This is a genomic window from Burkholderia theae, assembly GCF_048565265.1.
GTDB classification, from domain to species: domain Bacteria; phylum Pseudomonadota; class Gammaproteobacteria; order Burkholderiales; family Burkholderiaceae; genus Burkholderia; species Burkholderia theae.
Genome location: NZ_CP183462.1, coordinates 1,425,713 through 1,481,986, shown reverse-complemented (window position 1 = coordinate 1,481,986; position 56,274 = coordinate 1,425,713). Strand labels below are relative to the sequence as shown.

The window sequence follows — 56,274 nt, the reverse complement described above, 5'->3', positions numbered from 1 at the left end:
GCACGTCGGCGGCCGGCGACGACCACGGCTGGCCGACGAACGTGACGTTCGACGTCGCGCTCTGTGCGCGCAGCGTCGCACGCGCCCATTCGACCGCCGCGCGCTCGACCCACATCGTCTGCGTCGCGAGCCGCTGGTTCTCCACGTCGCGCGTCGCGACCTGCTGGCGCCACAGCACGCTTGCCGCGAGCGTGGCGGCCAGCGCGACGACGAGCAGCACCGTCACGATCGCGATACCGCGTTCGCGCGGCGCTCGCGCATTCCCGAACCTTCCGTCTCGATGCATTCGCTTGGCTCCCGCAATGGCGCGCGACGGCGCTCAGTCGACGAACGCCAGCCACGCGTGTGCGATGCTCGCATGCGCAGATGACGTGACGCCGAACATCGCGGTGAGCCCGGCCACCCAGAACGCGAGCGTCGCGGCATGTGTGCCGTCGGCGCTCACCGCGAGTGGACCGACCAGCGACGCGATCGAATGCGAGCGCCACAGCAGCAGCACGAACAGCGCGCAGCCGACCGCCATCGCGACGAAGAACAGGTAAAGCGCGACCGTCGAACGCCGCGTGAACGGCGTGCGGTGATGGCGCTGGTTCGCCGCGACGATCGCGGCGCCGTTTGCGACCGGCACGATCGCCATCGCGAGCATCCAGAACAGCGGCTGATCGCTCGACGCGTTGATCAGCAGCAGCGTGCCGATCGTCCAGATCGGCGGCGCGAGCAACGTGAGCACGACCCACGACACCAGATGCCAGGCCAGCCAGGGCGCGCGCCAGCGCAACGGGCGCCGTGCCGCGGCAAAGGCGGCGGACGGCCGCCGGCCGGCGGTCGCGGCATCGCCGGCAAGGCGCCCGGCGAGCCACCGTACGAACATCGTGGCGAATGACATGGAGGAATCCCGTCGTTGACGTGTTTGGTTTTTACCCAATAGCTAGGACGAAGCGAGCGGCCACAAACCGCAGGATTTCGCATGACCGGGACGTTTCCTGCGGCGCCGCATCACGAAGGCGGTGCGCGGAAACGGTCTCGCACGCATCTCGTGAATATCTTCAGTGGAATGTCACAAAAACTTCCCGGTTGAAACCTGAGGATTGTCGTGCCGCACGAAAGGGCAACGCGCCAGGCGCGTCGCCTTCGGAGCGGCAACACGTTTGCCGGCGATCGCGCACGAGCGCGACGTCCACGAGCCTTGACGGCCATGGCGGACGAAACGCACACGAAACGGGGGCCACGCACATTCCTGCGCAACGTCCCGCGCGATTCGCGCGGGCTGCCGTTGCGCGCGCATTGCAGGCCGCACGCTGGCGGCCGTGTCTCGCTTCGGGCGTCGCGTCGGACGGCCCGCAAAAAAAAGTTTGCGGCAATGCGCGCCCGGTTCCGTCTAGGTAGGTGAGAGCGGCGACTCGAGCGCCGCACACGATCGTCGTTGCCGACCGACGCAGCAGTGCCGCTGCGTCGTCAGGTGGCCGATCGTGACGATGCGCGCCGGAGGTTGCGGGTTTTCCGGATTCGCTTCGTCCTTTCCGGTAGATGCGTCGAGCGCACCGGGTACGGGAATCGGGAAAGGCATCGAGCAAATAATGCTAAGGATGACGAATAAATCGTCATCAAAGTGAAACAGGCATTTGATAGCGGAGCAAGCGGCTGGCGCGGTGCGCTTCGTTGCGATCCGGAACAACAAAGGGGAATGGCGCATGCCGCCGAGAGTAGACCGCAAGTCACGCGAACGATGGCGGCTGAAGTGCCGATGCCTGGCCGGCGCCGTGCTGGTCGGAGGGCTGGGCCTCGCGCCGGGCATTCATGCGCAGGAAGCCGCACCGGCCGCGAAGACGGCCCCGCAGACGTTCGACGTGAATGCCTTCGTGGTGCGCGGCAACACGACGTTGCCGACGCTCGAGATCGAGAAGGCCGTGTATCCGTTCGAAGGTCCCGGGCGGACGCTCGCCGACGTGAATGCGGCACGCGACGCATTGCAGAAGGCGTACCAGGAGCGCGGCTACCAGTCAGTCGTCGTCGAGCTGCCGCAGCAGCAGGTAAAGAACGGCGTGATCCTGCTGCAGGTGGTCGAGGCGAAGGTCGGCCGGTTGCGCGTCGACGGCGCGCAATACAACTCGCCGCAGAACATTCGCGACGCGGTGCCCGCGCTGGCCGAAGGCCAGGTGCCCGATTTCAACCAGGCGCAGCAGCAGCTCACCGACCTGAACCGCTCGGCGGACCGGCAGGTGATCCCGGTGCTCAAGCCGGGCGCGATGCCGCAGACGGTCGATGTCGACCTGAAGGTCGACGATCACAGCCCGCTGCACGGCACGCTCGAACTGAACAACGACAACAGCCCCGGCACGTCAACGCTGCGCACCAGCGCGAGCCTCAGCTACTCGAATCTGTGGCAACTCGGCCACGTGATTTCCGGCACCTATGTGCTCGCGCCGCAGCATCCGAACGACGCGCGTGTCTACGCGTTCTCGTATCTCGCGCCGATCAAGGATTCGCGCTGGAGCTTCCTCGCGACGGTCGTGCACTCGGACAGCAACGTCGCGTCGGTCGGCAATACCAACGTGCTCGGCAAGGGCACGACGTTCGGCTTCACCGCGATCTATTCGCTGCCGGCATCGGAAACCTACGCGCATTCGGTCAGCGTCGAGATCGACCGCAAGCATTACGACGAGAACGTGTCGCAGCCGGGCCAGGGAATCTCGACGGCGCCGCTCACCTACGTGCCGGTGACGCTGTCGTACAACGGCCAGCTGAGCCTGAAGAACTCGCAGACGTCGTTCTCCGCGTCGATGACGACGAACATCCGCGGCCTCGGCAGCGACTGGGGCGCATGGGACAACAAGCGCTACAACGCGACGCCCGATTTCGTGTACGGCAAGTTCGACGTCAACCACACGCAGCGCTTCGCGAACGACATGCAGGCCAATGCGCACGTGAACGCGCAGATCTCGAACTCGCCGCTCGTGTCGAGCGAGCAGTTCGCCGCGGGCGGGATGAACAGCGTGCGCGGCTACATGCAGGCCGAGAACACGGCCGACAGCGGCGTGATCGCGTCGCTCGAAGTGCGCAGCCCGTCGCTCGCGAAGTGGCTCGGCGGCGCGGTCGGCAGCCGCCTGAACGAGTGGCGCTTCCACGCGTTCTTCGATGCCGCGCACCTGTGGCTGCTGAGCCCGCTGCCGGAGCAGACGTCGCGTTTCAACCTGATGAGCGTCGGCGTCGGCACACGGCTGCAGATCATGAAGTATGCGAGCGCGGATTTCGAGGCCGGGTGGCCGCTGAAGGCGGGCGTCTATACGCGGCAGTACAGCCCGCGGTTCGATTTCTACGTAAGGCTGGGGTTCTGACGGATTTTTTTTGACCGTGCCGGGGCGAAGCGACGAGCGCGGCGCCCGCACATTCGGGGAGTGGATCGTGAAGCGAGTCTTGTTTTTCCTGTTGGCGGTGATGCTCGGCGTGCTGCCCGGCATCGCGAACGCATGGTGGCAGAACGACTGGTCGTACCGGAAGGCGATCACGATCGACGCGAGCGCGAAGGGCGCGAATCTCGCCGAGTCGGCCGGCCGCGTGCCGCTGCTGATTCGCCTGCACTCGGGCAACTTCCAGTTCGACGGGCTGGCCGACAACGGCGCCGATATCCGCTTCGTCGCCGCCGACGACAAGACGCCGCTGAATTACCACGTCGAGCAATACGATCCGGTGCTCGGCGTCGCACTGATCTGGGTCGACATTCCGAAGATGCCGGCCGGCGCCGCGGAGTCGATCTGGATGTACTACGGCAACAAGAAGGCGCCGGACGGCAGCAAGCCGGCCGAGACCTTCGATGCCGACTACACGCTCGTCTACCACTTCAACGGCGCGGCGGGTGCGCCGCCGAAGGATATGACCGCGTACGGCAACAATGCGCAGAACGCATCGTTCCGCACGGTCGAGGACGGCATCGTCGGCAAGGGCGCACGGTTCGACGGCAGCGGGTCGCTGACGCTGCCGGCGAGCCCGTCGCTGAACCTGGCTGCCGGCGGCAGCTTCACGTTCAGCGCGTGGGTGAAGCCGTCGGCGCTGGCACCGAACACGCTGCTGTACAGCCGCCGCGACGGTGCGAACGCGCTGCTGATCGGCCTCGACAACGGCGTGCCGTTCGCGCAGGTCGACGGCGCCGCCAACAGCACGGCGCCGGTGCGGACGCCGGCCGCCGCGCCGGTCGCCGCGAACCAGTGGACGTATCTGGCCGTCACGGCCGACGGCAAGAACCTGACCGTCTACGTGAACGGCAAGCAGGCCGCGCAGGTCGCGGCGACGCTGCCCGCGCTGAACGGCGTGGCGACGATCGGCGCGGATGCGGCCGGTGCACCGGCCGGGCTGGCCGCCTACACGGGCGCGCTCGACGAACTGCGGTTGTCGAAGATCGCGCGCTCGCCGGCCGCGCTCGCCGTCGATGCGCTCGCGCAGGGCTCGGAATCGAAGCTGGTCGCGTATGGCGCCGACGAGAAGCAGTCGGGCTTCGGCTTCGGTTACTTCGGCGTGATCGTGCAGTCGGTGACGGTCGATGCGTGGGTCGTGATCGCGATCCTGCTCGGCATGGCAGTCGTGTCGTGGGTCGTGATGTGGACGAAGGCGCGTTACGTCGGCACCGTCGACAAGGCGAACCTGTATTTCGTGCAGCGCTTTCGCGAAGTGGCCGGACGTCACCTGGTCGGTCTCGCGCATGTCGACGAAGCGAGCGACGACGGTCGCCGGCTGTACCAGTCGTCGCTGTACCGGCTGTACAAGGCCGGCGTGCATGAAATCCACAGCCGCGTGGACGGCAACGGCCGCACGGTGATCACGTCCGAATCGATCGAGGCGATCCGCGCGTCGATGGACGCGACGCTCGTGCGCGAGAACCAGCGGCTGTCGAAATCGATGGTGCTGCTGACGATCGCGATTTCGGGCGGCCCGTTCCTTGGCCTGCTCGGCACGGTGGTCGGCGTGATGATCACGTTCGCGGCGATCGCGGCAGCCGGCGACGTGAACGTGAACGCGATCGCACCGGGTATCGCGGCCGCGCTGCTCGCGACGGTGACGGGCCTGTTCGTCGCGATTCCCGCGCTGTTTGGCTACAACTACCTGCTGATCCGCAACAAGAACGTGACCGCGAACATGCAGGTGTTCGTCGACGAATTCGTCACGCGCCTCGCCGAAGCGCATCGCACGCCCGATCACGCGGTGCTGGCCGACTGACCGCACTGAACGCACGCAGGAGATCACCATGCAGGTTCAGGACGACGACAAGCCGTACGACGACATCAACATCACGCCGATGCTCGACCTCGCGTACGTGCTGCTGATCATCTTCATCATCATGACGACCGCGTCGGTGCAGGGCATCAAGGTCGATCTGCCGAAGGCGAGCTCGTCCGCGAGTCTCGCGAAACCGAAGACGAAGGCGATCACGGTCGCCGATTCGGGGCAGGTCTTCCTCGATGCGTACCCGGTGACGATGGACGAGCTCGAGAGCCGGCTGCGTACCGAGAAGGCGACCAATCCGGAATTCCCGATCGTGCTGAAGGGCGACGCGGCCGTGCAGTACCAGAAGGTCATGGACGTGCTCGACCTGCTGCGCCGCCTCGACCTGTCGCAAGTCGGTCTCGTGACCGGCAGGGCGAAGCAGGGTTAGGGCGCGCAATGGAAATGACCTACAACGGCGGCCCGCCGGACAAGGGCCCCGGCCGCTACGTGAAGCCCGTCGTGATCGCGCTCGTGCTCGCGGGGCTGGCCGCGCTGATCTGGCGTTTCGCGGGCGATACCGCGGGCGTGAAGCGCGTGAGCGCGCCGCAGGTGACGACGGTGATCCCGTTGCCGCCGCCACCGCCGCCGCCGAAACAGAAGCCGCCACCCGAGAAGGTGAAGGAAGAGGTCAAGACGCCGATCGACCGGCCGACGATCGCGCCGAAGCCGTCCGAAGCGCCGAAGCCGTCGGACAACCAGCCGAAGCAGATGACGATGAATGCCGATGCGCAGGCCGGCAGCGACAACTTCGGCATCGGCGCGGGCGACGGCTCCGGAATGATCGGCAGCGGCGGGGGCGGCAAGTTCGGCAATGCGAGCTACGCGCAATACATGGTGTACGTGCTGCAGCGCGCGATCGAGCAGGACAAGGGCGTGCAGGAGGCCGGCGGCGCGCGCTTCGCGGGCAACCTGAACCTGTGGATGGATCCGTCGGGGCGAATCACGAAGGTGACGATCGCGCAGTCGACCGGCGACGCGAAGATCGATGCGGCCGTGGTCGCGGCGGTCGAAGCGCTCGGCAAGGTCGACGAGGCGCCGCCACCCGCGACCGCGTATCCGGTGCTCGTCAAGCTCCAGGGACGCAAGCCGGCATGACGACGCTGACGATGCGCGCGCGAAACGACGAAAGAATCATGGGGCAGCGCCATCGCACGGTTGCTGCCGGAAAAGAAACGAAAATTGTTCGGAGTGCTCGATGATTCGTAAGATGAACGGACGGGGTGGGGTGCCCCGCAACGGCGCGCTGCCCGCGCGCCTGTCGCGCGTCGGCGCGGCGGTGCTGACGCTCGGGCTGACGTGCGCGTCCGCCGCGCACGGGCAGTCGCTCGAAGCGCAGGCGGCATCGGGGAAGGCCGCGCCGACGGAGAGCGTGGTGATCAACCTGATCAACCTGCTGGTCAAGCGCGGCGTGCTCACGCAGCAGAACGCGAACGAGCTGATCAGCGAGGCACGCACGGAAGCCGTGCAGGCGAGGGCCTCGCGAGGGGCCGGCGCACCCGTGGTAGCCGGCGCCGGTGTGGTCAACCCGCCGACGCAGCCGGGCGACGTCGCGGTGCCGTACGTGCCGCAGCTCGTGCGCGACCAGATCCGCGACCAGGTGAAGCAGGAAGTGATCGCGCAGGCGAAGGCCGAGAACTGGGCGCAGCCGAACACGTTCCCCGACTGGGTGTCGCGCATCAAGCTCGACGGCGATCTGCGCGTGCGCGACGAATACCATTTCTACGGCAGCCGCAACGCGAACAACGTGACGAACTTCGCGGCGATCAACCAGGGCGGCGGGTTCGACATCAACCCGAACACCAACACGACGCAGCTGCCGACGCAGAACACCACGCAGAACCGCAACAACCTGCTGCGCTATCGCGCGCGGCTCGGCGTGACGGCGACGCTGTCCGACGACATGATCGCCGGCATCCAGCTCGCGAGCGGCAACGACAACGGGCCGGTGTCGACCACGTCGACCGCCGGCGGCGGCTTCGCGAAGAAGAACATCTGGCTGAACAAGGCGTTCTTCGCGTACAAGCCGACGTCGTGGCTGAACCTGACGGCCGGCCGTTTCGACAATCCATTCTTCAAGTCGGACCTGGTGTTCTCCGACGACCTGATGATGGACGGGCTCGCCGCGAACCTGCGCCATGCGCTGCCGTGGAATCCCGACGTCACGCTGTTCGGCACGCTCGGCGTGTTCCCGATCCAGTACACGAGCGAGAACTTCCCGTCGAACAGCACCGACAAGGCTGGCAGCGACACGAAGTGGATGTTCGGCGCGCAGTTCGGCGCGGACTGGAAGATCGATGCGAAGAACCGGCTGCGCGGCGCGGTCGCGTACTACGACTTCCAGAACATGCGCGGCACGCTGTCGTCACCGTGCGCGCTGGGGCAAGGCCCGACGAACTGCAGTACCGACAACGAGGCGCCGACGTTCATGCAGGGCGGCAATACGCTGATCGCGCTGCGCAACATCGTGCAGAACCCGCAACTTGCGCCGGGGATGACGCCGCAGCCGCAGCTCTTCGGGCTCGCGTACAACTACCGGCTGCTGGACCTGAAGGCGCAGTGGGATACGGTGGTGGCCGATCGCTTCAAGCTGCGCCTGGACGGCGAATACGTGCGCAACCTCGCGTACAACGACAACAAGGCATTCGCCGCGGCGTCGCTGCCGGTCAACAACTACGAATCGACGTCGGTGAACGCGACGCGCGCCGACTACCGCAGCGGGCCGAACGGCTTCCTCGCGAAGGCGACGATCGGCGAGCCGGAGCCGCGCGAGAAGGGCCAGTGGAACTTCTCGATCGCGTACAAGTACCTGCAGCCGGACGCCGTGCTCGACGCGTTCAACGATCCCGATTTCCATCTCGGCGGCACCAATGCGCGCGGCTACGTGCTCGGCGCCGCGTATGCGGTCGCACGCGACACGTGGGTGTCGGCCCGCTACCTGAGCTCGAAGGAAGTGTACGGGCCGCCGGTATCGATCGACGTGCTGCAGATCGAGCTCAATGCTCGCTTCTGACCGGAGCCGCGAATGAACACCACCTTTCGCACGATGTTCTCGGCCGGCGTGGCCGGCGCGCTGCTGTTCGCGGCCGCCTGCGCGCACGCGCAGAGCATCGAGGACAAGCTGCGCAGCCAGTTGCGCTCGACCGTGCAGGAGCTGCGCCAGCTGCAGGACAACCAGGCGCAATTGCAGACCGACAAGGCGGCGGCCGAGAAGCAGCGCGACGACGCGCTCGCGCAACTGAAGGCGCTGCAGGGGCAACTCGCGACGGCGCGCGGCGATTCGGGCGCCGAGGCGGCCGCGAAGCGCGCGCTCGCGCAGGAGCGGGCGGGCCGCGAGCAGGACGCGAAGTCGCTGGCGAAATACAAGTCGTCCTACGAGGATCTGCTCGCCGTGTCGCGTGCCCGCGATGCGCAGCACACGCAACTGCAGAAGGATGTTGCCGCGCGTGACACGCAACTGAAAACCTGCCAGGCACACAATGCCGACCTGTATCGCGTGGGGCACGAGATTCTCGACGCGTACGAGCATGTCGGGTTCGGCACGCTGTTCTCGTCGCGGCAGCCGTTCGCGCAATCGGCGCGCGTGAAGTACGACGATCTCGCGCAACGCTACGGCGATGCGCTGTATGCGGGCAAGTACGACCCGGCTGCGCGCCCGGCCGTCGCGGTGCCGGCATCGGCCGCATCCGCGAATGCGCAGTGAACGCGGTTCCGGCGCCGGGCATCAACCGATCGATTCGATGAATACGGGGAAGACAGACATGCAAGACAAGCAACCGAACGCCGGCGACGAACGCGCGGCACACGATGCGCCGATCGAAGCGATCAGCGCCGACCGCCTGGCCGACGTGCTGCGCCGCGCGGGCTACCGCGTGACGGCGGCCGAGCAGAACGGCACGGTGCAACTGATGAGCGCGAGCCAGGGCATCGGTTTCGCGGTGCGCTTCGGCAATCCGGCCACCGCGCCGGCGTCGCAGGGCACCGATGCCGAAGCCGCCGCGCAGCCGTACATCGACTACACGCTGTCGTGCGTGCTGCAGGTGCAGGGCGAATTGCCGACCGAACTCGTCGCGGACTGGAACCGGACCAAGCGCTTCGCGCGTCTCGCGAGCCACGGGCCGTTTCTCGCGCTGGAGATGGACGTGGTCGTCGCGGGCGGCGTGTCCGAGCGCTACCTGTGCTCGACGATCGAGCTGTGGGACCGGCTGATCCAGGAATTCCTGCTGCACCTGCGCAATCGTCCGGCCATGGCCGAGCAGGACGCGGCGCGGGCGGCGGCGAGCGAACCCGTCAGCGCATCGGCCGCCGGAGCGGCCACCGAGGCGGCTGGAATCGAGGCTGCCGCGCAGTCATGATCGCCGTGAGCCGGATCGGCGCCGTGTGCGCCGGCACGGCGTCCGCATTTCAAGAACAATCGAGAGGGCCGTCGAACGATGATGACGAAAATGAAGGTGCTGGCAATGGTTGCAGCCGGTCTCGTGCTGGGTGCGCCGCTCGTTGCGTACGCACAGGACGACGTGATCGCGAATGCCGCGCAGGCGTCAGTCACGCAGGCCGACATCGCGGGTCTGCTGAAGGCGGTGAGCCCGGAAGGGCGCGAACGCCTCGCGGCCGATCCCGCGGCGCTGGACCAGGTCGTGCGTTCGACGCTCGCACAGAAGGCCGTGCTGGCCGAAGCGAAATCGAAGGGCTGGGACAAGCAGGCCGAGGTGCAGGCGGCCGTCGAGCAGGCGCGGCGCGATATCGTCGCGCGCAGCTATCTGACGTCGGTGAACGCGCCGCCGGCCGACTATCCGTCGGACGCGGAGATCCAGTCCGCGTATGACGCGAACCGCGCCGCCTTCACCGCGCCGCGCGCGCTGCACGTCGCGCAAATCTACATCGCGGTGCCGCCGAATGCGGATGCCGCGACGCTCGACAAGGCGCGCAAGCAGGCGGCCGATCTCGCGAACCGCGCACACAGCGGCGATTTCGCGGCGCTTGCGAAAGCGAATTCACAGGACAAGGCGAGCGCCGCGAACGGCGGCGATCTCGGTTTCGTGCCGGACGCGTTGATGGTGCCGGCCGTCCGGCAGGCGGCCGACGCGCTGAAGCCGGGCCAGGTCTCCGCGCCGATCCAGACGCCGGCCGGTTTTCATGTGGTGAAGCTGATCGACGTGCGCGCGGCCGCGCCGCGCCCGCTGGCCGACGTGAAGGAGCAACTGCGCGCGATGCTGCGCGCGCAGCGCACGCAGCAGAATGCGCAAGCGTATCTCGCGAAGCTGGCCGCGAATGCGCCGATCAACGAAGACGCGCTGAAGAAAGCGCTCGCGTCCGCCCGGTAGGCGCGCTCATGGCACCTGTCCGTTCGACGCCGCGCGTCGAGGCGCCCGACGCACGCACGCCGGGGCGCCGCCGCCCGGCCGCCGCCGCCGACCGTCCGCGTATGCCGAAGGCGAACCCGTGGCCGGGCCGGCCCGGCGAATGGCCGACCCATTGCCCGCTGTGTTTCGGCGCGCTGGAGCCGTTGCCCGGTGCGGGCGGTTATGCGCGGCACCGGAGCACGCGCTGCTCCGCGCAGTGCGTGCTCACCACGCGCCAGTATCAGCCGGAGGAACTGGCAATACGCGGCTCGCGCGACGTGCAGGTCGCGGCGCTGCATCGCGAGCGCTTTATCGCACATTGGCAGCGTCACTACACGCTGATGCGCCGTGTGTGGCCCGCGCTCACGATCGGGCGTTTCATCGCGGTGGTCGCATGCGTGGACGTTGCGGATATCTGGTCGTACCGGATGTTGCGCGACGACGATCTCGCGGCCGTGCTGCTCGTGCTGGCCGGCTTCCTGCGCGTGCCGGATGCGCCGGACACCGATGCGCGCACGCCCACGGTGCGCTGGGTGAGGTTCTGGTTCGACGCGAGCGTGCGCGACGTCGGCGATCTGTGGACGGCCGGCAATGACGCGCCGCCGCTGTTTCGCGTCGACTATCGGGAACCGCTTGTCACGCCGTATCCGACCGGCGCGCAGGTGCAGGCGTGGCAGCCGGTCGACGGCATGCGCGATGCATGGGTGCGGCACGCCGATGCGCATGAGCCGGCCGTCGACGCGACCGATCGCGCGGCATTCGCGCGTTTCCTGGCGCGCGCGCCGGTGTCGGGTACGAACGTATGAGTGCGGCGGCGCAAGCGCGATGGCGTTATCTCTGAAGGAGGCGCGGATGAAGATGCGACGAGACGGAATCGCGACGATCGTCTGCCTGCTGCTGGCGGCCGGCGCACACGCGCAGGGCAGCCGCGCGGCGGCGCCGGCGAATGCAGGGTCGGCAACGAAGCCGGTGTGCGTCGATGCGGAAGTCGACGGCAAGCGCGCGCTGTCGTACGACTGCCTGAGCCAGCAGCTGAAGCCGAAGGCCGATCCGCAGACCGGGGCATCGCAAACGGATTCGGAGCGGCTGTCGAAACAGCCGTCGAACCGTCTCGGCACGTTCAACCTGTCGACCGAGCAGAACCGCTTCGGTTCGAACTGGGGCCGGTCGGTGACGCCGCAGCGACCCGATGCGCCGGTCGCGGTACCGCCGAAGTGACGCAAGCGATTGCGATCGCGGCGCGGACATCGACGAGGAACAGCGACATGAAAGCGGGCAAGCATACGGGCCGGACGAGGGTGCTGCGGGCGATCGCGGGCGGACTCGCGTTCGCCTGCGCGTGTGCGACGGCACCGGCCGCCGAGCGGCCCGCGCAGGCCGGTGCCGCCCCGCCGACCGTCGCGCTGCCGAACTTCGCCGCGCTGGTCCGGCGCGTCGGCCCGGCCGTCGTCAACATCAGCGTCACGCGCGAAGTCACGCAGATGGGCATCCAGTTGCCGCCCGGCATCGCGCCCGATCATCCGCTCGCGCCGTTTCTCGCGCGGCGCGTGATCGGCAACCGCGAGGAAGTGAGTCTCGGCTCCGGCTTCATCGTCAGCGCGGACGGCGTGATCCTGACCAACCGGCACGTGGTCGGCGATGCGACCACCATCGACGTGAAGCTGACCGACAAGCGGCAGTTCAAGGGGCGCGTGATCGGCAGCGATCCCGTGTCCGATGTCGCGGTGATCCGCATCGACGCGCACAACCTGCCGGTCGTCGCGACCGGCGACCCCGCGCGCACCGAAGTCGGCGACTGGGTGATGGCGATCGGTTCGCCGTACGGGTTCGCGAATACGGTCACGCAGGGCATCGTCAGCGCGAAATCGCGTTCGTTGCCCGGCGAGCGCGCGATTCCGTTCATCCAGACCGACGTGCCGATCAACCCCGGCAATTCGGGCGGCCCGCTGTTCGACCTCGGCGGCCGCGTGATCGCGATCAACTCGATGATCTTCTCGAAGACGGGTGGTTATCAGGGGCTCGCGTTCGCGATTCCGATCGACATCGCGCTCGACGTGAAGGACCAGTTGCTGCGGACCGGCAAGGTCACGCGCGGCCGGCTCGGCGTGGCCGTGCAGGAAGTGAGCCAGGCGCTCGCGCGTTCGTTCGGCCTCGCGAGCCCGGACGGCGCGCTGATCACGATGGTCGAAGCGGACGGCCCGGCCGCTCACGCGGGCCTGCAGGCGGGCGACGTCGTGCTCACGGTCGACGGCAAGCCGGTCGCCGAATCGGCCGACCTGCTCGGCACGGTCGCCGGCATGCGCGCCGGGCGGCAGGCCGACCTGCTCGTGTGGCGCGCGGGGCGGGCGATGCACGTGATCGCGACGGTCGGCGCGTTCGACAGCGGCACGGCATCGGCCGGCGGCGAGCAAGGGCCCGCGCGGTTCGGGCTCGCGCTGCGCGCGGCGACCGAGCAGGAACGCCAGCGGCTCGGCGTCGGCCAGGCGCTCGTCGTCGAGCAGGCGAGCGGCCAGGCTGCCCGCGCGGGTTTGCAGCCCGGCGACGTCGTGCTGTCGGTCAACGGCACGCCGGTCGCGAGCATCGGCGCGCTGATGACCGAGATCGACGCCGCGCACGGCAACGTCGCGCTGCTCGTCCAGCGTGGCGGCACGCGGCTGTATGTGCCGATCGAAATCGGTTGAGCGGGCGCGGCAACGCGGCACGTGAGCGAATCGTCGAAACGGGAGGCGGGATGAAGCGATTGCAGAAGTGGGGTGCGTCCGGGTGGCTGCGGGCGATCGCCGTCGGATATGCGCTGGTCGTGGGGGCCACGCCGGCCGTCGCGCAGACGGCCGACGTGCCGCAGACGTGGATCCGTTATGGCCAGCTCGCCGGCCAGCAGTTCCAGGCGTGGCTCGAAGCGGACGGCGATGCGGCCGACCGGCTGCACCGTTACCTCGAGGCGCGCGTGCTGAATGCGAGCGCCGATGCGCCGCCGCCCGCGATCGTCGTGCGCGCGTGGATCGGCGCGAGCGGTGCGGTCACGCGCGTCGAATTCGCGTCGCTCGGCGACGCCGACGCGGACGCGACGCTGCGGCAACTGCTCACGGCCGGCCCGCTCGCGGAGCCGCCGCCGCCCGACATGCTGCAGCCGTTGCGCGTGCGCCTGCGGCTCGCGCCGAATCCTGACGCGGCAGCCGCCGCCGCACCGGCATCGGCGGTACGCACGCCGTGACGCTCGGAGGCGGAAGCCGAAGCGTGGCCGATGCCGGTGGATATCGTAATAAGATATGAGGTTATTGCGTTGGCAGGACGCTGACGACCCTTTTCGTCAAAAGGAGCTACCCATGCAACTGACCCAGTTAGGCGGACATGTCGCCCAATCCGGTTTCCCCGAACGGCAGAAACATGCGCAAGCGCTGATGTTCGGCATGGCCAACATCAACGAGTACGTGTCCGCCGGCGTTTGTTACGACGCCGCGGCCTATGTCAGGTACCTGCTGCGCGGCGACGCGATGATCGCGCCCGGTGCGCTGCTCGACACGGTCGGCCAGCTCTGGAGGACGCGCTTCAACTTCGAGGCCGGCGATCAGTGGGACGGGCGCGCCAGCATTCCGGCGGGAACCGCGGTCGGCTTCTCCCGGAACGGCAATGTCTTTCATGCGGCGATCGCGGTCGGCGGCAGCCGGATCCGGGCGGTAAACGGCGGCCGTCTGGGCAGCGGATGGCTGTATGCGGTCGATCTTGCACGGGAACTCGCGCCGGATGCGGCCGGCGGCTTCACGTACGACCGCGCGAACATCCGGGTGCATCTGTCGCGCCTGTAGGCAACCCGGCATCGAATTCCGTGCCGGCCGCCGTCCTTCGGCCGCTCGCGGCGCGCACGGACCGGGCGGCGGTTTCCCGCCGTTCGGCGATTTCCGCATGGCGTCGCGCTGTCCATCGCTGCTATCCTCTCGACCGTGAATGACTCTTCATGGGGTCGCGGATGCGCATGCTGCGTCGCGGCGATGCGCGCGGGTACGAGCCTGCGTGCGCGCTGAGGTAGCATGACTGAATATCCACGATGATCCATGGCCTGTTTCGTGACTGATTTCCTTCCGTCCATGTCCACATGGTCAAGACAACGATGAGCGGCGCTCCCGAATCTGCGTCGCCCGGCGACGACGAATCGTCCGGCGGCGCGTCGTCCTATCTGGTGCCGGGGCTCGAACGCGGGCTGCGGATTCTTGCCGAATTCTCCGCGCGCGAGCCCGTGCTCGGCGCGCCCGAATTGTCCAAGCGCATCGGCATCCCGCGCACGACCACGTTCCGTCTGCTGCAGACGCTCGAGGCGCTCGGCTTTCTCGAGCGCGTGAACGGCGACCGCTATTTCCGGCTCGGCGTCGGCGTGCTGCGGCTCGGCTTCGAATACCTGAACTCGCTCGAACTGACCGATCTCGGCGCACCCGTGCTCGAACGGCTGCGCGATTCCACGGGCTTCTCGACGCACCTGCTGATCCGCGACCAGCGCGACGTCGTGTTCGTCGCGAAGGCACAGAGCAACACATCGATGTTCGGCTCAGTGAAGGTGCATGTCGGCACGCGCTTGCCCGCGCATGCGACCGTGCACGGCCATGTACTGATGGGCGACCTGACGCGCGATGCGTTGCGTCAGCTCTATCCGGAAAAGCGGCTCGAACAGTTCACCGAGCGCACGCCGGGCACCGTCGACGAACTGTACGAACGCGTGCGTCAGTACGCGCGGCTCGGCTACGCGGTCAGCGAGGCGGCATTCGAGAGCGGTATTTCGGCTGTCACGGCGCCGGTGCGCGATCATTCGGGCTCGATCGTCGCGGCAATCACCGCGACGGTGCCGCGCTCGGAGATCGGCGAGGCCGGCGAGAAGGAGCGGCTCGTCGAAGCCGTGTGCGGCGCGGCGGTCGACCTGTCGCAGCGGCTGAACTATCGTCCGCTCGAAAGCGATCCGACCTTCGCGCACGCACGCCACAAGGTCGCGATGTTCTGATCGCGCCGACGCGCGGCCGGCCGGGCCGCCGTCGTGCTCACGCGCCCGGTGCGGGCAGGCCGTGCACGAGCAGCGCGAGCGTGTCCGCGCCCGCGTGGCGATCCACGGAAATCGCCTGGTACTCCGGCGACTCGATGAACCGGCGCGCTGCTGCTTCGTCGGGAAACGACATCAGCACCACCTTGTTCCGGTCCCATTCCCCCTCGAGCGTCACCGGCGCGTCGTCGGCCGCGAGCAGGCGGCCGTCGAACCTGCGAAATACGTCCATGAAGCGCGCCTGATACCGGTCGTATGCATCGCGCTGCGTGAAGCGAAGTTGCGCCAGCAAGTAGACGGCCACGTTCGTCTCCGTTCATCGGAATCCGCTGATGCTACCCGTTGCCGGCGCGACGCGGACGGCCTCGCCAAAGACAAGAGCGGCCCGCGGGCCGCTCTTGTTTCGTTTCGGGCGCCAAACGCCCGATGCGTGAACCTGCTCAGAACGAGTGGTGAATCCCGGTCAGCACGATCACCTGGTTCGCGGTGCTCGACACACCGGCCGTGAAGAGCGCGGCCTGCGCGCCGCCCGAGCCGTGTTCGACCAACACGTTTGCATAAAGCTGCGTGCGCTTCGACAGCGCATAGATGTCGCCGAGCTCGACCTGCGTCCAGCGGCGGCCGGCCAACGTCGTGGTCGCCGCGCCACCCGCGATCGTGTTGAACGCGCTGCTGCGGTAGTTCACGCCCGCGTCGTAGCTCTGGAACGTGTCCGAAAAACCGTTCGACTGCATCTTCGTGCGGGTGTAGAGGCCGTGCACGAGGAAGTCGCCGAACTGATAGGACGCGCCCGCGCCGATGTTCTCGACCTTGTTCGCGATGTAGCCGTTCGCGGTGTTCTGCCCCTGGAAGGAAGCGATACCGGTCTGGCTGATCAGGATCGAGCGGTCGTGCTCGTTCGAGTAGACGGCCGACGCCTTGAACGGCCCGTTCGCATAGTTCAGCGCAACACCGACCGATTTACCGGTCGAGAAATTCGTCGTGTTGCCGAGCGCCATCGTCGCCGCGGCCGAGAAGCCCGCGTAGGTCGGCGAGCGGTATTTGACCGAGTTGTTGTACGGCACGTTGCCGGTCGCGGCGAGCCCGTCGATGTTGCCGGGGTGGAACGCGTACCAGCTCATCGCGAGGTAGGCCGTGCTGAGCGGATCCAGATAGTCGAACGACAGCGGCGTCTGGCGGCCGAGCGTCAGCGTGCCGTAGCGCTCCGAACTGAGGCCGACGAACGCCGCGCGGTTCCAGATCGTGTTCGCGGTCGCGAACTGGCCGTTGTTCGTATAGAAGCCGTTTTCGAGCTGGAAGATCGCCGACAGGCCGTCGCCGAGGTCTTCCTTGCCCTTCAGGCCCCAGCGATCGGGCTGCGTGTTGCCCTGGATCATCGCCCACTTCGCATGGCCGCCGACGTTGTTCACGTACGCGACGCCTGCGTCCAGGCTGCCGTACAGCACCACGCTGCTCTGCGCCCACGCGCCGGACACGGCGCCCAATCCGATGACTGCTGCTGCTACCGCATGCTTGACCATTTGATCTCCTGACTCTCCAACCTGATGAAAACGTGCCGTGGCGGCATGCGCGGTGACGGCCGGCCGTCGCGCGTGTTCCACCGCCGGGTGGGCATTTTGTATGTTCCATATAAGGAACAGTGTGCCTCTGATGGAATGGAGTATAGAGGCGTCATGCGCGTGATCAAAAATAAATTTTTCGGGACGGATGGGTTCCCGGACGCCGCCCGACACCGGTGCGAGACGCCCACAAAAAGGGCATAACTCCCCGCCACACAACAAAAATTTACATTTGATGGGGTAGGCGGAAGCAATGGTCGACCCGGCGGTCGGTGTTTTCCCTAGGGCATGCAGCTTTTTGTTTTACTCGTGGAAAGTCGCTCCTATAATCACCATCCATAAACTGACGTTCCTAATATGGAACAAAAGAGAAGCAAACCGAGAGTCGATCAGAAGGAAGGGTGTGAGATGTCTGAACAATGGATTTGCGCCGGACACGCCGGCGCGCTGTCGGAAGACACGCCGATCGAGTTCAAACGGACCGACGGCGTCGAAATCGGGATCTACCGCGTCGGCGACGACGTGTATGCGCTCGAGAACGTGTGCCCGCATGCGTACGCGCTGCTCACGCAGGGGTTCGTCGACGAAGGCACGGTCGAATGCCCGCTGCACGAGGCCGTGTTCGACATCAAGACGGGCGAATGCCTGAAGGGTCCGGGCGGACGCGCGCTGAAGCAGTACGCGGTGCGTCTCGCCGGCGAGGAAATCCAGATCAAGGTGGAATGACATGAAAGAAGCGACCGTCAACTTCAATCCCTTCCTGAAGCCGTGGGTGGCGCCGCAGCCGAACAACGTCGCGGGCAAGGGGCAGATCGAGATCCCCGGTCAGGTCGAGAACCGGATCTGGCAGAACCGCAAGGCCGAGCCGACCCAGTACGAGAACGACTTCGGCGATGCGCTCGAACGTGTGTTCGAAGCCGGTGCGACCGAGCTGGACGATGTCGTCGCGGGCCTGAACCGCATCGGTTTTCGCGCGCCGGACGGCACGACGTGGACCCCCGAGCGCTTCCGCGCCGAACTGGCCTCGCTCGCGGAATGACCGCGCCGAGCGCGTGACCGCCGACCCGACGACAACCGCATCCGGAGCACACTGATGACGTCCCCCGTACAACACGCAGCCCAACACGACCCGGTCCGTGACTATCTCGACCGCGGCATCAAGAACTACTGGTATCCCGTCGCGCCGAGCTGGCAGGTGTCGAATGCGCCCGTCGGCCTCACGCGCCTGTCCGAGCAGATCGTGCTGTGGCGCGATCACGAGGGCAAGGTCCACGCGCTGGAAGATCGCTGCCCGCACCGCGGCGCGCGCCTGTCGCTCGGCTGGAACCTCGGCGGCAACATCGCCTGCTGGTATCACGGCATCGAAGTCGACGGCGGCGGCACGGTCAACCGTGTGCCGGCCGTGTCGAACTGTCCGCTCGAAGGCACGACGTGCGTGAAGTCGTATCCGGTCGAAGAGAAGGCCGGCGCGATTTTCCTGTGGTTCGGCGACGAAGCGCACGGCGAGCCGGCGCCGCTGAACCTGCCCGAGGAACTGGTCGCCGACGAATACGCGCACTTCCTGTGCGTGTCGAACTGGAAGTGCAATTACCAGTACGCGATCGACAACGTGATGGACCCGATGCACGGCGCGTACCTGCATGCGACGTCGCACTCGATGGCCGAAGGCGACAAGCAGGCCGACATGCGCGTGCGCAAGACGGAAACGGGCCTGATGTTCGAGAAGATCGGCCAGCGCGACGTGAATTTCGACTGGGTCGAACTCGGCGAAACGGGCTGCCTGTGGATGCGCCTCGCGATTCCGTACAAGCAGAAGTTCGGCCCGGGCGGCAACTTCGGGATCATCGGCTTCGCGACGCCGGTCGACGGCGACAACTGCCAGGTCTACTTCTGGCGCACGCGCAAGGTCGACGGCTGGCAGCGCGACGTGTGGCGCTTCATGTACCGCAACCGCCTCGAAGGGCTGCACTGGGACGTGCTCGAGCAGGACCGCTACGTCCTCGAAAGCCTCGCGCCGCAGGCACGCGATCACGAATACCTGTACCAGCACGACATCGGCGTCACGCGCGTGCGCCGGATGCTGCGCCAACGCGCGCAGGAACACCTGTCCGCGCTCGACGCGCATCGCGCGGCGCAGGCCGCTTCGGAGCCCGCGAATGGCTGAGCTTGCTCCGGTCGTGTCGCTCGCGGGGCGCCGCGTGCTCGTCACGGGCGGCGCGCGCGGTCTCGGCGCGGCGTTCGTGAAGGCGCTCGTCGCGGCGGGTGCGCAGGTCGCATTCGGCGACGTGCTGGCCGACGAAGGCCGCGCGCTTGCCGAGGAGCTCGCGCAAGCCGGCCATGCTGCGCATTTCTTCGCGCTCGACCTGGCCGATCCGGCGAGCGTCGACGCATTCGTCGCGCAGGGCGCGGCGGCGCTCGGCGGCATCGATGCGCTGATCAACAACGCGGCAATCACGAACTCGGGCGGCAAGCTGTCGACGGAGCTGGACGTGTCGACCTGGGACGCCGTGATGAACGTGAACGTGCGCGGCGTGTGGCTCGTCAGCAATGCAGCGCTGCCGCACCTCGCGCAGTCGGGGCGCGGTGCGATCGTGAACCTCGCATCGGACACCGCGTTGTGGGGTGCGCCGAGGCTGCTCGCGTATGTCGCGAGCAAGGGCGCGGTGATCGCGATGACGCATGCGCAGGCACGCGAGTTCGGCGCGCACGGCGTGACGGTCAATGCGATCGCGCCGGGGTTGACCGAAGTCGAGGCAACCGCGTACGTGCCGGCCGAGCGCCATGCGTTCTACATGCAGGGCCGCGCGCTGACACGCGCGCAGGTGCCCGACGACGTGACGGGCCCCGTGCTGTTCCTGCTGTCGGACGGCGCGCGCTTCGTGACGGGCCAACTGCTGCCGGTGAACGGCGGCTTCGTAATGAATTGATGTTTTCACTCTGAATGAAGGAGAGGACGATGGCGGACGCCGATCTCGATCGCAAGTCGTGGGACCAGCCGGAAGGCGCAAGCTTTGAAGACTGGATGGAAGGGCGCGTGGCGCGTTATGCGACGCGGCGCTACGACTGGGACGCGCTGAAGTTCCAGGCCGACTACGACCCGAAGTACCGCCGCGCGCAGATGCGCTATGTCGGCACGGGCGGCACGGGCGTCGCGAAGGACGTCAACACGGTGCCGGCCGGCAACTTCACGTTTTCGACGATGGTCATCCCGGCCGGCAACATCGGCCCGAGCCACATCCACATCGACGTCGAGGAAATCTTCTTCGTGCTGCGCGGCAAGATGAAGGTGATCTGCGAGCGCGACGGGCAGACGTGGGAAGCGATCCTCGGCGAGCGCGACCTGATCTCGGTGCCGCCGGGCGTGTATCGCACGGAAATCAACATCGGCGAGGAAGACGCGCTGATGTGCGTGATGCTCGGTTCGTCGAAGCCGATCACGCCGACCTATCCGCCCGATTCGCCGCTGGCGAAGATCAAGCGTTGAGACGGAGCAGGTAAAGCAATGAGTGTCATCGACAAACGTGAACGCGACCGCACCGTGGCGTTCGCCGCGCTGCTCGGGCAGTTTCCCGAGCAGCGTTGCGCGGCCGGCGCGGCGGGCACGATCGGTTATCGCGAGGCCGGCGCGCAGCATGCGGGCCGCGCGCTTCCGGTCGTGCTGCTGCACGGAATCGGCTCGGGCGCCGCATCGTGGGTATGCCAGCTCGACGCGCTCGGCGCATCGCGGCGCGTGCTCGCGTGGGATGCGCCCGGCTACGGCGTGTCGACGCCCGTGCACGGCGCGTCGCCGGCCGCCGCCGATTACGCGGCGTCGCTGAACGCGTGGCTCGAGGCACTCGGCATCGAACACTGCGTGCTGGTCGGTCATTCGCTCGGCGCGATCATCGCGGGCGGTCTCGCCCGTGCGATGCCCGCGCGGATCGCCGGCCTGCTGCTGGTCTCGCCCGCGGGCGGCTACGGTAGCGCCCCGGCCGAAACGCGCGAATCGCGCCGCGACGCGCGGCTCGCGATGCTCGCGGAACTCGGCCCGGAAGGGCTCGCCGAGCAGCGCAGCGGCAACATGCTGTCGGGTTTCGCGAGCGAGGATGCGCGTGCGTGGGTGCGCTGGAACATGGCGCGCATCGTGCCGGCCGGTTACGCGCAGGCCACGCATCTGCTCGCGAATGCCGATCTCGCGAGCGATCTCGCCGGCTTTCGCGGCCGCACGGCCGTGGCCGTCGGCGCGAACGACGCGATCACGCCGCCCGCCGCCTGCGAGCGCATCGCCGCGGCCGCGCAGGTCGGGCTGCAGGTGATTCCGCAAGCAGGACACGCCGGTTACGTGGAAGCGCCGGCCGTTTATTCCGCACTGATCGGCACGTTCTGCCGTCAGTGCGATACGCAGCGAGGGCTGGTATGAGCGAACCGCTGCAACAACACGAATCCGAGAACGCGAAGGCGGAAGCCAGCTACGTGGTGCCAGGCCTCGAACGCGGGCTGCGGATTCTCGCCGAATTCTCGCCGCGCGAGCCCGTGCTCGGCGCGCCCGAGTTGTCGAAGCGGCTCGGCATTCCGCGCACGACGGTATTCCGTCTGCTGCAGACGCTCGAATCGCTCGGCTTCCTCGAGCGTGCGGACAAGGATCGCAACTACAAGCTCGGCATCGCCGTGCTGCGACTCGGCTTCGAATACCTGAGCTCGCTGGAGCTGACCGATCTCGGCCTGCCCGTGATCGAAAGCCTGCGCGATGCGACCGGCTTCACGACGCACATCGTGATCCGCGACGGCCGCGACGTGGTGTTTGTCGCGAAGGCGCAGAGCCAGTCGCCGGTGTTCAGCTCGATCCGCGTGAACGTCGGCACGCGCTTGCCCGCGTATGCGACGACGCACGGCCACGTGCTGATGGGCGACCTGTCGCTGAAGGAACTGCACGCGCTGTATCCGGAGCGCGCGCTGAACCGGATGACGAGCGCGACGCCGGAGACGGTCGACGCGCTGTACGAAGTGATCCGCGAGGATGCGCTGCGCGGCTACGGCGTCAGCAATTCGTCGTTCGAGCGCGGCATCTCGGTGGTCACGGCGCCGGTACGCAACGAGACGCAGAAGATCATCGCGTGCATCACGGTGACGGTGCCGCGGCCGGAGATCGATGCGGCGCTGATCGCCGACGGGTTGATCGACAAGGTGCAGCGCGCGGCGGCGGAACTGTCGCGTCGGCTCAATTACCGCTCGGATGACGAGCACACGTTTCTGAAGGCTTTAGGACTGCGATGATTCAGATCGATCTGACCGGGCAGGTTGCGGTGGTGACGGGCGGTTCGTCCGGCATCGGCCTCGCGACTGCCGAACGGTTCCTGCAGGCCGGCGCATCGGTCGCGATCTGCGGCCGCGACAGCGACCGCCTCGCGCGCGCCGAAGCAACGCTCCGCGAAAAATACCCCGACGCGCAACTGCTCGCCGAGCGCTGCAACGTGCTCGACGAAGCCGACGTGGCCGCGTTCGTGCAGGCAGTGTCCGCCCGCTTCGGCCGTGCCGACATGCTGGTCAACAACGCGGGCCAGGGCCGCGTGTCGACCTTCGCCGACACGACCGACGACGCATGGCGCGAAGAACTCGAGCTGAAGTACTTCAGCATCATCCGCCCGACGCGCGCGTTCCTGCCGCTGCTGCGCGACGCGCAGGCCCCGACGATTACCTGCGTGAATTCGCTGCTCGCGCTGCAGCCGGAGCCGCACATGGTCGCGACGTCGTCGGCGCGCGCGGGCGTGCTGAGCCTCGTGAAGTCGCTCGCGACCGAACTGGCGCCGCAGCGCATCCGCGTGAACTCGATTCTGATCGGCATCGTCGAGTCGGGCCAATGGCGCCGCCGTTACGAAACGCAGGCGCAGCCCGGCGAAAGCTGGGAAGACTGGACGGGCGCGCTCGCCCGCAAGAAGAACATTCCGTTGAATCGCTTCGGCAAGCCCGACGAGGCCGCCTGGGCACTTTTTTATCTCGCAACGCATCTGTCGTCCTACACGACGGGCAGCCATATCGACGTTTCTGGAGGCTTTGCACGCCATGTCTGAAAAAACCACGGTTGGCGAGCTGATTGCCGCCTTTCTCGAGCAGTGCGGCGTGAAAACCGCATTCGGTGTCATCTCGATCCACAACATGCCGATCCTCGACGCGATCAACTCGCGCGGCAACATCCGCTATGTCGGCGCGCGCGGCGAAGCCGGCGCGGTGAACATGGCCGACGGCCTGGCCCGCGTGTCGGGCGGCCTCGGCGTCGCGTTCACGAGCACGGGCACGGCGGCGGGCAACGCGGCCGGCGCGATGGTCGAGGCACTGACGGCCGGCACTGCGATGCTGCACATCACGGGGCAGATCGAGACGCCGTACCTCGACCAGGATCTCGCGTACATCCACGAAGCGCCCGACCAGCTGACGATGCTGGACGCGATCTCGAAGGCCGCGTTCCGCGTGCGTACGGTCGAAACCGTGCTGCCGACGATCCGCGAAGCCGTGCGCATCGCGCAGACCGCGCCGACCGGCCCCGTGTCGGTCGAGATTCCGATCGACATCCAGGCTGCCGAAATCGAATGGCCGGAAGACCTCGCGCCGGCGCACGTTACGGTGCGCGAGCACGACGAAGCGCGCGTCGCGAAGCTCGCCGACGCGCTCGCGGCCAAGCGCCGCCCGCTGCTGTGGCTCGGCGGCGGCGCGCGCCACGCTCGCGAGGAAGTCGAACGCCTCGTGAAGCTCGGTTTCGGCGTCGTGACGAGCGTGCAGGGCCGCGGCGTGCTGCCCGAGGATCACCCGGCGACGCTCGGCGCGTTCAACGTGCACGCGTCCGTCGAAGCGTTCTACAAGACCTGCGACGCACTCGTCGTCGTCGGCTCGCGCCTGCGCGGCAACGAAACGCTGAAATACAAGCTCGCGCTGCCCCAGCCGCTGTTCCGCGTCGATGCCGACGCGCTCGCCGACAACCGCGGCTATCGCAACGAGTTGTTCGTGCACGGCGATTCGAAGCGCGTGCTGGCCGAGCTGGCCGACCGCCTCGAAGGCCGCCTGTCGGTCGATCCGCAGTTCGCGGCCGATCTCGCGGCGGCGCGCGATCAGGCGGTGACCGACGTGGCGAAGGGCCTCGGGCCGTACAAGCAGCTCGTCGACACGCTGCAGGGCGCGGTCGGCCGCGACTACAACTGGGTGCGCGACGTGACGATCTCGAACAGCACGTGGGGCAACCGCCTGCTGCAGATCTTCGAGCCGCGCGCGGGCGTGCATGCGCTGGGCGGCGGCATCGGCCAGGGGATTCAGATGGGCATCGGCGCGGCGCTGGCGGGCGCGGCGGCGAAGACGGTCTGCCTCGTCGGCGACGGCGGCCTGATGGTCAACGTCGGCGAACTCGTGACGGCCGTGCAGGAAAACGCGAACGTGATGATCGTGCTGATGAACGATCAGTGCTACGGCGTGATCCGCAACATCCAGGACGCGCACTACGGCGGCCGCCGCTGCTTCGTGCAATTGCACCAGCCCGATTTCGCGCAGTTCTGCGCGAGCTTCGGCCTCACGCATTACCGGATCACGTCGCTCGACCAGGCCGAAGCGATCGTGCGCGAAGGGATGGCGAAGGAAGGCCCGGTGATGGTCGAAGTCGACATGCTGTCGGTCGGCTCGTTCGCATCGCAGTTCGCAGGCCCGCCGGTGAAGAAGGAAGCGCCCACGGAGCGCCAGTATGCGTAACGCGCACGCACCCGTCGACGTCGTGATGATCGGCTTCGGTGCGATCGGCGCGGCCGTGTACCACGCGGTCGAGCACGATGCGTCGCTGCGCATCGCGCACGTGATCGTGCCGGAACACCAGCGCGCGGCGGTGCAGGGCGTGCTCGGCAGTGCGGTCGAGGTCGTGTCGTCGGTCGACGCACTGGCCCGTCGCCCCGAGTTCGCGCTCGAATGCGCGGGCCACAGTGCGCTCGTCGATCACGTCGTGCCGCTGCTGAGGGCCGGCACCGACTGCGCGGTCGCGTCGATCGGCGCGTTGTCGGATCTCGCGCTGCTCGACGTGCTGTCGCGGGCGGCCGACGAAGGCAACGCGACGGTGACGCTGCTGTCCGGCGCGATCGGCGGCATCGACGCGCTGGCTTCCGCGCAGCAGGGCGGCCTCGACGAAGTGCTGTACGTCGGCCGCAAGCCGCCGCTCGGCTGGCTCGGCACGCCCGCCGAGGAATTGTGCGACCTGCGCGCGATGACCGAGGAAAAGGTGATCTTCGAAGGCACCGCGCGCGACGCCGCGCGGCTGTATCCGAAAAACGCCAACGTCGCGGCGACCGTCGCGCTGGCGGGCCTCGGCCTCGACGCGACGCGCGTGCGCCTGATCGCCGATCCGGCCGTCGAGCGCAACGTGCACCGCATTACCGCGCGCGGCGCATTCGGCGAGATGTCGCTCGAAATGAGCGGCAAGCCGCTGCCGGACAACCCGAAGACGTCCGCGCTGACGGCGTACAGCGCGATCCGCGCGCTGCGCAACCGCGCGGCCCGCTGCGTGATCTGACGGGCCACCAAGCGTCCGCCCGCGCCACGGCGAGGGCGGCTGTGCAGAGACAGATTTGTGGGACTTGTGACATGACTCCTTTCGATACGAGCCTCGTACCCGACGGCAACATCCTGATCGGCGGCGAATGGCGGCGCGGCCGTGGCGCGCCTTACGCGAGCATCTATCCGGCCGACCAGTCGCTGAACATGGAAGTGTCGACCGCGAACGCGGAAGACGCGGCGGAAGCCGTCGAGGCCGCCGATGCCGCGTGGCGCCGCGCCGACTGGGCCGGGCTGAAGCCGCACCAGCGCGCGCAGGTGCTGTACCGCATCGCGGATCTCATCATGCAGCGCCACGAGGCGCTCGCGAACCTGCAGCGCCGCGACAACGGCAAGCCGATCGGCGAGACCCGCGTGCTGGTGGCCAGTGCCGCGAACACGTTCCGCTATTTCGCGGCCTGCCTCGAAACGCTCGACGAAGAACTGACGCCGTCGCGCGGCGACTACCTGACGATGAGCGTGTACGAGCCGATCGGCGTGATCGCGGCGATCACGCCGTGGAATTCGCCGATCGCGTCCGACGCGCAGAAACTCGCGCCGGCGCTCGCGGGCGGCAACGCGGTGGTGCTCAAGCCGGCCGAAGTCACGCCGCTCGTGTCGCTTGCGCTCGCACGCATCTGCGAGGAAGCCGGCGTGCCGAAGGGCGTGCTGAGCGTGCTGCCCGGCAAGGGTTCGGTGATCGGCGACGTGCTCGTGCGTCATCCGCTGGTGAAGAAGGTGTCGTTTACCGGCGGCACCGAAGTGGGCCGAGGCATCGCGCGCATCGCGGCAGAAAAGCTGATGCCCGTGTCGCTCGAACTCGGTGGCAAGTCGCCGACGATCGTGTGCGACGACGCCGATCTCGATCACGCGGTCAACGGCGTGCTGTACGGCATTTTCAGCTCGTCGGGCGAAGCGTGCATCGCCGGTTCGCGGCTGTTCGTGCAGCGCGCGGTATACGACGAATTCATGAAGCGCCTGGTTGCGGGCGCACGCAAGTTGCGCGTGGGCGATCCGACGCGGCCCGATACGCAGATGGGGCCGCTGATCACCGCGAAGCACCGCGAATCGGTCGAACGTTACGTCGCACTTGGCCTGGAAGAAGGCGGCCGGTTGTTGTGCGGCGGCGAGCGGCCGTCGGGCGACGGGCGCGAGAACGGCTTCTTCTATCAGCCGACGATTCTCGAAGGCTTGCCGAACAGCGCGCGCATCTGCCAGGAAGAAATCTTCGGGCCCGTGCTCGTCGCGATGCCGTTCGACGATGAAGCGTCGTTGCTCCGGCAGGCGAACGACAGCGTGTTCGGCCTTGCCGCCGGCATCTGGACGCGCGACTACAAGCGCGCGTGGCGCATCGCGCGTGCGCTGGAGACGGGCACCGTCTGGATCAACACGTACAAGCTGTTCTCGATCGCCACGCCGTTCTCGGGCTGGAAGGAGAGCGGGATGGGCCGCGAGAAGGGGCGTCTCGGCATCCGCGAGTACATGCAGCAGAAGAGCCTCTACTGGGGCTTGAACGACGCGCCGCTGCCGTGGGCGAACTGAGCGAAGGGGAAAACGCAATGAGCATTCTGGGAATCGAGCAGATCACGTACGGTGTCGACGATCTCGCCACCTGCCGGCGCTTTTTCGCCGACTGGGGGCTGAAGGAAGTCGAGCACGACGACACGCAAGCACGCTTCGAAACGATGAACGGCTGCACCGTGCTGGTCGTCAAGGCCGACGATCCGGCGCTGCCGCCCGCGTTCGAAGCGGGCCCGACGGTGCGTGAAGTCACGTGGGGCGTCGCGACGCAGCAGGAACTCGACGCGCTGCGCGGCAAGTTCGCCGGCCAGCCCGGCTTTTACGCACGGAAGGATGCGCTCGGCTGCACCGACCCGAACGGGATGGCGATCCGTGTCGAGGTCACGCGCAAGCGCACGCTCGACATCACCGGCTCGCCGTCGAACGTGTGGGGCCAGACGCTGCGCGTCGACGAGCCGAGCCCGATCTATGCACGCGCGGAGCCGGTCGAGGTCGGGCATGTCGTGTTCTTCACGAACTGCCTCGACGCGCAGGAAAAGTTCTATCACGAGCTGCTCGGCTTCGAGACGTCGGACCGCTACCCGGGCCGCGGTGCATTCATGCGCTGCGCGCCGCACGGCGGCCACCACGACCTGTTCCTGCTCGCGCTGCCGAACGGCAAACGCGGCCTCAACCACGTCGCGTTCACCGTGCGCGACATCCATGAAGTGTTCGGCGGCGGCATGCATATCGACCGCTGCGGCTGGGAGACGCAACTCGGCCCGGGCCGTCACCCCGTGTCGTCCGCGTACTTCTGGTATTTCCAGAATCCGGCCGGCGGCCTGATCGAGTACTACGCGGACGAGGACGTCCTGACGCCCGAGTGGCAGCCGCGCGAATTCGAGCCGGGCCCGACCGTATTCGCCGAGTGGGCCGTCGACGGCGGCCTCGACGGCAACACGCGCCGGCAGAAGAACGCGAAGGCGCCGGAAGGCAAGTTCATGACGGAGCGCAAATCTTGACGTTTTCCCGTGCCTAAGGGCAGGGGATTCCCACACCTGGCGATGCACGTCCGCATCGGAGAATGTTCAGAGCAGCGTTGGTATCTCGATCATGCACGACACCGCAGTTACTGCAGGTCCACTCTCTTATTCGCAGCCCCGCGATACCTTTCGGTCGCGTCGTGCTGTCTTTCGACCCGCACAACGAACAGGACTGGGTAGAACCGCTTTCGTCCACTTCCTCGAACGTGACCCCGTGCGCAATCGCTTTGTAACGGAGCTTGTGGCGAAAGGACGACCAGGATACGTCGTTGACGCTCTTCGCCATCCTGGTTTTGGCGAGACCGACGGCCGACACGTTGCCGACCGCGATGTAATCGAAGCGCCGCACCAGAGCGAGCGCGAGCTTGTGTTGGAAATCGGCGCGGGCATTCGCCACCTTCGCATGCAGTTTCGCGATATGGCGCTTGTGCTTTCGCGCCCGTTGGGCTTTCGCCAGTTTTTCGGCGGCGCGCTGGCTGAACCGGTCGTTGGGCACCTTTTCGCCGGTCGAAAGTGTGGCGAAGTCTTTCAGACCGAGATCGATTCCGACGCCGGAACGGATCGGTCGGGCTGGAACATCAAGCATCTCGATCACGATGTTGAGAAACCAGTTGCCGCGTGCATCCCGTGCAAAGTTAGTGCCGTCCTTGATCTTGCCTTCGGGAAGCGGTCGACAGTTAAACACGCGAAAGGTATTGCCGGCGAAGCGAAACGCATCGCCTTCACGCTTCAGGTCACGGCCCTTAAGCGGCACCCAGCCAAGCGACTTCCTGCCGCGATAGCGCAGGTAGGGGCGACGGTGCTGGCTGCGCGATTTCGCGTATTGCTCGCACGTTGCGTTGACGGTGCCGGAGTGGATGCCGAGTTCCTTGCTGCTGCCGGTCGTCAGCCTGTTCAGATCGAAACCCGTCGGCCACTTCTTGCGCCACTTGAGCGCGTGCTTCTGGGTGTCGTTGCAGAAGTTCCAGACGTAGTTCACCGCACGGCTTTGCTTGTTCAGCAAGCCGTTGAGCGACTTCACCCGGTAGCGGTAGACAAGAATCATGCCGGCCATCCTAGCCGGTGGAAGAAGCTGTCTGTCAAGAGCATACCTTTCCTTCCCGCCATTCATGGTGGGGTTTCTCGGAGAAAAAACGGATGAGCGAAGGGAACACACAGAAGCAGCCCGCGCCCGGCACGGTCGTCGTGATCGGCGGCGGCCAGGCCGCCGGCTGGGTGCTGAAGACGTTGCGCGCGGAAGGCTACGCGGGCCGCCTCGTGATGATCGCCGACGAGGCGCATCTGCCGTACGAGCGTCCGCCGCTGTCGAAGGCCGTGCTGGCCGGCGATGCCGATATCGAAACCGTGCGCGTCGTGCGTCCCGACGAATTCGACGCGCTGAACGTCGAGGCGTGGCAGCCGGAACGCGCGGCATCGATCGACCGCGCGTGCCGCGTGGTGACCACCGCCAGCGGCCGCGAGATCGCATACGACCGGCTCGTGATCGCGACCGGCGGCACGTCGCGCCGCCTGCCGGACGCGATCGTGAAGACGCCGAACCTGCACTACCTGCGCACGCTCGACGAAGCGGCCGCGCTCGGCGAGAAACTGCGCGCCAGCCGGCGCGTGCTCGTGATCGGCGGCGGCTGGATCGGCCTCGAAGTCGCGGCGACCGCGCGCAAGCTCGGCGTCGAGGCGGTCGTGGTGGAAGGCGCGCCGCGGCTGTGCGGCCGCTCGGTGCCGCAGATCGTGTCGGATTTCCTGCTCGACCTGCATCGCTCGAACGGTGTCGACGTGCGTCTCGGCGCGGCGCTCGCGTCGCTCGACGCGCAGCCGGGCGACGCATCGAAGGTGCGTGCGACGCTGGCTGACGGCACGACGATCGACGCCGATTTCGCGGTGGCCGGCATCGGCCTCGCGCTGAATGCGTCGCTCGCGAGCGACGCGGGGCTGGCCGTCGACGACGGCATCGTCGTCGATGAATTCGGCGCGACCAGCGACCCGGCGATCTTCGCGTGCGGCGACGTCGCGAACCATCACAACGGCTGGCTGAAGCGGCGCGTGCGGCTCGAATCGTGGGCCAACGCGCAGAACCAGGCGATCGCGGCCGCGAAAGCCGTGCTCGGCGTGCGCGCGCCGTACGCGGAGATTCCGTGGTTCTGGTCCGATCAGTACGACGTGAACCTGCAGATCCTGGGCGATCTGCCGGCCGATGCACAGCTCGTCGTGCGCGGCGAACTCGCCGCGCGCCGCGCGACGCTGTTTTTCCTTGGCGACGGGCATGTGAGAGGTGTCATCGCCGTGAACAACGCACGCGAGCTGAAGCTCGCACGCAAGTGGATGAACCAGGGCCGGGCAGTGGATACGGAAGCCCTGGCAGACACGACCAAAGCGCTTGCCTGACCGGGCAGAGAGACTACGGAGACACCCCGCATGAGCACTTTCGACAACGTCGTGGCCGGTCGCGCCACGATGGAAGCTGCCGCCTCCACGCCCGGCGCGATCATCGCGCGGCTCGAGCGGCTTCCGGCCAACGCGATGCAGATCCGCGCACGCGTGCTGATCGGCACCGCGACGTTCTTCGACGGCTTCGACGTGATCACGATCGCGGCGACGCTACCGTTGTTGATTCACAAATGGGGGCTGTCGCCGACGCAGATCGGCATGCTGATCGCGTCCGGCGCGATCGGCCAGCTGATCGGCGCATTCCTGTTTCCCGCGCTGGCCGAGAAGCATGGCCGCGTGAAGGCGATCGCGTGGAGCTCGGCCGTGATCGGCATCACCAGCATCGCGTGCGGCTTCGCGCCGACCTTCGAGATCTTCGTGCTGCTGCGGATCCTGCAGGGGCTCGGGCTGGGCGGCGAGCTGCCGGTCGCCGCGACGTACATCAACGAGATCACGCGCGCGCATGGCCGTGGCCGCTTCGTGCTGCTGTACGAGATCGTGTTCCCGATCGGCCTGCTCGTGTCGATGGCGCTCGGCGCGTGGCTCGTGCCGCGCTTCGGCTGGGAAATCATGTACTTCGTCGGCGGGCTGCCGCTGATCCTGTCGCTCGTGCTCACGCGTCTCGTGCCGGAATCGCCGCGCTGGCTCGCATCGCGCGGGCGGCTCGCGGAAGCCGGGCGCGCAACGAGCGTGTTCGAAGCGTCGGTGCGCGGCGAGCTGCCGCCGGTCACGCAGGTGGCAGCGTTCGACGAGATGGTGCGCCAGCATCCGAAGCGCAAGATGAGCGACCTGTTCAGCGCCGCGTATCGCAAGCGCACGCTCGCGGTGGCGACGTTGTGGGCGACCTGCGGGTTCATCCAGTACGGGCTGTCGACGTGGCTGCCGACGATCTACAAGAACTTCTATCACGCACCGTTGCAGCTCGCGCTGAACCTCGCGGTGATCGGCTCGGTGATGGGCGTGCTCGGTTCGCTGGCGTCGGCGCTGCTCGTCGACAAGCTCGGTCGCAAGCCGGTGATCGTGTGGTCGTTCGTGCTGTGCGCGCTGTCGCTGGCGTTCGCGGGCATTTATCACGCGTCGTCGGTGTATGTCGTCGCGATCTTCTGTTCGCTGTCGCTCGGGTTGATGGCGTCGGGGTTCATTACCGCGTACGTCTATACGCCGGAACAGTATCCGACGAGCATCCGCGCGTCGGGCTGCGGGCTCGGCAGCGCGTGGCTGAAGATCGCATCGTTCGTCGCGCCGATGGTCGTGCCGCACGCGATCATCGGCGGGAACCTCGCCCCGGCGTTTTACCTGATCGGCGTCGTGCCGCTGATCGCCGCAGTGACCGTGCACTTCGTCGGGATCGAGACGAAGGGGAAGGTGCTCGAGGCGCTTGAGGCATAAGCGCAGCCGATAGCGGCGGATGAGGTGAAAAGGCTCGGGCGACGTCCGGGCCTTTTTGCTTTTTGCGGTCGGCATGTTCTAATCCAGCGTCCATGTTCCCGATCGCTGCCGCTGCCATGCCCATGTTCGAATCCGTCACGCTCGATACGCCGCGTCTTCTTCTGCGTCCGCTTCGCGAAGCCGATGCGCACGCGCTGTTCGATCTTTGGTCGGATGCCGAAGCGATGCGCTATTTCTCGTTCTCGCCGATGACGCACATCGAGCAGGCAACGGAGCGCGTTGGACGCAACCTGAAGACGTCCGCCAGCGGGCAGGATCTGATCTGCGTGCTCGAACTGCGGGATTCCGGCGAAACGCTCGGCGAATGTGTGCTGTTCCATGCGAACGAGCAATGCCGGCGCGCCGAGATCGGCTTCAGCCTGCGGCGCAAGTACTGGAGCGGCGGATACATGCGCGAGGCGGCGTCGGCCATGATCGATCATGCGTTCGACACGTTGCGGCTGAACCGGCTCGAAGCCGATATCGATCCGCGCAACCTGGCGTCGGCGCGGCTGCTCGAACGGCTGGGTTTCGCGCGGGAAGGGCTGCTGCGCGAACGCTGGATTGTCGGCGATGAAGTGTCGGACAGCGCGCTGTACGGACTGCTGGCGAGCGATCGCCGCGGGTGACGCGGGCGGGCGGTTGTCCCGGGCGCGGGTGACTTGCCGGATTCACGGGGCGAACGTACTCTTTGTCGACACCACGATCCACCAGCGGGTTCTCGACCATGCAAGCCCATCCCCTGCGTCTTTCTCCCGGCGACGATCTGCGCGCATCCATCGAGGAAGCGTTGCGTTCGCACGCATCTCACGCGGCATTCGTGATCCAGGGCATCGGCAGCCTGAGCGTCGCGCAATTGCGTTTTGCCGGCGCCGACCTGCCGACCGAACTGCGTGGCGACCTCGAAATCCTGACGCTGGCGGGCTCAGTCTCGCCGGACGGCGCGCACCTGCACATGTCCGTTTCCGATGCGAACGGCCGCGTGTCGGGCGGCCATGTGGCGAGCGGCTGCGTGGTGCGCACGACCGCCGAGATCCTGCTCGCGCTGCTGCCCGCGCATCGTTTCGCTCGCGAACCCGATGCGGGCACCGGCTTCAACGAACTGGTGATCCGTCACGAGCCGGGCGGCGACGGCGCGTGAGTGCCGCCGACGCCGCGCCGAAACCGTCGAATATTCTGAACTTCCCGCCATCCGTCATTCGCAAGGAGACCCTGCATGGATGATTCCGAAATCGAACAGAAAGTGTGGGACATCGTCCGGACCTGGCTCGAGGGCGCGACGCCCGAGCAATGGCACCGGTTCGCCGCGCGTTCCAATTACGACGGCAACGGACACGCGCTGCGCTGGCTGCTCGACAACCGCAACGTCGATCACGCGACCGCGCTGCTGATCTACTGGAATCTCGGCGCCGCGTGGTTCGTCCAGTACGCGAACGAAAGCGATCTGGGCGACGCGTCGTATCAACTGGACACGTTCCGGCTGCTGCGTGAAATCGAACGGCGCTACGCCGAAGGCTATTACGCCGATCACGGGATCTGGTTCGATCCGCATGACTTCGAAGGCGCGGGCCCGAACGATTATCCGGACGTACCGGTTGCGCGGCCGGTGCCGGCGCTGATGCTGCAGCCGACGAAGGGCCGCGAGTATGTCGATCTCGACGACGCGGAAGGTTACGACGAGGGTCTGCCGTTCGACGTGGTCGAGCGGATCAACGCGCTTTACGACTGACCGGGCCGGTATCTGGAGCCGGAGCCGCATGAAAAAATGTATGGTCAGCCTGTTTTTTGCAACCTTGGACAGTGACTAAGATAGAAAGGCTTGCGCTAATGTATCCGGGCTCGAAATGGGCGCGGATCGCGCCCGGCCCTCGATGAGAAGCCGCGCCCGACAGGCCTTAAAAAAGCGTCAGTCTGCGAGACTGAATTTCATGTCAGGTTTTCTGTCGGGCCGTGAGCCGATTGTCTTCATCACGGATCAGAGGTCGCAAAAGCAGGCAGGTACTTCGATCAGGCGATAGCCGGATGAGCCCGGTACTCGCCGCCCCTGGCCAGAATCGCCCATACGATTCTGGCCATTTTGTTGGCTAGCGCGCAGGCGACAACGTTGCCATGACGGCGACGCAGCAGCGCTTGCACCCAGATACCCAATGCATCGGTACGGCGCTCGACGTAACGCATGACGGCTCTTGCGCCTTGAATCAGCAAACATCGCAGGCGCTTGTCGCCTCGCTTGCTGATACCGAGCAAGGTCGGGCGTCCTCCCGTCGAATGCTGACGAGGTACCAACCCCAACGAAGCAGCGAAGTCGCGAGCACGTTTGAACGCATGCACATCACCGGCCATCGCCAGCAGATTGCTGGCCGTGATCGGACCGACTCCGGGGATCGTCATGAGCCGCTGCCCCGCGTCGTCCTCAGCGAGTTGGCGCTTGAGTTCGCCGTCGCACTGGGCGATCTCCTCGCTGAGTTGGCCATATCGCCGATGCAAGCGCTGCAGGATCGCCACCAGCCGGGGCGGCAGTGTCGATGCTGGATCATCGAGCAAGATTGGCAGGCGGGTAATGGCAAGCGCGCCGACCGGCAAGCTGATACCGAATTCGAGTAGGAACGCGTGAGCCTGGTTGACCGTGGCGGTGCGCTCGCTCACCAGTGCTTCGCGTACTCGATGCAACGCCATCAGTGCCTGCTGATCCGGCGTCTTAATTACCACAAAGTGCATGCTGGGGCGAGAAGCGGCCTCGCAAATTGCTTCGGCATCGGCGAAGTCGGTCTTGTTGCCCTTCACAAAGGGGCGGACAAATTGCGGCGCGATCAGGCGTACCTGATGCCCGAACACCTGCAGTTTGCGCGCAAGCCAGTGCGCACCCGCGCAGGCCTCCATGGCGATTGTGCTGGCTGGACAACCCGCCAGCAAAACCAGCAACTGAGTACGCGTCACCTTCTTGCGCCAGACTTCGTGACCGTGACGGTCCTGCGCATGTAGAAAGAAGCAGTGCTTGCCTAGATCGATCCCGATCAACGTCGCGGTGCCCATGATGATCTCCCAGAAAGGAAACGGCCCGATCAGCGTACGCTGATCGGGCCGTTTCGGTCAGGCTGACCATCTCATTAAAGCGCCGCAGGCATGCAGCCTGCGGCGCCATCGTGTGGCGCCGCGACGGGAACGACCCGCCGCGGCCCGGCAGCGTGCTTACATCTGCACGGTGTCGGCCACTTCCTTGAAGTCTTCGATCTGGTCGAAGTTCATGTACTGGTAGATCTTGTCGCCGTTGGCCGTGAGCACGCCCATGTCGGCCATGTACTCGTCCTTGGTCGGGATCTTGCCCAGACGCGAGCAGATTGCGGCCAGTTCCGCCGAGCCGAGGTACACGTTCGTGTTCTTGCCCAGGCGGTTCGGGAAGTTGCGGGTCGACGTCGACATGACCGTCGCGCCTTCGCGCACTTGTGCCTGGTTACCCATGCACAGCGAGCAGCCCGGCATTTCGGTACGCGCACCGGCCGTGCCGAACACGCCGTAGTGACCTTCTTCGGTCAGCTGCTTCTGGTCCATCTTGGTCGGCGGGGCAACCCACAGCTTGACCGGGATGTCGCGCTTGCCTTCCAGCAGCTTCGACGCGGCACGGAAGTGACCGATGTTGGTCATGCACGAGCCGATGAACACTTCGTCGATCTTCGCACCGGCGACGTCGGACAGCGTCTTCACGTCGTCCGGGTCGTTCGGGCACGCGACGATCGGCTCGTGGATGTCGGCGAGGTCGATCTCGATGACGGCCGCGTAGTCGGCGTCGGCATCCGGCGACAGCAGTTGCGGGTCGGCCAGCCACTGTTCCATCGCCGCGATACGGCGCTGCAGGCTGCGCGGATCCTGGTAGCCCTGCGCGATCATCCACTTCAGCAGTGTGACGTTGCTGTTCAGGTATTCGATGATCGGTTCCTTGTTCAGGTGCACCGTGCAACCAGCGGCCGAACGCTCGGCGGACGCATCCGACAGCTCGAACGCTTGCTCGACCTTCAGGTCGGGCAGGCCTTCGATCTCGAGAATGCGGCCCGAGAAGATGTTCTTCTTGCCTTGCTTGGCCACCGTCAGCATGCCTTGCTTGATCGCGTACAGCGGAATCGCGTTGACGAGGTCGCGCAGCGTCACGCCCGGCTGCATCTTGCCCTTGAAACGGACCAGCACCGATTCCGGCATGTCCAGCGGCATCGTGCCGGTGGCGGCCGCGAACGCGACCAGGCCCGAGCCTGCCGGGAAGCTGATGCCGATCGGGAAGCGCGTGTGCGAATCGCCGCCGGTGCCGACGGTGTCGGGCAGCAGCATGCGGTTCAGCCACGAGTGGATCACGCCGTCGCCCGGGCGCAGCGCGATGCCGCCGCGCGTGCTGATGAAGTTCGGCAGCGTCTGGTGCGTCTTCACGTCCACCGGCTTCGGATAAGCGGCGGTGTGGCAGAACGACTGCATCACGAGGTCGGCCGAGAAGCCGAGGCAGGCGAGGTCCTTCAGTTCGTCGCGGGTCATCGGGCCCGTGGTGTCCTGCGAGCCGACCGAGGTCATCTTCGGTTCGCAGTACGTGCCCGGGCGCACGCCCTGGCCTTCCGGCAGACCGCACGCGCGGCCGACCATCTTCTGCGCGAGCGAGAAGCCCTTGCCGCTGTCGGCCGGCTGGTGCGGCAGGCGGAACAGCGTCGACGGCGCGAGGCCCAGCGCTTCGCGTGCCTTCGCGGTCAGGCCGCGGCCGATGATCAGCGGAATGCGGCCGCCGGCGCGCACTTCGTCGAACAGCACGTCGGACTTGACCTGGAATTCGGCGATCACGGCGCCGTTCTTCAGTGCCTTGCCGTCGTACGGGCGCAGTTCGACCACGTCGCCCATTTCCATCTGCGACACGTCGAGTTCGATCGGCAGTGCGCCGGCATCTTCCATCGTGTTGTAGAAGATCGGGGCGATCTTGCCGCCGAGGCACACGCCGCCGAAACGCTTGTTCGGGACGAACGGGATGTCTTCGCCGGTGAACCACAGCACCGAGTTGGTGGCCGACTTGCGCGAGGAGCCGGTGCCGACCACGTCGCCCACGTAGGCGACCAGGTGGCCCTTTTCCTTCAGCGATTCGATGAACTTGACCGGGCCGCGCTTGCCGTCTTCTTCCGGCGTGATGCCCGGGCGCGTGTTCTTCAGCATCGCCAGCGCGTGCATCGGGATGTCCGGGCGGGTGGTGGCGTCCGGGGCCGGCGACAGGTCGTCGGTGTTGGTTTCGCCCGTCACCTTGAAGACGGTGATGGTCAGGCTTTGCGGCACTTCCGGACGGCTGGTGAACCATTCGGCGTCGGCCCAGCTTTGCAGCACGGCCTTTGCGTGCGCGTTGCCCTTGTCGGCGAGTTCCTTCACGTCATGGAACTGGTCGAACATCAGCAGGGTTTTCTTCAGCGCGTCGGCGGCGACGGCCGCGACTGCGTCGTCGGACAGCAGTTCGATCAGCGGCTGGATGTTGTAGCCGCCCAGCATCGTGCCGAGCAGTTCGGTGGCGCGTTCGCGCGAGATCAGCGGGCAGGCGGTCTCGCCCTTGGCCACGGCGGCCAGGAAGCCGGCCTTCACGCGGGCGGCTTCGTCGACGCCGGCGGGCACGCGGTAGGTGATCAGTTCGACCAGCGTCTGCTCTTCGCCGGCGGGCGGGTTCGTCAGCAGTTCCACCAGTTCGGCGGTCTGCTGAGCCGTCAGCGGCAGGGGAGGAATACCGAGCGCGGCGCGGGCGGCCACGTGAGCACGAAAGTTTTCAAGCATGGGGAGACCTGCTGATATTGCGTTTGAGGGGAAGGCCGTTCCGGCACTCCGGGGCTGTTCCAGGCACTGCTTTGAACGCGATTCTAATCGCATCACTCTATAACGTCAAATGTCTTATGTCTTATATAAGACTTACGGCGCGGACTGTTCGGGGCGGCGACTGGCGATGACATGTGCCGGCTACCGAAGCTGTTGGGCTCGATTCGGATTGCCGGTGCGGCACATATCTGCACAAGCACGCAAGAAACGGTACACACGCGTCGCAATCGCGCGCCTACGCTTCGTGTCGCGCGGCTTGCAATCCGGTTTCAAAAGCGCGGGGCGAAAAAGGGGCGTGCGCCCGTCGATTCGTCCTGAGCGGTCGCGATGCCTTCAACTCCGTCGATCAAGAACATGCGATCCCGAGACTCGATTGTCCTGCTGGTGTCACTCGTCGCGTCGTCGGCCGTCCAGGCGGCCAGGACCGGCGACGAGACGCGTGGTGCGGCCAGCCGGCCCGTCGCGCTGGTCTATCGCGGGCCCGCGGCGTGCGACGGTTGCCCCGAGGCGATCGCCGCGCGCCTGCAGGAGTCGGACTACCAGTTCCGGGTGATCTACGTCGGGCCGGCGGAAAAGCTCAAGATCACGCCCGGCGCGCTGGCCGGTGCCGCGTTATACGTCCAGCCCGGCGGCGGGCAGGACATTCCCGGCGCGGCCGCCAGCATCGGGAGAAATTCGATCAGGGCCGTGCGGCACTACGTGTCGAACGGCGGGCGATACCTGGGTATCTGCATGGGCGCGTACCTGGCGGGCGACCAGGGTTTCGGGCTGGTCGACGGCGAGATCGACTCCGAGGTCGACCGGCCGGGTTCGACGATGCACGGTATCGCGGATACGGTGACGCCGGTCGTCTGGCGTGGGAAAAAGCGCTGGATCTACTTCCAGGATGGCGCGACGCTCCCGGCTGCTCGAACCGGCTCCGGCGGTGTCGTGCTGGCGACCTATCCGAACAACGATATCGCGGCCGCGACTTACCGCTACGGCAAGGGGCGCGTCGGGCTCGTCGGCCCGCATCCCGAGGCCGATGCAAGCTGGTATCGCCAATACCGTCTCACGAACCCGGACGGCGTGTTGCCGGACATGGCGTACGACCTGATCAACGCCACGATGAAGCCATAACGGCGCGTGTCCTACTTTCGCTTGGCGCGATACGCGTCGAGATTCTTCCGCGCCTGCGCGCGGATCGCGCGTTGCACGAAAGGCGTCCAGCCGAGCAGGGCGCCCTTGAACCCGAGCGCCTGACGCGCCCAGCGCCACAGGTCGAAACTGTCGCGATGCTCGACGATGCGCCCGTCGCGAAACCGGAACTGTGCGCGGATCCGGTTGACCACCATCCGGCCGGTCGCGGTGAACCGGTAGTGCGCGACCCACTCCGCGTGCCCGGTCTGCTCGTCCGCGTCGACCTCGCCGAACGTCAACGAAAACTCCTGCGCACGTGCGACCAGCATGCGCCACATGTCGCGGGCGAGCTCGCCGCGCAGTTCACCGAATGCGGGATCGCTGAAGACGATGTCGTCGGCATAACAAGCGAGCATCGCGTCGATGTCGCGCTGCTGGAAGGCCGTGTAAAAGCGCTGGATCAGCTCGGTGTTCGGATGACTCATCTTTTAATTGGCTGTCGTTGTAGATGAAGCGGCGTCTCGACGCGGCGGCCGGAAGCCGGGCAAGCCACTGTAGCGGAAATCGAATGCGCTGTCGCCGACGGGCGCGTTCGCGCGCGGTGATTTCTCCCGGCTGTTCCGCCGGCCGGTCAATTGATGGAAAATCGCGCGCTGGAGGCCGGCAAGGCTCCGACCTGAGAGCGCGTTGACTGTCGAGAACTCATCCATGAAATTCCGCGTTGAAGCGCCGTTCCGGCGCACGTTGTTGCTCGTGCTGCTTGCGCACGCATCCGAATCCTTCGCGGCCGGGCTCGACTGCGCACAGGCAACCAGTCCGACGGAAAAGGCCGTGTGCGCGTCGAACGACCTGCATCTGGACGACGGCAGGTTGTCGGCCTTTTACCGGAAGCTGTCCGATGCGTTGCCGCCAGGGCAGCGCACGACGTTGCGCACCGCGCAGCTCGGCTGGCTGAAGACCCGCGATCAATGCGGCGCCGATCACGGCTGCCTCGAGCAGCGCTATCTGTCGCGCATCGCCGATCTGCAAGCGCGCCTCGCCACGGTGCTCGCATATCGCCCCGATGCCGAAGACAAGGCTGCGCTCGACGACTTGCGTACGCTCGTCGAGCAGGCGCGCCGAACGGATTCACGCTCGCCGGTCGACAAAGCGATCGAGCGGCTGCGAATCAAGGACGCCGTCACGCGCTTTTCGAGCGAATCCGGCGGCGAGCAGGGGCCGGTGTTCCCGGCGGCCCGGCCCGATGGCGTGACGGCCGACGAATGGAAAGCGTTGAAGGCGTCGCACGTCGACACTGACGACACGGAGATGGGTGCGTTCTACACGCTCATCGATCTCGACGGCGACGGGCGGCGTGATCTGGTCGTCGAATCGGCATCGAACGGAACCGGGTTGTGGTCGTCGGTCGACGTCTTGCGGCGCAGCGGCGGCAAGTTCGAGGTGCCCGGCGAGTCGAACGAGGCGATCGACCGCAGCCTGTACACGACGAATGGCCGCGGCGCGAATCAGGCGGCCGATTGGATCCGCGTGCGCGGGCGCGTCTATGCGCTTTATCGCGACAGTCATTACGGGGTGGACGAGTTTTACCTGTTGCGACCGTTTACCGTCGTCGATCAGGTGCCGAAACTGACGGTGCACTACCGTTACCGTCTGTCGGTGCCGGTCGAGCAGCACGATGAAGGGAAGCAGGGCGCGACGGTGCTCGACGGCACACTGCATGCGGCCCTCGAACAGGCGCTGCACGCGGTGAGCGACAGCACTGCGCTCGATGCCGGCGCCGACAAGCCGCTATGTCCGATTCCGCCCGACGTGCAAGGCGACGATCGCAGCGAGTATTCGAACTACGGCCCCGGCCATTACACGTACGAGATTGTTGGCGACATGCCGGTTCATGTCGGTGGCAAGTGCTACATCGGCCGGCTGATCGACTGGTTCGGACAATACGGAAAGGACGGGCTGACGGCGCAGTTGTCGATGCGACTTCCGCGCGACGACACGGACCACGAGCAGACGTTCAGCGTGAACGGCGTCCGGGCCGTGACGTCCGTCACGACCTCGATCGAGAAAATGACGGTAAACAGCGGGAATTGACGCCTGCGCCCACGATTGAGGCGCAGCCGGCTTGCCGCCGGATTCGCGTCAGCGGGCCGCCATCGCGACGTCCTGATGGTCGCGCCCCGTCACCAGGCAGCCCGACATGAACGCCTCGCTCTGGCTGCTGGCTGCCGCCGCGCCGAAGCCGCGCCCGAGCGCGTCGACCTTCACCTGCGCGGCGCCCTGTTCGCACGCAAGCGGGCTGGCGTCGCGGCCCTGCGCATGCAGGATCGCTCGATCGCCAATGAGATAGGCCAGCAACGCGAAAACAGCGATATGTACGGCTCGTCTCATGGTTTGTCTCCTCGTTGCTCAAGCGTAACGCGGACACGTTCGACGAAGCACTTGGGGGTTCCCCTTGTAAACGTCTGCTGAAACGGGGGCGGGGCAGAGGGAATCTGTCCCGTTTTTGATGGCTCGCGAGCAGGAGGCGTTGGCGGTTTTCGGGTCGGCGGCCAGCGGTTTCAATGCGTCCGGCAGACGAAGCCGAGCGTGCAGCATGGCCATCGTGCGCCAGATTTCCGCGCGGCAGGCGGGTGATTCGCGCGAGTTTGACGAATGTCAGGGTACGGGTGGGAGGGGGCGGTTGCGCGGCCGTTCAAAGCGATAGCATGAATGCATGATTTGACGGAACGCGATGCCTGACGAACGCAGCGCATCGGGTCCGGCAAGCAGGTCCGTGTTGAATATCGCTCTCGAAATAGTGAGGAATCCAAATGTTGAACGTCTCTTCCGTGCTGATCAGTCTCGCTCCGATGTGGGCAATCTTGCTGGTTGCGTCTTCGGCGGCCGCCTATTTCGTGTTCTGGCGCAAGGCCATCAAATAAACGCTGCGCGACAGGCGCGTATGGCGCGCCGTCCCTGTCATTGCACCGCGGTTACCGGCACATTCGAAATCCGCACCAGCCGGTCCATCACGCTGCGGCGGAACATCGACAACAGCGTATGAAACGGATCCTGCCGCGGCGCGACGACCACGATCTCGTCGCACCCGGTCTCGGCCGCCGCGGCCGCGATCGCATCGGCCACCGGCCCGACCTTCATCACGACGCTGAATTTCACGTCTGCATCGCGCAAGATCCGCTCGGCCATCGCGAGATCGTCGGTCGCGAATTTCTCCTCGATCGCGCGCAGCCGCGACAGCGGGTGAAACGCCTCGAGCCGCGTCGATTCGAGCGGCGCTTGGACGTTGATCAGCACGATTTCCGACGCGCACCGCTCTCGATACAGAAACGTTGCGTGCCGGACGGCCTGAAGCGAGCGCGGCGAATGGCCGACCGGAACCAGCAGCTTGAGCATGGACGATGTCCCAGGAACGAAGTACTTCCAGCGTAGCGTTCCGCCGCCGGAAGCGATCTAAAGAGATCGGATGTCCGCGTAAAAAAGTCGTTAACGCGGGCGGTGTCGTGGCGCGTCTATTAGAAATATAAGAAATTTAAGTTTATGCGCATAAACGAGGACGCCAGCCGTCCGCGCCACCCCGATTCAGTCGAATCCGCAATGAATTGCGCCGCAAAATATCGGAGGTCGCCCGGAACGCGTCGCGTAGAGTAGAGCATCGGCCGCCGCCCAGCGGCCAGCCATTCGATACCGCTTCCCAGGAGACCTCGCATGCCGCACGGCGCCCCGCAGCTTCTCGCTCCCGCTTCCATTCCCGTCGACCCGATCGTGCGCCTGTCGGCAGGCGAGCTCGCGTCGGCAATTCGCAGCAAGGCGGTCTCGTGCGTCGAGACGATGCGCGCGTATCTCGACCACGTCGAGCGCGTGAACGGCGCGGTCAACGCGATCGTCGCGCTGCGCGACCGCGACGCGCTGCTCGCCGAAGCCGCGGACAAGGATGCCGCGCTGGCGCGCGGCGAGTATCACGGCTGGATGCACGGGATGCCGCAGGCGCCGAAGGATCTGGCGATGACGAAGGGGCTGCGCACGACCTACGGTTCGCCGATCTTCCGCGAGAACGTGCCGCAGGCCGATTCCGTGGGCGTCGCGCGGATGCGCGCCGCCGGCGCGATCTTCATCGGCAAGACCAACACGCCCGAATTCGGGCTCGGCTCGCATACCTTCAACGAGGTGTATGGCGCGACGCGCAATCCGTACGACCTGACGAAGAGCGCGGGCGGCAGCAGCGGCGGCACGGCGGCGGCGCTCGCGTCGCGGATGCTGCCGGTGGCCGACGGCAGCGATTTCGGCGGCTCGCTGCGCAATCCGGCCGCGTTCTGCAACATCTACGGCATGCGCCCGTCGCAGGGCCGGGTGCCGCGCTGGCCGGGTGTCGACGTGTTCGTGCAGCAGCTCGGCATCGAAGGGCCGATGGGCCGCACGGTCGGCGACGTCGCGCAACTGCTCGCGATCCAGGCCGGCTACGACGCCAACGATCCGCTGTCGCTCGCGGAAGATCCGGCCGTGTTCGCGCAGCCGCTCGACACGGACCTGCGCGGCAAGCGCATCGCGTGGGTCGGCGACTGGAACGGTTATCTCGCGACCGAGGCCGGCGTGCTCGCGCAGTGCGAGCAGGGGCTGGCGACGCTGCGCGAGATCGGCTGCGACGTCGATGCCGCGCTGCCGGCGTTCGCGCCCGACCGGATCTGGCGCCTGTGGCTCGCGCACCGGCATCTGCTGTCCGGCGGCGGGCTGCTCGCGCACTATCGCGACTCGGCGCGCCGCGCGCTGCTGAAGCCCGAGGCGATCTACGAGGTCGAAGGGCTGCTCGCGATGCAGGGCGCGGCGGTGTTCGACGCGAGCGTCGAGCGCACCGCGTGGCATCAGGCCGTGCTGAGCTTCTTCGACCGTTACGACTTCATCGCGGCGCCGACCGCGCAGGTGTTCCCGTTCGACGTCGACCAGCGCTGGCCGAAGGAGATCGCGGGCCGCGCGATGGACACCTACCATCGCTGGATGGAAACCGTCGTGCCGTGGACGCTGGCCGGCTGCCCGGTGATCAACGTGCCGGTCGGCTTCAACGACGCGGGTCTGCCGATGGGGATGCAGCTGATCGGGCGCCCGCGCGCCGATCTCGCCGTGCTGCAGCTCGCGCGCGGCTACGAGCAGGCGGCCGACTGGGTCGGTCGGCGGCTGCCGGCGTGGATGGCCGCGTAACGTCGTGGCCGGCCGGTAGCCGGTAGCGGGTGGCGGAGTGTCGAAACGGGCGGCGGCGAGCCGCCCGTTTTGCTTGGATCCCGGCGCGCGGTGCCGGACGGTGCCGGGCGACTGCGATGCGTTTCGCCTTGCCGCATGCGCAGGCGCCGGAAACCGCTGTCATTGATGCGGTCGGAGAGCGAATACCGGCGCCTGCCAGATATTGCGCGGCAATCGTGGATGAATCCGCGCGATGGTATCCGCCGGTCGCGGAATGGCAAGCGGCCGTGCGGCGCGATTTCGTTTCGATGTGTTTCAGTCGTTGCGGCGGCGTGCGACGCGCTTCGACAATATCGGCCTCAATCATTCGGGCACGAGGGAAACACATGAAGCACATTCGCGCGACGGGCAGGCATCTGGCCTCGGCAGGCATTGCGTTCGGCATTCTGGTGAGCGGCGCCGCGCACGCGCAGCTCGACCTGCAATCGATCGGCGCGTCGCTGCTCGGCGGCGGGCAGCAGCAGGCGGCGCCCGCGCAGGGCGGCGTCGCGCAACTGCTGCAGGCGTATGTCGGCGCGAACCAGCAGGTGCTGTCCGGCCAGTCGTCGCTCGCGTCGGCGATGGGGTTGACCGGCGCGGCCGGACAGGCGCAGCAGGCCGCGAGCCAACTGGCCGGCGGCAATGCGCTGACGCCGGCCGCGCTGTCGCAGATGGGCGGCGCGCAGCAGTCGGTGTCGCAGGCGCTCGGCCAGGCTTTCGCGAGCGGCAGCGCGACGCACGGCCCGGTCGACAAGCAGGCGTTCAGCAACGGCCTCACGTCGCTCGGGCAGGGGCTCACGCAGTATTCGCAACTGCAGTCGGGGCTCGGCAATCTCGGTTCGACGAGCGCGGCGTCGCTGCTGCAGTCGGGCCTGAATCCGCAGAACATGCAGGCCGCGTCGTATATCGCGCAAAGCGCACCGGGCCAGTTGCAGTCGCTCGCGGCGACGCTCAGCCAGGCCGTGCAGTTCGCGACGAGCCAGGGCATTTCGGTGCCGTCGGTCGCGTCGTCCGCGCTGAAGCTGCTGCCGTAACGTTGCGCGGGCATGCGCGCGGTGCGGTGCCGGCATCGCGCGCGACGGCGAACAATCGCCCCGCACAACCTGGGGATTTCGCGCGATGCTATCGTGGCGTGTCCCTCTTATCGGTGCAGGTTCATGACTGACTCGTTCAACCTCTCGCGCTATTTTTCCCGCATCGGCTACGACGGCCCGGCCGAGCCCACGCTCGACGTGCTGCGCCGGCTGCATCTGCTGCACCCGCAGGCGATTCCGTTCGAAAACCTCAATCCGCTGACGGGCGCGCGCGTTGCGCTCGACGTGCCCGCGATCGTCGACAAGGTGATCGGGCACCGCCGCGGCGGCTACTGCTTCGAACTCAACAAGCTGTTCCATACGGCGCTCACGACGATCGGTTTTCGCGTGACGCCGCTGATCGCGCGCGTGCGCTGGATGATGCCGCCCGAGATCGTCACCGCGCAGACCCACATGGTGCTGCGCATCGATCTCGACGATGCGGTCTGGCTCGCGGACATCGGCTTCGGCAGCGCGACGCTGACCGCGCCGCTGCGCTTCGTGCCGGGCGAGCGGCAACTGACGCCGCACGGCGCGTTTCGCGTGATCGATGCGCCGGTCGACGGCGAATTCGACCTGCAGTTCGAGACGCCCGACGGCTGGCAGACCACCTACCGTTTCTCGCTGAAGCCGACCGAGTGGATCGATTACGACGCCGCGAACTGGTTCACGTCGACGTATCCCGAATCGATCTTCCTGAACGACCTGATCGCGTGCCGCGTGCTGCCGGACGGCCGCGCGGCGCTGCGCAATACCACGCTGACGCTGCGTGACGCGGCGGGTGCCGGGCGCACCGTCACGTTCGACGACGCGGCCGCGTGGGGCGCGTGCCTGCGCGACACGATCGGCATCGATACGAAGGGATTCGACCTCGACGCACTGTTCGCGCGGCTGGCGGCGCGCGCCGCGCAGTAACCCGAACCCACGGTATTCGAAGGCGGCCCGCACTCGGGCCGCGCCCGATCACGCGATCCATCGCCATCACGCGTACTTGATTTTTGCTAGATTACTAGCATACTAGCTTCCATGACCGACGAAGAAGTGAAGCAATTCAACGTGTACCTGCCGCTCAGCCTGATCCGGCAGGTCAAGCATCGCGCCATCGAAACGGAGCAATCGCTGTCCGCGCTGGTGGCCGACGCGTTGCGCGCGTACCTGACTGCGCCACAGCCGGGCGCGGGGCCGTCCACCAAGGAGGAGTGACATGTCATCCGAGCGAATCGAAGCCGTGTTCCTGACCACGCACAACTGGGGCAAGTCGGCGAAGTTCTTCCAGGCGCTGGGCTTCAGGCTGGAATTCGAAACCGATCACCAGTCGGGCCAGTTGCGCAGCGGCGACGGCCCCTATCTGTTCATCGCCGAAGTGCCGCCGGGCGAGACGCCGGACCTGCAGGTCGTGCTCAAGGTGGCGGACGAGCAGGCGGTGCAGCCGCAGCCGATCGTCGAGGTCGTCACGCCGTTCGAGGACACGCACTGGGGCACGCGCGACATGACCGTGCGCGACCCGGACGGCCGCGTGTGGCGGCTGCAGGCGCCGGGCAAGCAGGGTGCGTGAGGCCGCTATGACCGATACCCGCGAAGACGCCCCCGACAGCACCGCCGCGCGCGTTGCGCTGTGGCGCGCGCTGCATGTCGAACTCGATGCGCCGCCGCACGTGCTCGCCGACGAAATCGGGCTCCGGTTGCTCGCGCCGGCGCCGGGCTGGCAGCAGCGCGGCGACATGGATCCGCAGTTCACGCGGCCGTTCCGCGCGTCGATCGTCGCGCGTGCACGCTTCATCGAGGATCTCGTGGTCGAGCAGGCCGCGCGCGGCGTGAGCCAGTACGTGATCCTCGGCGCGGGCCTCGACAGCTTCGTGCAGCGCCGGCCCGACATGGCGTCGCGCGTGACCGTGTTCGAAGTCGACCCGCCGGCGCCGCAGGCATGGAAGCAGCGCCGTCTGGTCGAGCTCGGCTTCGGCGTGCCCGACCGGCTGCGTTTCGTGCCGGTCGATTTCGAGGCGAAGCAGTCGTGGCGCGATGCGCTCGTCGCCGCGGGCTTCGATGCCGGCAAGCCGGCGGTCGTGGTGTCCACGGGCGTCAGCATGTACCTGACGCGCGAGGCGAACGCGGCCGCGCTGTGCGAAGTCGCGTCGCTCGCGCCGGGCTCGACGCTCGCGATGACGTTCCTGCTGCCGCTGGAGAATGCGGATCCGGACGTGCGCCCCGGGCTGGAAATGGCCGCGAAGGGCGCGCGCGCGAGCGGCACGCCGTTCATCAGCTTCTTCATGCCGGCGCAGATCCAGGCGCTCGCGCGGGAGGTCGGTTTCGCGACCGCCGCGCACGTTTCGGCCGCCGAACTGACGCGCCGTTATTTTGCCGATCGCACCGACGGCCTGCGGCCGCCGAACAACGCGGAAGAACTGCTGGTCGCGACGGTCTGACCCGTCACGCGCGTTCGAGCACGGCCATCTCCCGCACGATCACGAGCAGCACCGCGAGACTTGCGCCGCCCGACGCGCGCAGGTCCGCGAGCAGATGCGCGTAGCGTTCGAGCGCGGCTTCGCGGCGCTCGCGCCATGCGCCGACGATCGTCTCCGGCGTGGTCGAATCCGGCGACTCCGCGAGCGCGCTCGTGGCGAGCGTGCGCTTGAGGCGCGCGACTTCCGCGAGCGCGGCCGCGCGCGCCAGCATGTCCCAGTGCGTCGGCGTCGGCAGGGTCGCCGCGCGTTCGCTGATCCAGCCGTAATTGAGCAGCGTGCCAAGCGAGAAATAGACGCCCGCGACGAGTTCGAGGCTGCGGTTGCTGGTCGCGGCCACCTCGGCGATGTCGAGCAGCGCGGCCGAGATGTCGCCGCTCGCGACGCGCACGGCGAGCGCGCTGTCCACGCCAGCCTCGACCAGCACGCGCTGCCGCTCGGACAGCGCTTCGAGATCGTCGGCCGGCAGCAGCGACGGCAGTTGCGGCGCGAGCCGCTGCGCCGCGTCGCCGCAGCGCGCGATCAGCTCGGCGACGCCGCCGTCGGCCACCGCGCCGGATTGCAGGTGCCGCAGGAACCACAGCGCCGCGCGCTCCAGCAGCCGCGCGACGTCGACGAACATGCGCGCCTGCACGTCGTCGGCGACGCGGTTGTCGAGCGCGTCGATGTCGCGCCATACCGCATCGAGGTCGAACACGTCGCGCGCCATGATGCATGCACGCACGATGTCGCCCGGCTTCGCGTCGGTTTCCTCCATCAGCCGGTGCACGAACGCGCAGCCGACCCGGTTCACGAGCGCATTGGTCAGGTGCGTCGCGAGAATCTCGCGGCGCAGCGGATGGCGGCGCATCGGCTCGCTGAAGCGTTGCTGCAGCGGCTTCGGGAAGTAGTCGACGAGCATCGCGGCAACCAGCGGATCCTCGGGCACGTCGGATTCGAGCAGCGCGTCGTAGAGCCACATCTTGCTGTACGCGAGCAGCACTGCGCGCTCGGGCGACGTCAGGCCGAGCTTCGCGGCTTGCCGTTCGGCGACTTCGTCGTCGGTCGGCAGGAATTCGATCACGCGGTTCAGGCGGCCCGCGCGTTCGAGCCAGCGCATCAGGCGCGCCTCGGCGTCGAGCAGCTCGACCGCATAACGACCCGCGATCGACAGCGCCTGCGTCTGGTAGTAGTTGTCGCGCAGCACGAGCAGCCCGACTTCGTCGGTCATCTCCGCGAGCAGCGCGTTGCGTTGCTTCTCGGTCATCTCGCCGTCGGAGACGACGAGCCCAAGCAGGATCTTGATGTTGACTTCGTGATCCGAACAATCGACGCCGGCGGAGTTGTCGATCGCATCGGTGTTCATGCGGCCGCCGCGCTGCGCGAACTCGATGCGGCCGAACTGCGTGCAGCCGAGGTTGCCGCCTTCGCCGATGACCTTGCAGCGCAGGTCCGCGCCGTTCACGCGCACCGCATCGTTCGCGCGGTCGCCGACCTGCAGGTGGGTTTCGCGCGCGGCCTTCACGTAGGTGCCGATGCCGCCGTTGTACAGCAGGTCGACCGGCGCCTGCAGGATCGCGCGGATCAGCTCGGTCGGCGGCAGCGCGTGCGCGTCGATGCCGAGTGCGGCCTGCACGGCCGGCGACAGCGGGATCGTCTTCGCGGTGCGCGGATAGACGCCGCCGCCCGCCGAAATCGCGGCCGGATCGTAGTCGGCCCAGCTCGAGCGTTCGAGCGCGAACATGCGCTCGCGCTCCGCGAAGCTCGTCGCGGGGTCGGGGTTCGGGTCGAGGAACACGTGCCGGTGATCGAACGCGGCGACGAGCCGGATATGCGGCGACAGCAGCATCCCGTTGCCGAACACGTCGCCCGACATGTCGCCGACGCCGACCACGGTGAAGTCGGTCGTCTGCGTATCGACGCCCATCTCGCGGAAGTGCCGCTTCACCGATTCCCAGGCGCCGCGCGCGGTGATCGCCATCTTCTTGTGGTCGTAGCCGACCGAGCCGCCGGACGCGAATGCGTCGTCGAGCCAGAAGCCGTATTCATGCGAGATCGCGTTCGCGTAGTCGGAGAAGGTGGCCGTGCCCTTGTCGGCGGCGACGACCAGATACGGATCGTCGGGGTCGTGACGGACGACGTCGGGCGGCGGCACGATCGCGTTGCTCACCAGGTTGTCGGTCAGGTCGAGCAGGCCGCGCAGGAACGTCTGGTAGCACGCGATGCCTTCGCGCATCCACGCTTCGCGATCGCTCGGCGGCGGCGGGTTCTTCACGACGAAGCCGCCTTTCGAGCCGACCGGCACGATCACGACGTTCTTCACCATCTGCGCCTTCATCAGCCCGAGCACCTCGGTACGGAAATCCTCGCGGCGATCCGACCAGCGCAGGCCGCCGCGCGCGACGCGCCCGCCGCGCAGGTGCACGCCCTCGACACGCGGCGAATATACCCAGATCTCGAACATCGGCTTCGGTTCGGGCAGGCCCGGCACTTTCGCCGGATTGAACTTGAACGACAGGTAGGGTTTCGATGCGCCGTTCGCGTCGAGCAGGAAGTAGTTCGTGCGCTCGGTCGCGTTGATCACGCCGAGGAACTGGCGCAGGATGCGGTCCTCGTCGAGGTTCGGCACCTGGTCCAGCGCAGCTTCGATCGCCTTCAGCAGCCGTTCGGCCTGCACGTCGCGCGCGTCGCCGGTGCGCGGATCGAAGCGCAGCAGGAACAGCTCGACGAACTGTCGCGCGATCGCCGGATTGCCGGTCAGCGCTCGTTCGATATACGCGTCGCTGAACGTCGAGCCGACCTGCCGCAGGTATTTCGCATACGCGCGCAGGATCGTCACTTCGCGTGCGCTCAACTGCGCGCGCAGCACGAGGCGGTTGAAGTCGTCGTTCTCGATCCGGCCGTTCCAGATCCGGTCGAATGCATCCTCGAACAGGTCTTTCACGCGCTCGATGTCGAACTCGGCATCGTCGGCGAGTTCGAGGCCGAAGTCGTGCACCCAAGCATGCGCGGCGTCCTGCGACTGGATCCGGTACGGCCGCTCCTCGTCGACGCGCACGCCGAGATGCTCGAGCATCGGCAGGCTGCGCGACAGCGCGATCGGGTCGCCGGCGCGATAGACCTTGAAGCGGAATGCGCGCGGCTCGGCCTCGATCGGCCGGTACAGGTTCATCGCGAGCTGGCCCGTATCCTTCACGCGCTCGATCAGCTCGATGTCGCGCACGGCCGTGCGCGCCGGATAGTCGTCGCGATAACCGGCCGGGAACGAGTCGGCATAACGTTGCAGCAGACGGTTGCCTTGCTCTTCGCCGAAGGTGTCGAGCAGCGCGTCGGCGAGATCGTCCTGCCAGCGGCGCGTGACCTGCACGAGCCGCGTTTCGAGCTCGCGCGTGTCGACGTCGGGCATCGTGCCCGGTTCCGCGTGCACGACGAAATGAATGCGTGCGATCGCCGATTCCGACAGCAGCGGCGTGAATTCGACGTTCACGCCGTTGTACGCGTCGATCAGCAGCTTCGCGATGCGCCGGCGCAGGTCGGTGTTGTACTTGTCGCGCGGCACGAACACGAGGCACGACACGAAGCGGTCGAACCGGTCGCGGCGCACGAACAGGCGCGTGCGCTGGTGTTCCTGCAGCCGCAGGATGCCGAGCGCGATGTCGTAGAGCTGGTCTTCGTCGGCCTGGAACAGTTCGTCGCGCGGATAGGTTTCGAGCACCGTCACGAGCGACTTGCCGAGATGCCCCTTCGGCAAAAAGCCCGCGCGCCGCACGATGTTCGCGCACTTGCGGCGCACGATCGGGATCTCGGCGCTCGACACCATGTACGCGGTCGACGTGTAGAGCCCGATGAAACGGCGCTCGCCGGTGACCTTGCCGTCGGCGCCGACCAGCTTCACGCCCACGTAGTCGAGATAACCGGGACGGTGCACGGTCGCGCGCGAATTCGCCTTGGTCAGGAAGATCGGCCACGCGCCCATGATGATGTCCGCGGCGGCCGGTGGCAGCGGCGTCACGTCGGGCGCGCCCGACGTGCGCAGCGATTCGCGCAGGATGCCGAGGCCCGTGCCCTCGATGCCGCGCAGGCCGAAGCCGGTGCCATCCGACACGAGCGCGTAGTCGCGGTGGCCGAGGAACGTGAAGTGATCGGCGGCCATCCATTCGAGGAACGCGCGCGCCTCGAGGTCTTCCGCGGTCGATTCGCGCGCCTTCATCTCCTTGATCGTCGCGCGGGCGATGTCGACAATCTTCGGCCAGTCCTCGACCGATGCGCGGACGTCGCCGAGCACGTGCGCGATGTCCTCGCGCAGCGTGTCGAGCAGCGTCGCGTCGCCGCAGCGATCGACTTCGAAGTGGATGAACGACGCGAGTTGCGACTGGCCGTCGCCGGGCGTCGCGCCGCCCGCGTCGACGCGCTCGATGCCGCCGCTGGCGCCGCGCCAGATGCGGAACACGGGGTGCAGCGCCGAATGCAGCGCGAGCCCGAGGCGGTTGACGGCCATCGTCACCGAGTCGACGAGGAACGGCATGTCGTCGTTGACGATCTCGATGACCGTGTGGTCGGAGTGCCAGCCGTGCTGTTCGAGGATCGGGTTGTATACGCGCAGCCGCTCGCTGCCGGGGACGTATTTCTGGGCGGTCTGCCAGTGCGCCATCGCGGCGCCGTACAGATCGGCGATGCTGCGGTTCTGCAGATCGTCGGCGTCGACGAAATCGTAGTAATGACGCAGGAATGGTTCGACGATTCGGAACGTGGCTTCGGGCAGACGCCCGCGCGCGAATTCGACGACATCGGAGAGCAGGTGTGCGACGACTTCCTCGTTCTTCGCTTCCATGGCGGTCTCCCGGGTGGCCATTGGCTGCTGCGTCTGTCCGGCATTATGCGCCGATTGCGTGACAAAGCGATGTGCGGGCGCACAACGCGGGCGGGGGGAGGAAGAAGCACTGCAGTGCCTGTCGCGGGCACTGCAGGGTGTGACTCAGCGCAGTGCCGGCGGCGCTGCAGCGACGCCGGCTGTCACGCTCAGCGCTCGTCGCTCCACAGCTTCCCGGCCGTCGCCCAGTTCTCTTTCTTCACATCGGTGAGGATGATGTCGACCGAGCCCGGCGCGCAGCCGAGCGTCTCGCACGTGACGCGCGTGATCGCTTCGACGAATTCGCGCTTCTGTTCGACGGTGCGGCCTTCGAACAGCTGGATATTGAAAGTCGGCATGACAAGTGCTCCGGTTGGGTTTGAACGATGCGGCCGCGGTCGCGGCCATGATTGCGGCGTCAGTCGCGATACGACGGATCGATCCGGTCGAGCCGGCGCAGCAGCGCCGGCCATTCCAGTTCGCCTTCGATCGCGCCGCCGTCGCGCAGTTGTTCGGCGGTGCGGTCCGCGACGGCCGGGTCGGGCAGCACGAGCGACCCGCCGCCTGCCTGCGCGCGGACCTGGATGTCGCACGCCTTGATCAGCGTATCCATCAGCACATAAGCTTCGGCAACGGTGCGGCCGACCGTCAGCGTGCCGTGATTGCGCAGCAGCATCGCGGATTTCGCGCCGAGGCTCGCGGTCAGCCGCGCGCCTTCGGCCGGCGAGAACGCGAGCGCTTCGTAGTCGTGGTACCCGAGGTCGCCATGAAACCGCAGCGCGTGCTGCGACGCGGGCAGCAGCCCGTCGCGCTGGATCGACACGGCAATGCCGGCCGTATTGTGCAGATGCATCACGCAGACGGCATCGGCGCGCGCGGCATGCACGGCCGCGTGCAGCGCGAAGCCCGTCACGTTGACCGCGTGCTCGCTGTCGCCGATCCGGTTGCCGGACAGGTCGATCTTCACGAGATTCGACGCGCGGACCTCGTCGAACGTAAGGCCGAACGGGTTGATCAGGAAGTGGCCGGGCTCGCCGGGCACGGTCGCGGAAAGATGCGTGTAGATCAGGTCGTCCCAGCCGTTCAGCGCGACGAGCCGATACGCGGCGGCGAGGTCGACGCGCAGCCGGCGTTCGGCGTCCGAGATCGGGCCGCCGGGTTTCACGGCATCAGGACGGTGTGCGAATGACGACATCGGTTTCTCCGAGGGTGAAGCGGCGCGCGACCGCCACCGTGACCCACGACGCAAGCGCGAACGGGGCCGTGAATGCGGGCATGCCCGCGCGCGTCGCGAGCCACTGGATCAGTGCGGCGAGCGCGGCGGCCGCGAGTGCCGCGCGCGGGCCGCGCGGCAGCAGCGCGAGCGCGGCGAGCGCGCCGTTGAAACCCAGCAGGCCATCGGCGTACGACGCGCCGCTCGCGCCGAGCGCGACCAGCAGCACGGTCGACACGATGGCGCCGCCGAGCGCGAACGCGGCCGCACGGCGTGATGCGGCGGCGATGCCGGCGACGATCAGCACGCCGGCCCATGCGCCTTGCGCGAAGGTGGTCTGGGCGACGCCCGAGAGCAGCGCGTCGGCGGCGGAAGAAAGCGTCAGCGCCGCGTCGGCCACGGCACCGTTCGCATGCTGCAGCGCGACAAACGGCAGCCACAGCGCGGTGACGGCGAGGCACGGGCTCGAATACGGACACTGGCGCCAGCGGGCGAGCGGCACGCGCATTGCGCGCTGCACGAGCGCCGCGCCGATCGCGGCCAGCGGCACCAGCGCGACGGCTGCGAGCGAATCGGGCGCGAATAGCACCGCGATCAGCGCGGCGAGCGCGCCGTTGAAACCGTGCAGCCCTTGTTCGACGTCGCGGCGCTCGGCACCCGTCAGCACGGCGGTCATGCTGGCGGCGGCCGAGCCGAGCAGCGCCGCTGACGCGAGCCGCAGGTCGGTCAGCGCCAGTGCGGCGAGCAGCAGCGCGCCGGTCAGCGCGTTCGCCTGCAGTACGATCTGCCCGATGCCGCGCAGCAAAATGCGCAGGTCGATCGACGGCGAGGCGGGGCGGGCGGTAGGCATGATGGCGGCGGAACAGGACGAGCCGCGAGCATAGGACACAATTCCATGCACCGGAATAGGGAATTCCGGATAGTCAGGATTTGTGGGTGATGCCCCGAGTTGGGGCGGAGGCCGTTTTCCAAGACGTGCTTGTCAGGCGCGTTAGCGTTTTTTTTGCATTCCTCTATTTCGGTAGCAAATTTTGATCGCCGTTAGATTTTCCGTGCGTATGCTAACGCGTTAGCGTTTTCGGGTAGGATCCGGAAATTGGTAGTATTTTCGCGGCCTCGGTAGGAGATTTTTCAATGCAAGTCGGCTTCAAGGCTCTGGCTGCTCGCTACGGCATTACGCTCGCACAACCTCTGCGTGTTGAATCGGTCATCGGCACCGGACGTGCGAGCCGGGAAACCGATGAGCAGGTAGAAAACCGGTATCCGCCTAGCTATCGACCCACCGACGACTTCGCCGGCCATTTTGAATTCGGACTCAAGTACGAAGAGCTTCACTTCGAGTTTTTTGCGCGCCTGTTTGCAGCCGTGGGACCGGAACCGATCGAAATCTGGTGCCGAAACGCCCCCTTTGGCCAATACGCCCGACGCACGGGTTTCCTGTACGAGTGGCTGACAGGCAGGCGTCTGGATGTACCTGACGTGGCCAACGGCGGCTATGTCAACGCCGTTTCTCCGACTGAATACCTGACCCGCACGGAGTCGCGTCGCATTCGCCGTTGGCGCGTGCACGACAACTTGCCGGGCACGCCTGCGTTCTGCCCGCTGGTTCGGCGAACCGCGGCGGTGCAGGCAGCGCTGCAGTTCGACTTGGGCACTGCATTGAGAGAATTGGATCGCGTCTTCGGGCCGGACATCCTGATGCGGACAGCCAGCTGGTTGACGTTCAAGGAGTCGCGGGCGAGCTTTCTCATTGAGAAAGAGGCCGATCAGGCCGACCGCATCCAGCGGTTTGCACACGTCATCGCGCAATACTGCGGCCGTATCGACGCTCCACTAAGCGACCGTAGCCTGCATACTTTGCAAGCCGGCATTCTGGGCCACGATGCGTTCGGTTTGGGGTTGCGGCGTTCGCCGGTCTTTGTGGGGCAGGCGACGATGCGCGAGAATATCGTGCACTACATTGCCCCGGCGTTCGACGACGTTGCAGCGATGCTGGAGGGCCTCGGTGAATTCGAGGCCGCGACTCGAGGCGCCGAGCCGCTGGCACGTGCCGCTGCGTTGGCATTCGGCTTCGTTTATATCCACCCCATGCGAGACGGCAACGGCCGGATTCATCGCTTCCTGATCAATGACTCCCTGGTGCGGGACAAGGCGGTGCCGGATGGCGTGATATTGCCGATCTCGGCAACCATCACGAGTTCGACGGAGTTCCGTGCCGGTTACGATCGCACGCTCGAGGTGTTTTCTCGCTGCTTCATACGCCGTTATGCAACGTCCTATCGGTTCGGCGAACTGGTCACCTATGAGGACGGGACGCTGAGCAACTTCGTATTCGACAGCTACGAAGATGCGCGCTTCGTCTGGCGTTATCCGGATCTGACGGCTCACGTGCTGTATACCGCGCGAGTTGTCGAGCACACGATTCGCACGGAGATGGCCGATGAAGCCAGGAC

54 protein-coding genes (2 of these 54 only partly in view) are annotated in these 56,274 nt (G+C 66.8%); 40 read left to right on the top strand and 14 right to left on the bottom strand.

Annotation, left to right across the window (positions count from 1 at the left end):
• Both gspK and ACN22W_RS24130 read right to left on the bottom strand, forming a co-directional pair.
• Positions 1-286, bottom strand: the 5' end (the start) of a protein-coding gene (gene gspK, locus ACN22W_RS24135; RefSeq protein WP_193100226.1) for a type II secretion system minor pseudopilin GspK. It extends 710 nt beyond the left edge of the window; only the first 286 of its 996 coding nucleotides appear in the window; the start codon lies at positions 284-286; the stop codon falls past the left edge of the window.
• A 33-nt stretch (positions 287-319) separates the two neighbouring features.
• Positions 320-886, bottom strand: coding sequence for a hypothetical protein (locus ACN22W_RS24130; RefSeq protein ID WP_419689683.1), 567 nt, complete (start codon positions 884-886; stop codon positions 320-322).
• A gap of 805 nt (positions 887-1,691) precedes the next feature.
• On the opposite strand from ACN22W_RS24130, the gene ACN22W_RS24125 reads away from it, so the two are divergent.
• The 14 genes from ACN22W_RS24125 to ACN22W_RS24060 all read left to right on the top strand — a co-directional run bounded on the left by ACN22W_RS24125 (position 1,692) and on the right by ACN22W_RS24060 (position 15,582).
• Complete coding sequence (locus ACN22W_RS24125) at positions 1,692-3,335, top strand: ShlB/FhaC/HecB family hemolysin secretion/activation protein (RefSeq protein ID WP_419689682.1); 1,644 nt, start codon at positions 1,692-1,694, stop codon at positions 3,333-3,335.
• 67 nt (positions 3,336-3,402) lie between these two features.
• Positions 3,403-5,208, top strand: coding sequence for a DUF2341 domain-containing protein (locus tag ACN22W_RS24120; RefSeq protein ID WP_419689681.1), 1,806 nt, complete (start codon positions 3,403-3,405; stop codon positions 5,206-5,208).
• A 28-nt stretch (positions 5,209-5,236) separates the two neighbouring features.
• Positions 5,237-5,644, top strand: a complete 408-nt coding sequence (locus ACN22W_RS24115; RefSeq protein WP_048247341.1) for an ExbD/TolR family protein — start codon at positions 5,237-5,239, stop codon at positions 5,642-5,644.
• Positions 5,645-5,652: 8 nt separating this feature from the next.
• On the top strand, positions 5,653-6,351 hold the full coding sequence (locus ACN22W_RS24110) for a TonB family protein (RefSeq protein ID WP_419689680.1): 699 nt from the start codon (positions 5,653-5,655) through the stop codon (positions 6,349-6,351).
• A gap of 100 nt (positions 6,352-6,451) precedes the next feature.
• A complete protein-coding gene (locus tag ACN22W_RS24105) occupies positions 6,452-8,266 on the top strand; it encodes a putative porin (protein ID WP_129515236.1) in 1,815 nt (604 codons plus the stop codon).
• 12 nt (positions 8,267-8,278) lie between these two features.
• Entirely contained in the window at positions 8,279-8,956 is a 678-nt protein-coding gene (locus ACN22W_RS24100; RefSeq protein ID WP_419689679.1) for a hypothetical protein, read from the top strand.
• A 58-nt stretch (positions 8,957-9,014) separates the two neighbouring features.
• Positions 9,015-9,608 carry a YbjN domain-containing protein gene (locus ACN22W_RS24095; RefSeq protein ID WP_419689678.1) on the top strand — a complete coding sequence of 198 codons (594 nt, stop codon included), beginning with the start codon at positions 9,015-9,017 and terminating at the stop codon, positions 9,606-9,608.
• A 78-nt stretch (positions 9,609-9,686) separates the two neighbouring features.
• A complete protein-coding gene (locus tag ACN22W_RS24090) occupies positions 9,687-10,577 on the top strand; it encodes a peptidylprolyl isomerase (RefSeq protein WP_419689677.1) in 891 nt (296 codons plus the stop codon).
• A gap of 8 nt (positions 10,578-10,585) precedes the next feature.
• On the top strand, positions 10,586-11,401 hold the full coding sequence (locus ACN22W_RS24085; RefSeq protein WP_419689676.1) for a hypothetical protein: 816 nt from the start codon (positions 10,586-10,588) through the stop codon (positions 11,399-11,401).
• 46 nt (positions 11,402-11,447) lie between these two features.
• Complete coding sequence (locus ACN22W_RS24080; RefSeq protein WP_419689675.1) at positions 11,448-11,813, top strand: hypothetical protein; 366 nt, start codon at positions 11,448-11,450, stop codon at positions 11,811-11,813.
• A 47-nt stretch (positions 11,814-11,860) separates the two neighbouring features.
• Positions 11,861-13,276 (top strand): Do family serine endopeptidase, encoded by a 1,416-nt coding sequence (locus tag ACN22W_RS24075; protein WP_419689674.1) that lies wholly within the window; start codon positions 11,861-11,863, stop codon positions 13,274-13,276.
• Positions 13,277-13,326: 50 nt separating this feature from the next.
• Entirely contained in the window at positions 13,327-13,809 is a 483-nt protein-coding gene (locus tag ACN22W_RS24070) for a YbaB/EbfC family DNA-binding protein (RefSeq protein ID WP_419689673.1), read from the top strand.
• Between the two features lie 55 nt (positions 13,810-13,864).
• Positions 13,865-14,401 carry a type 6 secretion system effector deamidase TecA gene (tecA, locus tag ACN22W_RS24065; RefSeq protein WP_419689672.1) on the top strand — a complete coding sequence of 179 codons (537 nt, stop codon included), beginning with the start codon at positions 13,865-13,867 and terminating at the stop codon, positions 14,399-14,401.
• A 287-nt stretch (positions 14,402-14,688) separates the two neighbouring features.
• Positions 14,689-15,582, top strand: coding sequence for an IclR family transcriptional regulator (locus tag ACN22W_RS24060; protein ID WP_048247358.1), 894 nt, complete (start codon positions 14,689-14,691; stop codon positions 15,580-15,582).
• Positions 15,583-15,619: 37 nt separating this feature from the next.
• Here the strand turns inward: ACN22W_RS24060 and ACN22W_RS24055 are convergent, their stop codons facing one another.
• Positions 15,620-15,922, bottom strand: coding sequence for a DUF1330 domain-containing protein (locus tag ACN22W_RS24055; RefSeq protein ID WP_419689671.1), 303 nt, complete (start codon positions 15,920-15,922; stop codon positions 15,620-15,622).
• Positions 15,923-16,058: 136 nt separating this feature from the next.
• Complete coding sequence (locus ACN22W_RS24050; protein ID WP_129515226.1) at positions 16,059-17,138, bottom strand: porin; 1,080 nt, start codon at positions 17,136-17,138, stop codon at positions 16,059-16,061.
• Between the two features lie 447 nt (positions 17,139-17,585).
• Between ACN22W_RS24050 and ACN22W_RS24045 the strand changes: the two genes are divergently transcribed.
• The 12 genes from ACN22W_RS24045 to ACN22W_RS23990 all read left to right on the top strand — a co-directional run bounded on the left by ACN22W_RS24045 (position 17,586) and on the right by ACN22W_RS23990 (position 28,234).
• Positions 17,586-17,903: a non-heme iron oxygenase ferredoxin subunit gene (locus ACN22W_RS24045; protein WP_006489883.1), complete on the top strand. Its 318-nt coding sequence runs from the start codon at positions 17,586-17,588 to the stop codon at positions 17,901-17,903.
• A 1-nt stretch (position 17,904) separates the two neighbouring features.
• Positions 17,905-18,216: a recombinase-like helix-turn-helix domain-containing protein gene (locus tag ACN22W_RS24040; protein ID WP_419689670.1), complete on the top strand. Its 312-nt coding sequence runs from the start codon at positions 17,905-17,907 to the stop codon at positions 18,214-18,216.
• 54 nt (positions 18,217-18,270) lie between these two features.
• Positions 18,271-19,341: a Rieske 2Fe-2S domain-containing protein gene (locus ACN22W_RS24035; RefSeq protein WP_419689669.1), complete on the top strand. Its 1,071-nt coding sequence runs from the start codon at positions 18,271-18,273 to the stop codon at positions 19,339-19,341.
• Positions 19,334-20,104, top strand: coding sequence for an SDR family oxidoreductase (locus tag ACN22W_RS24030; protein WP_419689668.1), 771 nt, complete (start codon positions 19,334-19,336; stop codon positions 20,102-20,104). Before ACN22W_RS24035 ends, ACN22W_RS24030 begins: the two co-directional genes overlap by 8 nt.
• 29 nt (positions 20,105-20,133) lie before the next feature.
• On the top strand, positions 20,134-20,661 hold the full coding sequence (locus tag ACN22W_RS24025; RefSeq protein WP_048247372.1) for a cupin domain-containing protein: 528 nt from the start codon (positions 20,134-20,136) through the stop codon (positions 20,659-20,661).
• Positions 20,662-20,679: 18 nt separating this feature from the next.
• Entirely contained in the window at positions 20,680-21,576 is an 897-nt protein-coding gene (locus tag ACN22W_RS24020; RefSeq protein WP_419689667.1) for an alpha/beta fold hydrolase, read from the top strand.
• Positions 21,573-22,430: an IclR family transcriptional regulator gene (locus tag ACN22W_RS24015; protein ID WP_129515220.1), complete on the top strand. Its 858-nt coding sequence runs from the start codon at positions 21,573-21,575 to the stop codon at positions 22,428-22,430. The genes ACN22W_RS24020 and ACN22W_RS24015 overlap by 4 nt, the downstream gene beginning before the upstream one ends.
• Entirely contained in the window at positions 22,427-23,224 is a 798-nt protein-coding gene (locus tag ACN22W_RS24010; protein WP_419689666.1) for an SDR family oxidoreductase, read from the top strand. Before ACN22W_RS24015 ends, ACN22W_RS24010 begins: the two co-directional genes overlap by 4 nt.
• Positions 23,217-24,884 carry a thiamine pyrophosphate-binding protein gene (locus tag ACN22W_RS24005; RefSeq protein WP_129515218.1) on the top strand — a complete coding sequence of 556 codons (1,668 nt, stop codon included), beginning with the start codon at positions 23,217-23,219 and terminating at the stop codon, positions 24,882-24,884. Before ACN22W_RS24010 ends, ACN22W_RS24005 begins: the two co-directional genes overlap by 8 nt.
• Positions 24,877-25,692, top strand: coding sequence for an aspartate dehydrogenase (locus ACN22W_RS24000; protein WP_419689665.1), 816 nt, complete (start codon positions 24,877-24,879; stop codon positions 25,690-25,692). Before ACN22W_RS24005 ends, ACN22W_RS24000 begins: the two co-directional genes overlap by 8 nt.
• Before the next feature lie 71 nt (positions 25,693-25,763).
• Positions 25,764-27,254, top strand: coding sequence for an aldehyde dehydrogenase (locus ACN22W_RS23995; protein ID WP_419689664.1), 1,491 nt, complete (start codon positions 25,764-25,766; stop codon positions 27,252-27,254).
• Between the two features lie 17 nt (positions 27,255-27,271).
• Positions 27,272-28,234, top strand: coding sequence for a VOC family protein (locus tag ACN22W_RS23990; RefSeq protein WP_193100248.1), 963 nt, complete (start codon positions 27,272-27,274; stop codon positions 28,232-28,234).
• Between the two features lie 13 nt (positions 28,235-28,247).
• Here the strand turns inward: ACN22W_RS23990 and ACN22W_RS23985 are convergent, their stop codons facing one another.
• Entirely contained in the window at positions 28,248-29,300 is a 1,053-nt protein-coding gene (locus ACN22W_RS23985; RefSeq protein WP_419689663.1) for an RNA-guided endonuclease InsQ/TnpB family protein, read from the bottom strand.
• A 92-nt stretch (positions 29,301-29,392) separates the two neighbouring features.
• Here ACN22W_RS23985 and ACN22W_RS23980 point away from each other — a divergent pair, with 92 nt between their 5' ends.
• The 5 genes from ACN22W_RS23980 to ACN22W_RS23960 all read left to right on the top strand — a co-directional run bounded on the left by ACN22W_RS23980 (position 29,393) and on the right by ACN22W_RS23960 (position 33,836).
• Positions 29,393-30,637 (top strand): NAD(P)/FAD-dependent oxidoreductase, encoded by a 1,245-nt coding sequence (locus ACN22W_RS23980; RefSeq protein ID WP_419689662.1) that lies wholly within the window; start codon positions 29,393-29,395, stop codon positions 30,635-30,637.
• Between the two features lie 30 nt (positions 30,638-30,667).
• The gene (locus ACN22W_RS23975; RefSeq protein ID WP_343493218.1) at positions 30,668-32,068 is read left to right on the top strand and encodes an MFS transporter; all 1,401 of its coding nucleotides are present in this window, start codon (positions 30,668-30,670) and stop codon (positions 32,066-32,068) included.
• 116 nt (positions 32,069-32,184) lie between these two features.
• On the top strand, positions 32,185-32,736 hold the full coding sequence (locus ACN22W_RS23970) for a GNAT family N-acetyltransferase (protein ID WP_419689661.1): 552 nt from the start codon (positions 32,185-32,187) through the stop codon (positions 32,734-32,736).
• Between the two features lie 98 nt (positions 32,737-32,834).
• The gene (locus ACN22W_RS23965; protein ID WP_343493221.1) at positions 32,835-33,248 is read left to right on the top strand and encodes a PPC domain-containing DNA-binding protein; all 414 of its coding nucleotides are present in this window, start codon (positions 32,835-32,837) and stop codon (positions 33,246-33,248) included.
• A gap of 75 nt (positions 33,249-33,323) precedes the next feature.
• The gene (locus ACN22W_RS23960; protein ID WP_129515207.1) at positions 33,324-33,836 is read left to right on the top strand and encodes a DUF4274 domain-containing protein; all 513 of its coding nucleotides are present in this window, start codon (positions 33,324-33,326) and stop codon (positions 33,834-33,836) included.
• Between the two features lie 278 nt (positions 33,837-34,114).
• On the opposite strand, the gene ACN22W_RS23955 is transcribed toward ACN22W_RS23960, so the two are convergent.
• Both ACN22W_RS23955 and acnB read right to left on the bottom strand, forming a co-directional pair.
• Positions 34,115-35,140 (bottom strand): IS110 family transposase, encoded by a 1,026-nt coding sequence (locus ACN22W_RS23955; RefSeq protein ID WP_419689660.1) that lies wholly within the window; start codon positions 35,138-35,140, stop codon positions 34,115-34,117.
• Positions 35,141-35,296: 156 nt separating this feature from the next.
• On the bottom strand, positions 35,297-37,882 hold the full coding sequence (gene acnB, locus ACN22W_RS23950) for a bifunctional aconitate hydratase 2/2-methylisocitrate dehydratase (protein WP_419689659.1): 2,586 nt from the start codon (positions 37,880-37,882) through the stop codon (positions 35,297-35,299).
• Between the two features lie 393 nt (positions 37,883-38,275).
• Here acnB and ACN22W_RS23945 point away from each other — a divergent pair, with 393 nt between their 5' ends.
• Positions 38,276-39,040, top strand: a complete 765-nt coding sequence (locus tag ACN22W_RS23945) for a BPL-N domain-containing protein (protein ID WP_419689658.1) — start codon at positions 38,276-38,278, stop codon at positions 39,038-39,040.
• An 11-nt stretch (positions 39,041-39,051) separates the two neighbouring features.
• Here ACN22W_RS23945 and ACN22W_RS23940 read toward each other — a convergent pair whose 3' ends face one another.
• Entirely contained in the window at positions 39,052-39,525 is a 474-nt protein-coding gene (locus ACN22W_RS23940) for a nuclear transport factor 2 family protein (RefSeq protein ID WP_343493226.1), read from the bottom strand.
• A gap of 223 nt (positions 39,526-39,748) precedes the next feature.
• On the opposite strand from ACN22W_RS23940, the gene ACN22W_RS23935 reads away from it, so the two are divergent.
• The gene (locus tag ACN22W_RS23935; protein WP_419689657.1) at positions 39,749-41,131 is read left to right on the top strand and encodes a lysozyme inhibitor LprI family protein; all 1,383 of its coding nucleotides are present in this window, start codon (positions 39,749-39,751) and stop codon (positions 41,129-41,131) included.
• A 48-nt stretch (positions 41,132-41,179) separates the two neighbouring features.
• On the opposite strand, the gene ACN22W_RS23930 is transcribed toward ACN22W_RS23935, so the two are convergent.
• Positions 41,180-41,428 (bottom strand): hypothetical protein, encoded by a 249-nt coding sequence (locus tag ACN22W_RS23930; protein WP_048247408.1) that lies wholly within the window; start codon positions 41,426-41,428, stop codon positions 41,180-41,182.
• 570 nt (positions 41,429-41,998) lie between these two features.
• Positions 41,999-42,433, bottom strand: a complete 435-nt coding sequence (locus tag ACN22W_RS23925; RefSeq protein WP_419689656.1) for a universal stress protein — start codon at positions 42,431-42,433, stop codon at positions 41,999-42,001.
• A gap of 312 nt (positions 42,434-42,745) precedes the next feature.
• Here ACN22W_RS23925 and ACN22W_RS23920 point away from each other — a divergent pair, with 312 nt between their 5' ends.
• The 6 genes from ACN22W_RS23920 (at position 42,746) to ACN22W_RS23895 (ending at position 47,744) form a co-directional block, all read left to right on the top strand.
• Positions 42,746-44,230: an amidase gene (locus tag ACN22W_RS23920; protein ID WP_419689655.1), complete on the top strand. Its 1,485-nt coding sequence runs from the start codon at positions 42,746-42,748 to the stop codon at positions 44,228-44,230.
• A 365-nt stretch (positions 44,231-44,595) separates the two neighbouring features.
• Positions 44,596-45,282, top strand: a complete 687-nt coding sequence (locus tag ACN22W_RS23915) for a hypothetical protein (protein ID WP_343493231.1) — start codon at positions 44,596-44,598, stop codon at positions 45,280-45,282.
• 123 nt (positions 45,283-45,405) lie between these two features.
• The gene (locus ACN22W_RS23910) at positions 45,406-46,236 is read left to right on the top strand and encodes an arylamine N-acetyltransferase family protein (RefSeq protein WP_419689654.1); all 831 of its coding nucleotides are present in this window, start codon (positions 45,406-45,408) and stop codon (positions 46,234-46,236) included.
• Positions 46,237-46,347: 111 nt separating this feature from the next.
• Positions 46,348-46,524, top strand: a complete 177-nt coding sequence (locus ACN22W_RS23905) for a ribbon-helix-helix domain-containing protein (protein WP_419689653.1) — start codon at positions 46,348-46,350, stop codon at positions 46,522-46,524.
• Between the two features lies 1 nt (position 46,525).
• Complete coding sequence (locus tag ACN22W_RS23900; RefSeq protein ID WP_343493234.1) at positions 46,526-46,876, top strand: VOC family protein; 351 nt, start codon at positions 46,526-46,528, stop codon at positions 46,874-46,876.
• Positions 46,877-46,883: 7 nt separating this feature from the next.
• On the top strand, positions 46,884-47,744 hold the full coding sequence (locus ACN22W_RS23895; RefSeq protein ID WP_419689652.1) for a class I SAM-dependent methyltransferase: 861 nt from the start codon (positions 46,884-46,886) through the stop codon (positions 47,742-47,744).
• A 4-nt stretch (positions 47,745-47,748) separates the two neighbouring features.
• Here the strand turns inward: ACN22W_RS23895 and ACN22W_RS23890 are convergent, their stop codons facing one another.
• The 4 genes from ACN22W_RS23890 to ACN22W_RS23875 all read right to left on the bottom strand — a co-directional run bounded on the left by ACN22W_RS23890 (position 47,749) and on the right by ACN22W_RS23875 (position 54,671).
• A complete protein-coding gene (locus tag ACN22W_RS23890; protein WP_419689651.1) occupies positions 47,749-52,590 on the bottom strand; it encodes an NAD-glutamate dehydrogenase in 4,842 nt (1,613 codons plus the stop codon).
• Between the two features lie 188 nt (positions 52,591-52,778).
• Positions 52,779-52,967 (bottom strand): 4-oxalocrotonate tautomerase, encoded by a 189-nt coding sequence (locus ACN22W_RS23885; protein ID WP_048247564.1) that lies wholly within the window; start codon positions 52,965-52,967, stop codon positions 52,779-52,781.
• A gap of 59 nt (positions 52,968-53,026) precedes the next feature.
• Positions 53,027-53,803, bottom strand: coding sequence for a class II aldolase/adducin family protein (locus ACN22W_RS23880; RefSeq protein WP_419689650.1), 777 nt, complete (start codon positions 53,801-53,803; stop codon positions 53,027-53,029).
• On the bottom strand, positions 53,778-54,671 hold the full coding sequence (locus ACN22W_RS23875; protein WP_419689649.1) for an urea transporter: 894 nt from the start codon (positions 54,669-54,671) through the stop codon (positions 53,778-53,780). The genes ACN22W_RS23880 and ACN22W_RS23875 overlap by 26 nt, the downstream gene beginning before the upstream one ends.
• Positions 54,672-54,955: 284 nt before the next feature.
• Between ACN22W_RS23875 and ACN22W_RS23870 the strand changes: the two genes are divergently transcribed.
• Positions 54,956-56,274, top strand: partial view of a Fic family protein gene (locus ACN22W_RS23870; protein WP_419689648.1) — the 5' portion only. The gene runs 226 nt beyond the window's last position; only the first 1,319 of its 1,545 coding nucleotides appear in the window; it begins with the start codon at positions 54,956-54,958; its stop codon lies off the right edge, out of view.

Coding starts and splice junctions, on each gene's coding strand:
- ACN22W_RS24130 (WP_419689683.1), bottom strand. CDS start 886: ATGTCATTCGCCACGATGTTCGTACGGTGGCTCGCCGGGCGCCTTGCC.
- ACN22W_RS24125 (WP_419689682.1), top strand. CDS start 1,692: ATGCCGCCGAGAGTAGACCGCAAGTCACGCGAACGATGGCGGCTGAAG.
- ACN22W_RS24115 (WP_048247341.1), top strand. CDS start 5,237: ATGCAGGTTCAGGACGACGACAAGCCGTACGACGACATCAACATCACG.
- ACN22W_RS24110 (WP_419689680.1), top strand. CDS start 5,653: ATGGAAATGACCTACAACGGCGGCCCGCCGGACAAGGGCCCCGGCCGC.
- ACN22W_RS24105 (WP_129515236.1), top strand. CDS start 6,452: ATGATTCGTAAGATGAACGGACGGGGTGGGGTGCCCCGCAACGGCGCG.
- ACN22W_RS24100 (WP_419689679.1), top strand. CDS start 8,279: ATGAACACCACCTTTCGCACGATGTTCTCGGCCGGCGTGGCCGGCGCG.
- ACN22W_RS24095 (WP_419689678.1), top strand. CDS start 9,015: ATGCAAGACAAGCAACCGAACGCCGGCGACGAACGCGCGGCACACGAT.
- ACN22W_RS24090 (WP_419689677.1), top strand. CDS start 9,687: ATGATGACGAAAATGAAGGTGCTGGCAATGGTTGCAGCCGGTCTCGTG.
- ACN22W_RS24085 (WP_419689676.1), top strand. CDS start 10,586: ATGGCACCTGTCCGTTCGACGCCGCGCGTCGAGGCGCCCGACGCACGC.
- ACN22W_RS24080 (WP_419689675.1), top strand. CDS start 11,448: ATGAAGATGCGACGAGACGGAATCGCGACGATCGTCTGCCTGCTGCTG.
- ACN22W_RS24075 (WP_419689674.1), top strand. CDS start 11,861: ATGAAAGCGGGCAAGCATACGGGCCGGACGAGGGTGCTGCGGGCGATC.
- ACN22W_RS24070 (WP_419689673.1), top strand. CDS start 13,327: ATGAAGCGATTGCAGAAGTGGGGTGCGTCCGGGTGGCTGCGGGCGATC.
- tecA (WP_419689672.1), top strand. CDS start 13,865: ATGAGGTTATTGCGTTGGCAGGACGCTGACGACCCTTTTCGTCAAAAG.
- ACN22W_RS24060 (WP_048247358.1), top strand. CDS start 14,689: ATGGTCAAGACAACGATGAGCGGCGCTCCCGAATCTGCGTCGCCCGGC.
- ACN22W_RS24050 (WP_129515226.1), bottom strand. CDS start 17,138: ATGGTCAAGCATGCGGTAGCAGCAGCAGTCATCGGATTGGGCGCCGTG.
- ACN22W_RS24045 (WP_006489883.1), top strand. CDS start 17,586: ATGTCTGAACAATGGATTTGCGCCGGACACGCCGGCGCGCTGTCGGAA.
- ACN22W_RS24040 (WP_419689670.1), top strand. CDS start 17,905: ATGAAAGAAGCGACCGTCAACTTCAATCCCTTCCTGAAGCCGTGGGTG.
- ACN22W_RS24035 (WP_419689669.1), top strand. CDS start 18,271: ATGACGTCCCCCGTACAACACGCAGCCCAACACGACCCGGTCCGTGAC.
- ACN22W_RS24030 (WP_419689668.1), top strand. CDS start 19,334: ATGGCTGAGCTTGCTCCGGTCGTGTCGCTCGCGGGGCGCCGCGTGCTC.
- ACN22W_RS24025 (WP_048247372.1), top strand. CDS start 20,134: ATGGCGGACGCCGATCTCGATCGCAAGTCGTGGGACCAGCCGGAAGGC.
- ACN22W_RS24020 (WP_419689667.1), top strand. CDS start 20,680: ATGAGTGTCATCGACAAACGTGAACGCGACCGCACCGTGGCGTTCGCC.
- ACN22W_RS24015 (WP_129515220.1), top strand. CDS start 21,573: ATGAGCGAACCGCTGCAACAACACGAATCCGAGAACGCGAAGGCGGAA.
- ACN22W_RS24010 (WP_419689666.1), top strand. CDS start 22,427: ATGATTCAGATCGATCTGACCGGGCAGGTTGCGGTGGTGACGGGCGGT.
- ACN22W_RS24005 (WP_129515218.1), top strand. CDS start 23,217: ATGTCTGAAAAAACCACGGTTGGCGAGCTGATTGCCGCCTTTCTCGAG.
- ACN22W_RS24000 (WP_419689665.1), top strand. CDS start 24,877: ATGCGTAACGCGCACGCACCCGTCGACGTCGTGATGATCGGCTTCGGT.
- ACN22W_RS23995 (WP_419689664.1), top strand. CDS start 25,764: ATGACTCCTTTCGATACGAGCCTCGTACCCGACGGCAACATCCTGATC.
- ACN22W_RS23990 (WP_193100248.1), top strand. CDS start 27,272: ATGAGCATTCTGGGAATCGAGCAGATCACGTACGGTGTCGACGATCTC.
- ACN22W_RS23985 (WP_419689663.1), bottom strand. CDS start 29,300: ATGATTCTTGTCTACCGCTACCGGGTGAAGTCGCTCAACGGCTTGCTG.
- ACN22W_RS23980 (WP_419689662.1), top strand. CDS start 29,393: ATGAGCGAAGGGAACACACAGAAGCAGCCCGCGCCCGGCACGGTCGTC.
- ACN22W_RS23975 (WP_343493218.1), top strand. CDS start 30,668: ATGAGCACTTTCGACAACGTCGTGGCCGGTCGCGCCACGATGGAAGCT.
- ACN22W_RS23970 (WP_419689661.1), top strand. CDS start 32,185: ATGCCCATGTTCGAATCCGTCACGCTCGATACGCCGCGTCTTCTTCTG.
- ACN22W_RS23965 (WP_343493221.1), top strand. CDS start 32,835: ATGCAAGCCCATCCCCTGCGTCTTTCTCCCGGCGACGATCTGCGCGCA.
- ACN22W_RS23960 (WP_129515207.1), top strand. CDS start 33,324: ATGGATGATTCCGAAATCGAACAGAAAGTGTGGGACATCGTCCGGACC.
- ACN22W_RS23955 (WP_419689660.1), bottom strand. CDS start 35,140: ATGGGCACCGCGACGTTGATCGGGATCGATCTAGGCAAGCACTGCTTC.
- acnB (WP_419689659.1), bottom strand. CDS start 37,882: ATGCTTGAAAACTTTCGTGCTCACGTGGCCGCCCGCGCCGCGCTCGGT.
- ACN22W_RS23945 (WP_419689658.1), top strand. CDS start 38,276: ATGCGATCCCGAGACTCGATTGTCCTGCTGGTGTCACTCGTCGCGTCG.
- ACN22W_RS23940 (WP_343493226.1), bottom strand. CDS start 39,525: ATGAGTCATCCGAACACCGAGCTGATCCAGCGCTTTTACACGGCCTTC.
- ACN22W_RS23935 (WP_419689657.1), top strand. CDS start 39,749: ATGAAATTCCGCGTTGAAGCGCCGTTCCGGCGCACGTTGTTGCTCGTG.
- ACN22W_RS23930 (WP_048247408.1), bottom strand. CDS start 41,428: ATGAGACGAGCCGTACATATCGCTGTTTTCGCGTTGCTGGCCTATCTC.
- ACN22W_RS23925 (WP_419689656.1), bottom strand. CDS start 42,433: ATGCTCAAGCTGCTGGTTCCGGTCGGCCATTCGCCGCGCTCGCTTCAG.
- ACN22W_RS23920 (WP_419689655.1), top strand. CDS start 42,746: ATGCCGCACGGCGCCCCGCAGCTTCTCGCTCCCGCTTCCATTCCCGTC.
- ACN22W_RS23915 (WP_343493231.1), top strand. CDS start 44,596: ATGAAGCACATTCGCGCGACGGGCAGGCATCTGGCCTCGGCAGGCATT.
- ACN22W_RS23910 (WP_419689654.1), top strand. CDS start 45,406: ATGACTGACTCGTTCAACCTCTCGCGCTATTTTTCCCGCATCGGCTAC.
- ACN22W_RS23905 (WP_419689653.1), top strand. CDS start 46,348: ATGACCGACGAAGAAGTGAAGCAATTCAACGTGTACCTGCCGCTCAGC.
- ACN22W_RS23900 (WP_343493234.1), top strand. CDS start 46,526: ATGTCATCCGAGCGAATCGAAGCCGTGTTCCTGACCACGCACAACTGG.
- ACN22W_RS23895 (WP_419689652.1), top strand. CDS start 46,884: ATGACCGATACCCGCGAAGACGCCCCCGACAGCACCGCCGCGCGCGTT.
- ACN22W_RS23890 (WP_419689651.1), bottom strand. CDS start 52,590: ATGGAAGCGAAGAACGAGGAAGTCGTCGCACACCTGCTCTCCGATGTC.
- ACN22W_RS23885 (WP_048247564.1), bottom strand. CDS start 52,967: ATGCCGACTTTCAATATCCAGCTGTTCGAAGGCCGCACCGTCGAACAG.
- ACN22W_RS23880 (WP_419689650.1), bottom strand. CDS start 53,803: ATGTCGTCATTCGCACACCGTCCTGATGCCGTGAAACCCGGCGGCCCG.
- ACN22W_RS23875 (WP_419689649.1), bottom strand. CDS start 54,671: ATGCCTACCGCCCGCCCCGCCTCGCCGTCGATCGACCTGCGCATTTTG.